The following is a 55,637-nucleotide window of genomic DNA, read 5'->3' as shown; positions in this document are numbered from 1 at the left end:
CGCTTGCGAGCGATGTCGCCGTCGACCTTGTCCGTTGCCATCAGCACGACGAACGCCAGCCACGACCACAGCCGCAGCGACTCGCTCTGACCGCCGTCGACGAGCAACAGCCACCCGAACAACGGAACACCGAGGATACGGATGACCGTCAGAACGTTGGCGATATTGAGGTTGCTCGGCCCGGCAGCCTTGTCGTCCATGTCGTTCAGTATGGGCCACTGCCGCAATGCCGAGGCGCCCCGGTCAGTCCGCCCACGGCTCAGCCGGCTTGGATGCTCGCCAGCACGTCCTCGAGGTCGTCGGGCTTGACCAGCACGTCGCGCGCCTTGGAGCCCTCACTCGGTCCCACCACGCCACGACTCTCCAGGATGTCCATGAGGCGTCCGGCCTTGGCGAAGCCGACGCGCAGCTTGCGCTGCAGCATCGAGGTGGAGCCGAACTGCGTGTTGACGACGAGCTCCACGGCCTGGAGCACCAGATCGAGATCGTCGCCGATGTCGTCGTCCAGTTCGCGCTTGCTCTGCTGGGCGACCGTGACGTCCTCGCGGTAGCTCGGCGTCAGCTGCTCCTTGCAGTGCGCGACGATCGTCTCGATCTCGCTCTCGTTGATCCACGCACCCTGCATACGCATCGCCTTGTTGGCCCCCATCGGCAGGAAGAGGCCGTCACCTTGCCCGACCAGCTTCTCGGCACCGGGCTGGTCGAGGATGACACGGCTGTCGGCGAGCGAGCTGGTGGCGAAGGCCAGTCGGCTCGGCACGTTGGCCTTGATGAGGCCGGTGACGACGTCGACGCTCGGCCGCTGGGTGGCGAGGACGAGATGGATGCCGGCGGCACGCGCGAGCTGCGTGATGCGCACGATCGAGTCCTCGACGTCACGCGGTGCCACCATCATGAGGTCGGCGAGCTCGTCGACCACGACCAGCAGGTAGGGGTACGGCGCAAGCACCCGCTCACTGCCCGGAGGCGCCTGCACCTTGCCGGCGAGGACTGCCTTGTTGAAGTCGTCGATGTGCCGGTACCCGAAGTTGGCGAGGTCGTCGTAGCGCATGTCCATCTCGCGAACGACCCACTGCAGCGCCTCGGCGGCTTTCTTCGGGTTGGTGATGATCGGCGTGATGAGGTGCGGGATGCCCTCGTACGCAGTGAGCTCGACGCGCTTGGGATCGACGAGGATCATCCGCACCTCGTCGGGGGTGGCCCGCATCAGCAGCGAGCTGATCATCGAGTTGACGAAGCTGGACTTGCCCGATCCGGTCGCGCCCGCGACCAGTAGGTGGGGCATCTTGGCCAGGTTCGCCACGACGAAACCGCCCTCGACGTCCTTGCCGAGGCCGATGACCATCGGATGATGATCGCTGCGCGCTTTGTTCGAACGCAGCACGTCACCGAGCGACACCATCTCCTTGTCGACGTTCGGGATCTCGATGCCGATCGCGGACTTGCCCGGAATGGGGCTGAGGATGCGCACCTCGTTGGAGGCCACGGCGTACGCGATGTTCTTGCTGAGCGCGGTGACCTTCTCGACCTTCACAGCGGGACCGAGCTCGACCTCGTACCGCGTGACCGTCGGACCCCGGGTGTATCCGGTGACCGTGGCGTCGATCTGGAACTGCTCGAGCACCTCGGTGAGACGGCCCACCACGGCGTCGGAGGCCGCCGAGCGGGCCTTCGGCGGTGTGCCCTCGCGCAGCGCGCTGGGGTCGGGCAGCGTGTACACGACGTCGCCCGACAGCGCGAGCTGTTCCGCCCGCACCGGGATGGGCTCGATCGGACGGTGAGGGGTCTCGGCGACGGGCTCGGGCTCGGGCTCGACCACCGGCTCGGGCCGGCCGACCGCGCTCGCGACGTCGATGGCGTCCGGCTCGTCGGGGCCCTCGACGAGGGGGTTGTCGAACGGCTCCTCCGACTCGAACGCGGTGCGCGGATGGCGCTTGCGCACCGGCTTCTTCTCGGGTTCCGGTTGCGGCTCGGGCTCGGCCGCCGACCGCCCGAGAACGCGGTCTCGGGCGCCTCGTAACCGCTCCGGGATCGCGTAGACCGGCGTGCCGGTGACCACGAGCACGCCGAACAGCGCCAACAGGACGAGCAGCGGCGCGACGACGAACGGGCTCCTGAGCAGGTCGACCAGGATCGCGGAGAACAGGAAGCCGACGGCTCCTCCGGCCTCGCCCATGCTCGCGTCCGCGTCGCCGGGGCGCGGCACACCGTGGGCGAGGTGAACGAGCCCGAGAACGCCGCCGCAGATGGCGCTCCACCCGATGATCTGTCGTCCCGCCGGCCCGTTGCGGTCCGGGTGGCGGAGGGTGCGCCAGGCGACGACGGCCAGCACGATGGGGATCGCCCACGCCAGCAGGCCGACGCTGCCGGTGGCAGCGTGCCGCACACCCCGGCCGACCGCCCCCGAGATGTCCCACCACACGGCGGCGGCCGTGATGATGGAGAGCGCGAGAATGGCGAAGCCCACCCCATCACGGCGCTGAGCGGGATCGAGCTCCTTGGCGCCGTGTCCGACGCTCCGCACGACCGCACCGGTCGCGCCGGCGACCCCGGACCACACCGCGGCCACCCCGCGGCCCACGGCTTGGACGGCGGTGCCGCCCGCGCTCGGGCCGGACCGGGCAGCGGTCTTGGGTGCAGGCTTACGCGCCTGCGGCTTCTTCGCCGCAGGTTTCTTGGCCTGGCCTCCGGACGGTCGCTTGCGCGACGGGGAAGACGTTCGGGTCGCCATGTTCCAAGGCTAAACCACCACTCGAGGGTTGCTCGACTCCGACGCGCGGTGTCAGGCGCCCCGCGCCGGGTCGCGCCCCACCGGAAGCCAGGAGCCCCTGGCTGCGGCGCGCGCGAGGATGAGCGACACGACGGTCGGATCGGCGCTGCCCGGGCTCAGCAACGGCCCCGTGACCACATCGGCGCCGAGGTCGCCGATCCCGCGGACCGTGGACGGCATCGTGAGCGCGTACATCGACACGACGACGCGGCGTTGATAGGCCCGGGCGATGTCGATCGCCTCGCTCAACGGCGAGCCGAGACCGCCGTCCGTCGTGCCGACGTGGACGCGGCCGCCCCAGACCGCACTGAGCAGCCGCGCCGCCTTGCCGATATCGCGCACCGCCCGTTCGCTGTCGGCTGGACCACCCGCGAGGACGATGGTGTCGGTGGGTCGTGCCCCGGCCTCGATGAGCCGACGCACGGCGAGCTCGGCGAGGACCCAGTCCGGTCCGATCGCGGCGGTGACGGTCACCTCCGTTGCCGTTGCGGCCAGACCGTGCACCTGACGAGCCGTCGCGTCGTCGTGCCACAAGGTCAGCGGCACGATGATGCGCCGTCCCTGGGTCTGGCGAACGACATCGGCGACGTCCGGCTGCTGGAGGTCGATGAAGCCGTCGACGACGTCGAACTCCCGGGTCTCACGCCGGACGGCGTGCACGGTCGCCGCGAGCGACGATCTTCCTGCGTGCGAATGCGAACCGCGCGCACACAAGATCACTGTCGGTTTCACCCTCCACCACCCCCGCGACGGTGCAGCCGGCCTGGGCACCTCATGACTCCCAGGCTGCGCAGCGGCTGTTTCGCCGTGGTTAAGCAGGAGGCCGCGTTGCGTTACAACCGCGGCGTTACGCCTCGAGGACGATGGGGATGATCATCGGTCGGCGGCGGAGCTTGCGTCCGGCGTACGAACCGAGCACGCGGCGCATGACCTGCTGGAGCTGGGTGGTGTCGTGGGTGCCCTGCCCGAGCGCGTCCTCCAGCGCGGAGATGAGCTTGGGCCGGATCTCGTCGAACACCTTGTCGTCCTCAGCCAGCCCGCGCGCGTGGATCTCGGGCCCGGACAGGATCTTGCCGGACGTGGAGTCGACGACCACGACGGCCGAGACGAAGCCCTCCTCCCCCAGCACGCGTCGGTCCTTGAGCTCACTGTCGGTGAGATCGCCCACCGAGGAGCCGTCGACGTAGACGTAGCCGCAGTCGACCGCACCGACGATCTGCGCATGTCCGTCGACGAGGTCGACGACGTAACCGTCCTCGGCCAGGACCACGTGGGGTACGCCGGTCGCCCGCGCGAGTTCGGCGTTGGAGTGGAGGTGACGGATCTCGCCGTGCACCGGCATGACGTTCTGCGGCTTCACGATGTTGTAGCAGTAGAGCAGCTCGCCGGCCGAGGCGTGACCGGAGACGTGCACCAGCGCGTTGCCCTTGTGCACGACATTCGCGCCGAGCTTCGTCAAGCCGTCGATGACGCGGTACACCGCGTTCTCGTTGCCGGGGATGAGCGACGAGGCGAGCAGCACGGTGTCGCCGGGCTCGAGGCTGACCTGCTGGTGGCTGCGGTTGGCGATCCGCGACAGCGCCGCCATCGGCTCGCCTTGCGAACCGGTGGACATCAGCACCATCTTCTCCGGAGGTGCCGCGTCGACTCGGTCGACGACGACGCCGTCGGGGACGTGCAGATAGCCGAGTTCGCGAGCGATCTGCATATTGCGGACCATCGAGCGCCCGACGTAGGCCACCTTGCGCCCGTGCTTGGCGGCGGCGTCGAGCACCTGCTGCACGCGGTGCACGTGCGAGGCGAACGACGCCACGATGATGCGCTTCTTGCTCTTGGCGAAGACCGCGTCGATGGCCGGCGTGATCTGGCGCTCCGCGGTGGTGAATCCGGGTACGTCGGAGTTGGTCGAGTCGGTGAGGAACAGGTCGACCCCGGCCTCTCCGAGCCGCGCGAAAGCCCGCAGGTCGGTGATGCGACCGTCGAGCGGCAACTGGTCCATCTTGAAGTCGCCGGTGTGCAACGCCACGCCGGCCGGCGTCTTGATGGCGACGGCGAGGGCGTCGGGGATGGAGTGGTTGACCGCGACGAACTCGCACTCGAACGGGCCGAAGGTCAGCACGTCGTTCTCTGCGACGACGTACCGCGGGACCTCCTTGAGGCGGTGCTCCTTGAGCTTGGGGTCGACCAGGGCGAGCGTCAGCTTCGAGCCGATGACCGGGATGTCGCCGCGCTCGCGCAGCAGATACGGCACTCCGCCGATGTGGTCCTCGTGACCGTGCGTGAGCACGATGCCGACGACATCGTCGAGACGGTGCCGGATCGGGCCGAAGTCGGGCAGGATCAGGTCGACGCCGGGATGGTGCTCCTCGGGGAACAACACTCCGCAGTCGACGATCAACAGCTTGCCGCCGAACTCGAAGACCGTCATATTGCGGCCGATCTCTCCGAGCCCGCCGAGCGGGATGACCCGCAGGGCGTCGTCGGGGAGGGGCGGCGGCGGTCCGAGCTCGGTGTGCATGTGGCTCATAGAGTCCTTCGTGGGTCAGCGGTCCAGAAGACCGGCGGCGACCAGGCCCTCGCGCACCACGGCGACGTCCGCATCCTCGATCGGCGGAAGCGGTGGACGCACCGCGACGGAGTCGAGAACGCCGAGCAGGTGCAGTGCGACCTTGGCCGACATTGCTCCCTGGACGTGGTTCATGAGGGCCCGGACGAGGGGCAGAAGTTGCAGGTTGATGCGGCGCGCCGTGGCGAGATCGCCGGCGTCGACCGCCTCGACCATGGCGCGATACTCGTCGCCGGCAGCGTGGCCGACGACGCTGACGACTCCGGCGGCGCCGGTCGCGAGCCACGCGAGATTGAGCGCGTCGTCGCCCGAGTACAGGGCCAGGCCGGTCTCGCGGAGGAGCCAGCCTCCCCGCTCGAGATCGCCGACCGCATCCTTCATCGCCACGACGCAGTCGATCGCGTCGAGCCGCAGGTACGTCTCCTCGGCGATCTGGAGCCCGGTGCGGCCCGGGATGTCGTACAGCATGATCGGCAGGCCGCCGCCGGCATCGGCCACGGCTTGCGTGTGCAGCACGATGCCGGACTGCGGCGGCTTGGAGTAGTACGGCGTGACGAGCAGAAGCCCGTCGGCACCGATCCGCGCGGCCTGCTCGGCCAGTTCGACCGAGTGCCGCGTGTCGTTCGTGCCGACGCCCGCGACGACGGTGGCGCGGTCACCCACCGCCTCGAGTACGGCCGCAAGCAGCTCGCCGTCCTCAGCACCGGTGGTGGTCGGCGACTCGCCCGTCGTCCCGCTGACCACGATCCCGTCGTTGCCGTGGTCGACCAGATGCGTGGCGACCTTCTGGGCGGCGTCGAGGTCGAGTTTGCCGTCGGTCGTGAACGGCGTGACCATGGCGGTCAGCACCCGGCCGAACGGCGCGGACGTCGAGGCGAGGGGCGAGGTCATGTTCCGAGGCTACCGCTTGTGCCGCCGTCGGGAACGGTCAGGATCGCTGCGATGGGCGCGCGTCACTCGGTCATCGTCACCTTGGACAGGCCGCGGGGACGGTCCGGATCCAGGCCCAGTGCGAGCGAGGCCCCGAGCGCGAGCTGCTGGCCTCGAATGGTCGCCAGGATCGCCTCGAGCTCGGGTTCGGTGGCACTGAAGGCGACGCCGCCACGCGGGCCGACGAGAACGGTCGGCGCATGGCCGGCCAGCTCGTGGAGGAGCGCGGTCGTATCCGTGTCCGGGCGCGTCGACCCTGCGAATCCGACGACCGGTGTCCCACCGACGGCGAGCCGTAGCGGACCGTGGCGGAAATCGGCCGTCGAGAAGCCGTGGGCCATCAGGCCCGTCGTCTCTTGAAGCTTCAGGGCCGACTCGAAGGCAGCAGCGGCTGCGTAGCCCCGGCCGACCATCGCGACGTTCCCCGCCGCGGTGATCGCTTCGATGATCGGATCGAAACCCGAGGCGTCGTCGAGCACCGCTGCGGCATGGTCGCCGAGCGCCGACAACGCGGCCGGGTCGAGCTCGACGTCACTGACCGCCGCGGCGACGGCCGCTCCCGCGAGCATCTGAGCCGTCACGGTCTTGGTGGCCGGCACTGCTGTCTCGGGCCCGACATCGAGCGCGAGGTGAACGCCGGCGGTCTGTGCGAGCTCCGAGTTCTCGTCGTTGGTCATGCCCACGACGAGGGCCCCTGCCTCACGGAAGCGGCCCGCGAGGTTTACGATCTCCGGGGTCTGCCCGGACTGGGATACCGCGAGCACGGTCCAGTCGCCGTACCGCTCGGTCGCCTGACCGAACGAGGTGTAGACGCTGGGAGAAAGGAGGCTGACCGGCATGCCGCTGCGCACCTGCGCGCTGTAGCCGGCCACCCGCGAGGCGTTGTCGCTGGACCCGCGGGCGAGGATCGCCAGGCCGGCACGGCGCTGCACCCCCGCCGCGCGAAGCTCGGCGATCAGCTCGGGAAGACGCCCGGCCATCGCGGCCAGCGCCTCCGGCTGCTCCTGCATCTCCCGGCGCATCGCGCCGCCGATCTGACTCATGTCGTCCTTTCGTGGTCGGGGTCCAGGAGCGCGTAAGGATCACCGATGGCCAGCGATCCCTCCGGAAGGCCGAGCCAGCGCGCCGCAGCCGCCCCGATGTCGGCGAGTGAGGAGACATTGAAAGCCCGCCGGGGCGGCAGCTCGCCGCCGGTCCCGACGAGCACCGGAACCCACTCGCGGGTGTGAAACGGGTGCCCGACCGAAGGGTCGTTGCCGTGATCTCCGGTGACGATCAGCAGATCGTCCGGACCGAGAGCCTCGGCCACCCGGGCAAGCGCCGTGTCCGCCAGTTCGAGTTGGTCGGCGAAGGCACGAGCATCGCGCGAGTGGCCGGCCAGGTCCGTCTGCTGGACGTTCGCGACGACGAGACCGGTCCCGGTTGTCTGGGCGACCGCGGCCATGATCGCGGCGGTGTCGACGGCTGGTCGCCGGTCGACCGCGGCATCGGTGACCAGGAGATCGGCGGCCTTGCCGATCAGGGAGACGGGAACGCCCGCGCGTACTGCCGCCTCGGGGAGTTGCCGGGCGTGGTCGACGGTCGCCCCGAGGTGCTGCACCTCCAGGCCACCGTTGCGGTAGAAACCACTCGCTGGCGTATCGAGTCCGACCGTGCCGTCGGCACCGTCGCGGACAGCGTCACTGAGCGCTCCGTCCGCATGCCCGCCAACGGCGATGACGCGTGCGACCGGAGCGACGTCTCGCACGACCTGGGCGATGTCGACGATCGCCGCGAAGGTCAAGTCCTCCAGGCGGCACGAGACGTTCCAGTTGAGTCCCGGGTCGGCCTCGAGGTTGTCGTGCACCAGAGCGACGCCATCGACGACGAGCAGTGGCCGGTCGTCGAGGGTGTGCACGTCGTGGCCGCGCCTTCGCAACGCGTCGGACACAACATCGAGTCGCTCGGCGAGCTTGCACAGCACCACGTGGGACATGTCCGCACCCATGAGGGTCTGATGACCCGCGAACGAGTCGGCACCCGGGTACCCGAGACCCGCACGCGCCCCGCTCCCCCGCAGCGACGGCGCGGGAGCGGGGAGGCTCCGAATCAATTCAGGCCGCGTCTCCACGAGACCCAACGCTGCCAGGTACGGGATCTGCAACGGTCGAGCGCGCTCGCGTAGGGACCAGGCGACGACGGCACCGAGCGTGTCGGCCGACGCGTCCTCAGCCCGCAGCGCGGCGGCGTCGGGCATCGCGCCGATCCCGAAGCCGTCGAGGACCACGATCGTCACCGAACGACGCGAACGGACGGTCATGACAGCCGCCTTCCCAGGGCGTCGTAGATCCCGTCCAGGTGCGGCCGCCCGGCGCCGACGCCGGAGACCACGGCGACGCGGGACCGGGTGACGAAGATCTGTGTCCGGAAGGCCATGACGGCGGTGTCCCCGATCGCGGCTTCGGGACCGTCGTCGACCCAGGTGAACCGCCGGTAATAGTCGATGCTCGCCGCCGGGGCCTTGTGCAGCACCGCACGCCGCCGCCCTCCTGCGGTCGCGACGACCATGTGGCGGGCATGCCCACGGTGGTAGAACCCGCCACCGAAGACACTCGCAGCGGTGCCCAGCTGGGCGATCTCGGAGACGTAGACGAGCGCCGGCACCTCGCTGAGCTCCGCGTCCACCGCGTGTTGCGGTGTAGTGCCGGTGAGGGCGTGCCCGGGTTCGCCGAACGCACCTCCCAGCCGTGCGATGTCCGGGATGGAACTGACGCTCGTGTGGCTCGGGATCGACACGACCGGCTCGATGCCTGCGTCGCGCATCGCTGCGGCGGCATCTTGAACTCGGCCCAGCGTGGGCGTCGGTTCGGGGCGACCCGTCTCGGGCTCGAAGCTGAGACACGGGAAACCGGTGACCCCGGCGAGCTCCGCTCCCCGCAGACCCGCGTACCGATCGAGGACGGCCGCGACCTCCTCGGGCTCGAATCCGCCGTCCTGGCCGGGGTAGGTCGATTCCTGCGTCCCACGGACCTTCAGCAGCACCCGCTGGCGTCGCCCGCGCTCGCGAGCGACGGCATCGACGGCCTCGAGATTGGCCGTGTCCGTCACGGTGACGAAGTCGGGGCCGTGAGCGAGCAACGACGGCAGGCGACGGCGCGGTACCTGCACGAGGTGCCCGAGGTTCCCCAGCCGTGCGCCCGCTGCGAGCAGGGCATCGGCCTCGCGGTGGTCGATGGCGGCCGCCGCCGGGATGTGCTCGGCGATCGTCTGGGAGATCAGCGGGTTACGCCCGTACTGCTTGGAGACGAACCACAGCCCGACATCGTGGGCTCGCGCGGTCTCGGCGAGCACCGCGGCGTTGGCACCGACCGTGTCGCGGTCGATGACGTAGGTGTCCGGTTCGATGGCCCCCGCTTGGTGCAGTTCCACGGCGATGTCGATCAGCGCGGGGTTGCGCCGCTCCGTCATGGCGAGGAACATCAGCGGTCGCCTCCCGCGATCGCGTCCCGGAGGATCCGAGCGGTCAGGCGCGCGCCCGCCCGCATCGGATTGATCCTCACCGCCCAGTCGCGCAGCTCGGGCTGCGCGTCGAGCGTCGAGGAGGAGAGCCGGTAGATGAGCGGCGTGATCTCGTGCCGGGAGTTCGAGCCGACCGGATACGGGGCGGCGCCGTAACGGGCGGCCCACTGTGGCACCTGGGCGGCGACAGGGCGGTCGAGCAGCGCGATGACACAAAGGTCCTGGGCGTTCGCCAGACGCGCATCGACGATGCCGGGAACCTCGCCGGCCGCGAGCAGCTCGGCCAGTTCCACCGAGGCCCGTGCTTGGGCGGCCCAGTTCAGCGGGACCATCACGAGCGCCTGCAGTGCGGCGAGCGCCTGCCCACCCTGGACCTGCCCGCCGCCGGAGTAGTTCGCCGCTCGTGCCTGCTCGACGATGTCGGCGTCTCCGAGCACGACGCCGACTCCTTCGGGGCCGTTGAGCTTGAACAGCGAGAACGCGGAGACGCTTGCGCCGTACTCGACCCCGATGCGCGGCGTGCGGTAGACGGCGTAGTTGTCGTCGACGATGACTCGCCGTCCGACGGCGCGTGCGCGAGCGATGACGTCCCCTGGCCGGTGACGATCGGTCAATCGCTGCCGGGTGTGCTGGACGTACACCCAGCGCGCCGGGTCCTCGGCGAGGGCGTGGTCGAGGGCGGCCGCGTCGTCGAAGTCGACCCGGACCACGTCGGCCGCGCCGTCATGCAACGTGGTGCCCGTCGTCGAATAGTCAGGGGCGGCGTGGGCCAGGAGCCGCCGCTCGTCGCGGGCCCAGGGCCCGGCCGAGAGCGCCGCCCGGATCGCGCCGGTGCCGGCACCCTGCACAAGGCAGGCGTCCTGGGCACCGAAGGCCTGCGCGAGCGCCAGCTCCGCGCGCCGCGTGGTGTCCGGCTGCCCGAGCCCGGGCAGCACCCCGACGTCGGCACGGAACATCGCACCGTCGGGGAAATGCTCCGCGATGGCCTCGACCAGCCGTTGCTGCGCGTCGATCGCATCCTCGGCGGTGGCGATCGGCAGCGGGGTCGTCGGCGGCAGGCTGGGGCGTTCGCTGCTGCGGTGAGCCAGGGAGCTCATGGTTTCTCCGTTCCGTTCAGCCAGCGCAGCGCGTTGGCGCGGTAGAGCAGGTCGGCGGTCGCGTCGTCGATCCCGTGCCGGTCGAGTGCCGTGCGGAAGGGACCGAGGACGTGCCCGAAGCCCTGGCCGCCGTTGACGGTGAGATAGCTGTCGCGTGAGATGTCGTTGCTCAGCAGGATGTGGCGGGCATAGCCGGCCTCGACGAGGTCGAGCAGCATCGCCACCCGGCGCTCGTCCGCCTGATACGAGGTCTTGCCGACCGTGTCGAACGCGATGTACGCACCGGTCTCGGCGATCCGGCGATGCTGAGCACCGTCGTCGCTGAGGTCCTGGTGACCGATCGAGATCCGATGCGGCTCCAGGCCCTGCGCGGTGAGCAGCTCGAGTTGCTCGAGGGCGCCGCGTCCCAGGTGCGCATGCGTCGCGAGCGACAGGCCGGTCTGCGCCGCGGCTCGTGCCGAGGCCACCAGACTCGTCCGCTCGGCCGGGCTCGCGAACCCGTGGCTGCCGATCTCCCCGAGCACGCCGGGACGGATCCCGCTCTCCCCCACCCCGTCGCGGATGTCGCGGACGAGCAGCTCCACGGCGTCCTCGACCGAGTCGCCCGGCTCGCCCTGCGGGTGGAAGCGCTCGTAGTACCAGCCGGTGGCCACGACGACCTCGACTCCGGCGCGCTCGGCGATGTGGCGCACGGCCGCGGGGTCTCCACCCATCCCTCGGCAGGTCAGGTCGACGACGAGCGCGAGCCCGTGCTCGTCCTTGGCCCGCGCCAGCTCCTCGGTCACGGCGTTGCCGTCGCTCACCACGGCGGACGGATCGTCCGTCGTGGTGAGATCGAGCGTGAGGTGTTCGTGGGCGAGCACCGGCCCCGTCACCTCCTCGGGCTCGAGGAGCCCGCTGACGGTGCGGATCGGCATCAGGTCGCCACCGGCGCGACCAGGTCGACGAGGTACAGCAGGTTGAGCACCACGCCGCTGACGATCACGGCGGTCGGCCCGGCGGCCATGCGCACGATCGGGCGGCCCATCGACTCGTTCAGCAGGTACAGACCGCCCACCATCGCGATGCCGAGACCGCCGCCCATCGCCAGGCCGGCCATGAGCGAACCGACGAGGATCGCGAGCGAGAGCGACTCGGTGATCGCGTTGCGGATATGGTCCGCGGCGTCGCGGACGCTCGGCCAGTGCTGGAGCCAGCGGCCGAGCGCACTGAGCAGGAGAACCTCCGCGCTCATGATGATCGCGCCGAGCACGAAGGCGATGACGAGCGCCAACGCCCACTGGTCGACGAACAGATGCGTCAGGTAGCCCACCGGGTAGACGAACGTGAACCCGGCCATCGCGTAGGCGCCGGACGCCAGCGCGGTCGTCGCGATCAGCGGAACGAACCCGAAGGCGCGGAGGAAGTCGACCTGAGCCGCCTCCGCGTAGGAGCCGTCGGCGACGAGGAAGCTCGTGGCCTCGCCACCGCCGAAGACGCCGCTCGCGGCCAGGGCACACACGAGTCCGCCCAGGATCGCCAGCCAGACGACGTTCTTGCGCAACCGGTTCGCGTTGGGACCGAACAGCTGATCCGACGCCGCAGCCGAGGCGGCCTGCTCGTCGGCGTAGGCCTGTCGCTCGGCCTCGGATTTGCCGGCGAGTTCGAGCACCGCGACGCGCTTGGTCGCACGATCGCGTGTGACGGCGAAGACCAACAGCAGGATGACACCGAGAGCCATCGCGATGGACCCGGCGAACAGGTTGGGCCACACGTTCATGGACAACAGCACGACGGCGATCTCGGCGACGAAGGTGATGAGCCCCTTGACCCGGCCGAACTGCCGCGTGATGGCCAGCACCGGGAAGATCGTGAAGAGCCACAGGATGGGCGTCGAGATCTGCTGCAGCGACGTGATGAAGTCGATCGGCAGCGCGATCGCGGCGGAGTTGGCGGCGTTGAGCCCGAAGACGCAGACCGCTCCCCAGGCGGCGCCCGCGGCGGCCGCGAGCGAACGCCAGGGGGCGAGCAGGCCAAGGATCTCGACCGGCAGGAAGACGAGCCAGGGGTTGAGCACGCCGGTCGACAGCGCCATCGGCGCGCCGAGACCGAAGATGAAACCGGCCGACAGACCGAAGACGATCGTGGCGGTGGCGAGGCGGGTGGAACGTCCCTGGATGTAGTCGAGCAGGAACGGGCGCGCGCCGTCGTTGAACACCGCGAGGGCGGCGTTGGCGATCACGGCCGCGAACGCGCACAGGACGATGACGAAAACGGCCTGCCAGGGATCGAAGGAGACGGTGGTGGTTTCCGCAGCGAGAAGAGACATGGATCAGTCCTCACGCTTCGCATCGAGCGCCGCCCACAGCAGCGGCACGACGTCCTGGACCTGGTCGAGCGCGAACCCGAAGGCGCGGTTGCCGGCGTCGACGGCGTCCTGCACCGCCTGTGCGCTCGGCACGGTACGACCGAACGTGTGCGTCTTGTCCGAACCGAGGAATCCGACGAGCACACCGAGGCTCGCACCGGCACCCGTGTGGCAGGTGCCGAGGTAGTAATCGGCCTGTCCGGACTTCAGCTGGACGGCCGCGTCCATGTCCGTGCCGATGACGACGGTGTCCTCGTCGCGGAGCAACGGGCGTAGCGCTTCGGCCACCTCGGCCTTCGCCACTCCCCCAGCGATGATTCTCATGACTTCTCCTTGCGTGCAGTGAGGGCGAGGGTGCCCAGGTGAAGACTCAGGTACTGCTGCTCGACCGCCGACAACCCGACTCCGAGGTCCTGGTCGGCGCGAGCAGAGAGTTCGGCGGCGGCGTCGATGGCGGCGGGGAACGCCTCCACGACCTCCCGGTAGACGGTGTCGCCAGGCGGGTCGATGTCGGGCTCATGGCGCAGCATCCGTCCCAGCGCGGCGACCAGATGCGAGGTGAGCGAACCGGCAGTCGCCTCGGTGACGAGGTAGTCGGTCTCGAGCCGGTGCAGTTCGCGCTCCACGAAGTCGACGACCCCCGGCGGGGTGTCGGACATCGCGCGGAACAGCTCGAGCCGCTGACGCAGCGGGTCATCCATGAGGGGCGTCCTGTCAGTACGTGGGGATGCGGCGCCCGGCGACGACCTCGTCGGCGGACTCCATGATCAAGTCGTCGCCGAGCGCGGCGCGCACCGGCGTGGGGACCGTGTCGGCCCCGCTGCGCGCGACGATGACGGCCGAGGTCGTCGCGTGGTCGTCGACGCCCTCGAGCGGATGCACCGTCACGGGAATGGAGATGTGAGCATCGATCTCGTCAAGGTTCCAGACGGTGGCGTCCACCAGACCCTCGGCGAAGTATCGGGTGAGCTGGTTGTAGGAGACTTCGACACGACGCTCGGGTGGCAGGTCCGGGAACCGCGCCATCGTCAGCTCCCGCTGGTCGACCGAGGCCGGGTCGACGGCGACGCGAAGATCCGGGTCGTCCGGGTCGCGTCCCTCGACGACGACGAGTCCGTGCGCACCGACGTAGGTGTGCGGACCGAAGTCGTGCACGATCTCCACACCCGGCTCGGCCTCGGCCGAGAACCGCGACATCACGGCGAAGTCGGCTCGTTCCTGCTGAAGCGCGCGCGCCCGATCGATCGAGCCGCGCACGAACATGAGCGTGAGCGGAACCCCTGCGCGCCCGAAGGCGGCGTGGAGGCCGGTGGCAAGACCCTCGTACCGCCGGGAGTACGGCAGCGGCATGGCGACCGACACCGACTGTCCGCCGGCCAGTTCCCAGATCAGGCTGTGATCGATCTCGGCGATGAACGTCCCGAGCTTGCCGCGCGGACGGATGCGCACCGCGCCGGCCTCCTCCAGCAGCGCGAGCGCCGCCTGAACGGTCCCCTTGCCGACCCCGTGGCGCTCACTGAGCTCCTGAACGGTCGCCATGCGGTCGCCCGGAGCAGCGCTGGACAGCTCGACGGCGAGTTGGTGCGCGACGGCACCCGCCTTCGACATGAGCACCTGCATCCGGGACATGCCGAGACTGTATCCAATATTCTGGATATTGACTAGAGGGTGAACGGACTGCGTCTCAGCGCGGTGGGTCCGGTGACGAGACGCCGGGGAGAATCAGCCGAGCAGGATGGCGAGCTGTCGCGATTGCGCGACGAGTCTGCCCTCGCCGTCCCAGAGCTCGCAGTCCTCCTCGTGGAAGCCGTTGACGAGGTGGCGGGTATGCAAGCGGGTGGCGATCCAGCCGGGAGCAGGCAGCCGATGCAGGTGCACGCTCAGCTGCACCGTCATCGACACCGACTCGCCGATCTCCATGACGGGCGGCGCATATGAGTCGCACAGGAGCGCCAGCGCCGGGAAGTCGACCTCCCGACCCCCGCGCAGCCTCTGCCACAACAGCGCGCTCGGGTCCCCCGACGGGGCGCCCGTGGCCCAGCCCGGCGCGGCGGGAAGCCGGTACTCGACCTGCCCGAAGATGCCCTCGGCTTTCATGCCGGACGCGAGCGGGTCGAAGCACTTTTCGGGGTCCGGCAGCTCCGGCGCCTGGCCGAACTCCTCCGTCCGGCCGCCGTCAGGGCGCCCCGCGAAGTTGGCGACGAGGTGGGCGACACCCTTCCCCTCTTGCGTGAGGGTCGCCGAGGCAGTCTGAACCCGTCGGCCGGTACGGATGATCTCGGTGGCCAGCTCCGCGTCGCCCGCCTCCGGTGACCGCAGGTAACTGACCGACGCCACGAGCGGGTCGCCTGCACCGTCGACCTCCGCGGCGAGGCCGCGCAGCATCGCGGCGAGGAGATATCCCCCATTCGGTTTGCCGAGCGGAGTGTTCCATCGATCTGTGAGGGTCAGCGCACGCCGGCCGGGAGCGATCGATCGCGAGGAGGTGTCGTGCGCGTAGGTGTCATCGGTCACGAGCTCATCCTGCACGACCCGTCGGCGCCTCTGCCGCGTCCGGGTCCGCGCCACGCGGCAATCCGGGCGCGAGCAGGTGTCCGGCGATCACGACGGCGACGGTGGTGAGCACGATCGCCGCCGCGGCCGTCGCTGCGCCGAGCGGCTCGGTCAGCACGAATTGCGGAACGTGACGGCTGGGGATGGCGACGGCGAAGACGAAGGCGCCCATCAGGCCGAGCCAGCTGCCGGTCATGTTCCCGCGATGCGCGAGGACCTGACCGCGCACGGCCGCCACGAGTCCGAGCGTCACGGTCACGATGGTGACGATGCTCAGCACGTGCAGAGCGCTGAAACTCCCGGGCCGGATCTCGGTGATCCAGAACGACGAGATCGCCACGAAGAGCATGAGCCCGACCCACACGCGGCCGATGAGCCGGTGAGCGGGCGTGCCCTTGGCCGAACCGAACAGTTGCCACGCGCCGAGGCCAAGCGCCACGAGGGCGGCCGCCGCGTGCGAGGCGAGCAACGGAGTCCACATGAGCATTCCTAGGGAAGAACGGCGAGGAGCCGTTGGACCGGCTCTTCGATATCGGACAGCTGGATACCGGCCGAGTCCGCCAAGGAGGCGAAGGCCTCCTCCAGGACCTGGGAGCAGTCGGCCAACAGCCGCCCGCCCTTGTCGGTCAACGTCACGGTGCGACGGTTACCGCTACCGGGGATGCGTGCCACCTCGACCAGCCCGTCGGCAGAGAGGCTGGTCAGAATTCGGCTCGCCGACGGCTCCGAGACGGCCAGCTCGTCGGCCACTGCACGCTGCGTGCAGGGACCGAGCCGGTCGATCGTGAGCAGCGCCAGGAAGCGCGTATACGTGAGGCCGGCACGCTCACTGAGGATGCGGTCGGCGGCCCGGTCGAGACGCGCGACGAGCACGTGAAGTGCGTGCGCAGGTGAGGGATGGGCGTGGTCCACGCCCAATAGTTTACCTACGTAAGTTACTAATGCAAGTCTCGACGCTCGTACACCGCGATGTCGTAGCCGGCGTACGAATCGCGGGAGGATTCGAGCCACTCGTCCGGGTCGATGGCGCCGAAGAACGCGTCCCCCTCCGGAGCGAGCGCCACGTGCGTGACGACCATGCGGTCGGCCAGCCGCCGGGTACGCATCTCCTCGTACACCTGCGCCCCACCGATGACGAACACCTCGTCATCAAGCGTCTGAGCCGTCGCCAGCGCGCTCTCGATGTCGTGGACGACGTGCACTTCAGGAGGTGCCTGCCAGGCAGGATCACGCGTCAGGACGACCGACGGGCGGCCCGGGAGCGGGCGGCCGATCGACTCGTAGGTCGCTCGGCCCATGACGATGGGATGACCCCACGTCAGCTCCTTGAACTGCACCTGGTCGCCGGTGCGCGGCCACGGCATCTGACCGTCGCGGCCGATGACGCCATTCTCCCCCACCGCGACGACGAGGGTGACGGTCATACGGCGACCGGCGCCTTGATGGCCGGGTGCGGATCGTATCCGAGGATCTCGACCGACTCGATCGTGAAGTCGTCGATCGAGCGGATCGAGGGATCGAGCCGCAGGCTGGGGAGCGGGCGGGGCTCACGCGTCAGCTGCTCGCGCGCCTGGTCGAGATGATTGAGGTACAAGTGAGCATCGCCGAGCGTGTGGACGAAATCGCCCACCTCGAGCCCGACGACCTGCGCGACCATGTGCGTGAGCAGCGCGTACGACGCGATGTTGAACGGGACGCCGAGGAAGACGTCGCCCGAGCGCTGGTACAACTGGCACGACAGCTTGCCGTCCGCGACGTAGAACTGGAAGAACGCGTGACAGGGTGCCAACGCCATGCGATCGAGGTCGGCGACGTTCCACGCACTGACCAGGTGACGGCGCGAGTCGGGATCCTGCCGCAGGTTCTCGATGATCTGCGCGAGCTGGTCGATCTGCCGCCCGTCCGGCGCGGGCCAGGAGCGCCACTGGTGCCCGTAGACCGGACCGAGATCGCCGTCCTCGTCGGCCCACTCGTCCCAGATCGAGATCCGGTTGTCCTTGAGATACGCGATGTTGGTGTCGCCGGAGATGAACCAGATCAACTCCCCCACGACCGACCGGACGTGCACCTTCTTGGTCGTGACGAGGGGAAAACCCTCGGACAGGTCGAACCGCATCTGGTGTCCGAAAACGCTGAGCGTTCCGGTGCCGGTGCGGTCGGACTTCTCGACGCCTTCGTCGAGGATGCGCTGCACAAGATCGAGGTAGGCCCGCATGACGCCAGACTACCGCCGACCACGGACACCCCGGACGCACCACACGGGCCGATCTCGCGAATACGTCGCCCGTCGCAGCCGAGTGGTCGAGTAGCGGCGAGGAACGAGCCGCGCATCGAGACCAGTTCACGTGACGTGGTCTCGCTCCATCGCGGCTACGCCCTTGCTGCGATGGCTCCATGTCGGTCGCTGAGCGACCTGCTACTCGACCACCTGTGCCCGGGGGACGACGCGCCTATCGACCGACGGGGGGTCGGGGGGACGCCAGGCCGGGGCTCGCGGTGAAGCCAGCGACCCCAGCACGAGCGGCTGAGCGTATGGCATCCATCTCGCGCACGTCAGCGAGCACGGACCTGACCGAGGTCCACGCCGCAGAGTCGGCGAGATCATGCACGCCCGCCCCGGCGCCGCCCGCATGGAAGCGGTGCTGCAGGCCCTCGTTCACACTGAGGGCCGTCCGGACGAAGGTGACGGCTTCGACCGGCTCGAGAGTGCCGTCGCGCACGCCCTCGTCGACGAGAGTGCGGAGCCGGTCGACCAACTCGCCGTAGTCGGCGTGGAAGTCGTCGAACACGTCGGGTTGGTCGTGCGCCGCCTCCTCCAGGTCGAAGAAGTCGAGCGGTGCGGAGCACATCTGCACGACGTCCTGGTAGAGCACGATGTAGAGGCGGACCGCGGCGGGAGCATCCTCCTCCACGAGCCGGCGAGCCGCCGTGAGGGAGACACGGTTCTGCTCCATGATCTCCCGCAGGATCTCGTCCTTGGACCGGAACCAGTAGTAGATGGACGACTGCCGCAGACCCGACGCCTGCGCGATCTGTGACATGCGCGTGGCGTGGAAGCCCTGGGCGGCGAACAACTCCGCGGCCGCGGAGACGATTCCCTCCCGGGGGTCCTCCATGACCACCCCGCTCCGTCGTGGCCGACCGCCGAGCCTCGGGGAGTTCACCATGGGCTGAATGGTAGCGACGTGACGTCGGCCTGAGTCGTCGTTCCGCCCGCCGGGGCGGGGTGCCGTGGCATCCCGCCCCGCGTCGGTCACGGTTCAGTCCTGCGTCGCGAAGAGCGCCTCGAAGTCCTCCGGGGCCTTCGACAGGATGCCGAAGCGGACCGCGTACTCGGCGTAGGACTGCAGCGCCTCAACGTCGTCGTCGTTGGGGAACAACGGCAGCGTCATCCGCTCAGCCACGTCCTCGTCGATGCCCATCTCCTCGACGGCGACCTGCCGGACGAGGTCCGGATTATGCTCCGCGAAGTCGTTGACCTCGACCATGGCTTCCTTGAACGCCTTCACCACGTCGGGGTTCTGCGCGGCGTACTGCTCGGAGGTGGAGTAGTAACCGCCCACCTGCTCAGGAAAGGCCTGCGCCCCGGCGCTCATCAGCAGCTCGTATCCCTGGTTCATCGCGGGCGTACGGAACGGCTCGGAAACCCAGATGGCGTCGACGTCACCGCGTTCCAGCGCCTCAGCCATGTCCGGGAACGGCAGCTGCGTCCACTGCAGGCCCTCGTGATCGATCCCGAGGTCCTCGAACGCCTTGCGGATATGCACTTCGCCGATGTTCTGCAAGGTGTTCACGGCGATGTTCTTCCCCGCGAGGCCCGACGGCTCGTCGATCCCGCTGTCGGGGCGGACGAGGATGCCGTGGTCGTCGTCCTCAAACTCCGCGTGGGGCGCCCAGCTGCTGTGGACGATCTCGAGCGGCAGTCCTTCACCCAGTGCCGCCAGCTGGCTGACGGTGTTCGAGTAGCCGAACTGGTTCTCTCCACTCAGCACGCTCGGAATCACGGCGGCTCCACCGTCGGCGAAGTTCACCTCCAGATCGAGCCCGTGCTCCTCGAAGATCCCCTCCTCGATACCGAGGAACAGCGGGGCGCTCAGCACCGCGGGGATGGTTCCGACGCTGACTTCCGTCAGGCCTTCGGCATTCTCCTGCGAGGCAGCGCCGCCGCAGGCGGTGAGGAGGGTGGTTGCGCCGAGGAGCAGCGCTCCCAGGCCGGTCGTGCGTCGGGTTCGGGTGGTGGTCATGACGGTCTCCTTTTGAAGGTGGGGAGTCAGGCGTGCGCGAGCGTGGTGTCGTGCACCATGTCTCGGATTCCCCCGAAGACGTGGGCACGGAGTCGGGCGAACTCCGGTAGTGACTTGGTCGCGATCTGGTCGCGCGGGAATGGCAGATCGATGTCGACGACCTCGGCGATGCGACTGGGCGAGCGCGTGACCATGGCGACGCGGTTGCTCAAGTAGACCGACTCGTCGACGTCGTGCGTGACGAACAGGATCGTCGTGCCGGTCTCTTCCTTGACCCGCAGGACCAGGTCCTCCAGATCCGCACGAGTCTGGGCGTCGACGGAGGCGAACGGCTCGTCCATGATGAGGACCTTGGGACGGTAGGCGATGGCGCGCGCGATGGCGACTCGCTGCTGCATGCCTCCCGAGAGCTGGAAGGGCTTCTTGTCGACGGCGTCGGAAAGTCCCACTTCGGCGAGGGCGGTAGTGACACGGCGGTTCCGCTCCGCGGCCGTGTTGCCCTTCTTCATCAGTGGGAGTTCGACGTTGGTGCCGACCGTCGCCCACGGCAGGAGCGACCGCGCGTAGTCCTGGAAGACGATGGCGAAGTCCTCGGGCGGACCGTCCACCTCGCGTCCTTGGAAGTACACGCCGCCCGATGTCGGCCGGTCGAGGCCGGCGATGCAGCGCAGGAGCGTCGTCTTTCCGGCGCCCGACGGTCCGACGATGCTGAACAACTCGCCCTCCTGGACGGTGAACGACATGTCGCGGACGGCCGTGAAGCCGCCTTTCTTGGTGGGGTAGGTCTTCTCGAGTTCAGTGACGATGAGCACGGTCGGTCTCCCTGACGAGTGGTGTGCTGCTGCGTGGGTGTGAGGTGGGTGGTCGCGTCGCCGTTGACGGCGGCCACCAGTGGCGCCATGACTTCGAAGGAGTTTCGAACGTATATCGAAAGACGTAGGGGCAGGTTGATTCGGTTTGCCGTTCTCGTTACGAGTGCGTGTCCGCCGCCGGGCGCGGGCCGCGGCTCACGCGTCCTCCCTCCGCGGGTCGCTCCAGCGCAGGAGCACCCGTTCGAGGAGGGAGTACGCGAAGGTGATGCTGAAGCCGAGTACTCCGAGGACGACGATGCCCGACCACATGGTCACGAGCTGGAAGGTCGCCTGTGCCTGCGTGATGACGAATCCGAGCCCTTCCTGAGCGCCGACCATCTCGCTGGTGACCATGAGGATGAGCCCGAGCGGAATCGCGATGCGGATGCCGACGAGGATGCGCGGCAGCACCGCCGGCACCACGATGAACGCCTGACGCTGGAACCCGGCGATCCGGAAGGCGCGAGCGGAGTCCCTGAGCGTCGGGTCGATCCGTCGTGCCCCGTCGGCCGTGTTCAGCAGGACGGGCCACAACGACCCGAGGGCGATGAGGAAGATCTTCGTGTTGTCCCCCACCCCGAACAGCATCATCGCGAAGGGGATGAGAGCCGTGGCGGGAATCGCCCGTGCGAACTCCAGCGCCGGTGAGATCGCCTGCTCGACGAAGGTGAGCTGTCCGATCACGAGTCCGATCGCGACTCCGAACACGATCCCCAGGCACAGGCCGAGCGACAGGGTCGTGAGGCTCGCGCCGAGGTTGCGCAACCCCTCCGCCGTGCGCCAGTACTCCCAGGTCTCGTCGAGAATCGCCGGCAGAGCCGGGAAGTAGACGTTCTCGCTCCCCCGCGACAGCATGAACCAGGCCCCGAGAGCGGTGAGAGCACCGGCCGCACCGATGACGGCACGACCTCGCGCGGTCGAGACGGACGTGGTGAGTGTGGTCATCGCGATCCCTCCAGTCCATGGCTGGCGTTGAGGCGCTTCTCGATACGACGTACGAGCACGTTGAGCACGATCCCGGCGGCTCCGCTCAGTGCGATGTAGGCGTACATCCGAGCGGGGTCGCCGGCGCTGCGCGACATGGTGATCTCGTGTCCGATGCCCGGCATCTGGATGATGATCTCGGCGGTCACGATCAGGATGAGCGTCGTCGACGCCGCCAGCCGGGTCGCCGTGGCGAGGTGCGGCAGCATGCTCGGCAATTGAATCCATCGGATCCGCTGCCAGGTGCTCAAGCTGTACGACCGCGCCGTGTCGAGGGCGATCGCCGGTGCCGATCGCACGCCGGTGATCACCGGCACGAGCACCTGCCAGAAGGCGGCGAAGCAGGCGAGGAACAGCGCCGCTCCCGAGCCCGTCCCGATCGTCAGCACCACGAGCGGGATGAGCGCCACCGAGGGGACGGGCCGCATGAACTCGATGACAGGTCGCAGGAACGCCTCGAGCGGGCGCACGAGGCCCAGGAGGACGCCGACCGCGGTCCCGAGACCCACCGAGACCAGCAGCGCGAGCAGCCACGTGCGGACGGTCGACATCAGTGCCGGGCCCAGCGAGTCATCGCCCAGCTCGCCGACGAACGTCCGGACGATCTCGCTGGCAGGTGGGAAGTAGCCGGCGGGGAGAACGTCGGTGCGGGTGAGCGCCTCCTGTGCGCCGATCAGCACCGCGACGGCCACCACGGGGCGGGCCACACGGGCGACGCGGGGACGACTGGTGCGCCGACGGGCGACGGGCAGCGACTGCACGGCGGTCACGGTTCCAACCCCAGGTAGCGCTCCACCTGCAGGTTCACGCCTGCCGTGGCGTACTCCTTGCGGGTCGTTTCGAAGTCGAAGTGCAAGCGGGAGTACTCAACCATCGTGTTCGCGACGTGCATCCGCGCGGCCTCGGCCGCCCGCAAGGCATCAGGCACGTCGTACTCCGAGAGGCACTGAGCGAGCGTTTGAGCGTCGACCAACGCCTGGTTCGCGCCCTGTGCCATCCCGGGGTACATGGGGTGGGCGGAGTCGCCGATGAGCATGACGCGTCCATCGACCCACGTGGTGAGGTGCTCACGGTAGTGGCCGATCTCGCGGCCGATGATCGAGCCGGGCTCGCTCGCGGCGATGATGTCCGGAACCGGCGTACCGGTCCACTCCCCGTAGGCGGAGGTGACCTCCTCGAGCCCGGTCAGGCCGTCGATCGTGCCGTACCAGTAGGCGTGGGTTTCATCGATGGGGATCCAGCCGAAGTGCCCACGCTCCCCGAACACGTCGGCCTGAACGTCGGTCGGGACGCCGGCGGCGGCACACTCGAAGACACCGCGCCACCGGAAGAAGCCCTCGTCGGTGAACTCCGGAGGGGCGTCGAACATCTGGTTGCGGATGCGCGACCCGATTCCGTCGGCACCGAGCAGGACGTCGCCGGTGAGGCGAGAACCGTCGGCGAGCACGGCGGTGACCGCCTCGGCGTCCTGCTCGTAGCCCTGAACGGCGGCGCCGAAGACGATCTCGTCCTCGTCGAGCCCCGCGGCCAGCATGGCGTTGAGGCGACGACGCCGGGCGCCGGTGATCGGTGCACCGAGTTCCTCCCCCCAGCCGCTGACGTCGGTATCGGTGGTCATGGTGCCGTCGCTGTCGAGTGCCCACCAACGGCGCATCGCGGCGGCGTCGGCGAGGTACCGGTCCCCCAGGCCCAGGTCCTTGAGCACCCGGACCCCGTTGGGCCAGATGTTCAGTCCGACGCCCGCAGTACGCAGTTCGGGCTCCTTCTCGAGCAGCCGGACCTGCCAGCCGTCCCGCTTCAGATGCAAAGCGGCGGCCAGGCCGGCGACCCCGCCCCCGCAGATCAGTGCTCGCCTCATGCGCTCTCCCCTTCTCGTGGGTCCTGTTCGGCTCGGATCGCGCTCAATCGCTCGACGGCCTTGATGAGTGCTCCGTGGTCCTGCCCGCCGTCACCGGCCGCGCGCAGCCCCTGGACGAGCTGGGTCACGACGCCAGTGAGTGGTACGGCGACTTTGGCGTCCTCGGCCGCAGCGAGGGCGATCTTGAGGTCCTTGTGGTGCAGGTCGAGCCGGAAGCCCGGAGTGAAGTCGCGAGCGAGCATCGATGGTGCCTTCACCTCCAGCACCCGGCTGCCGGCGAGGCCCCCTTGAAGCACGCCCAGCGCGGCTTCGATGTCGACCCCCGCCTGGCCGAGCAAGGTGAGTGCCTCGCCGGTCATCGCCAGCGCACCGGCGACGAGCATCTGGTTGGCCGCCTTGACGAGCTGCCCCGAACCGACCGGCCCCACGTGCGCCGTGATGCCGGCGAACGGCGCGAGCGCCTCCTCGGCGTCACGGACCGCGGTCACCTCGCCGCCGAGCATGATCGCCAGACGGCCGGCCACGGCCCCCGCCTCACCTCCGCTCACGGGCGCGTCGACGAAGCGCAGTCCCCGCTCCGCGAGCGCCTCCCCGAGCGCCTGAGCTGCCCCGGGCGCGATGGTGCTGCAGTCGATGACCAGGGTCTCGGGACGCGCTGTCAGCGCGATACCGTCCGGGCCGAGCACGACGGACTCCACGTCCGGCGCGTCCGGCAACATCGTGATCACCACGTCGGCCTTCTCGGCCACCTCCGCGGGCGTACGAGCCGCCTCGGCTCCGGCCGCGACCAGCGCGTCGAGGGCCGGCTGAGAGCGGTTGGTGCACACCACCTCGTGGCCAGCCTCCACCAGGTGCCTCGCCATGGGCCGGCCCATCACGCCCAGCCCCACGAATCCGATCCTCATCGGTACCTCCTCAGTAACCGCGGTCGAGGTCGACGACGTTGCGGAACTCGCGGCCGGCGACCAGACGCTGCAGGTTGTCGACGAACAGGTCCACCTGCCGGTCTCCCAGCAGCTGCGACGCGTGCGAGTCGTGCGGGAGGACCTCCGCTCCCGGGGCGCTCCAGAGCGGGTCGTCGGCGGGGAGCGGCTCCTGCACATGGCAGTCGATGAGAGCCCCGCGCAGTTGCCCCGAGTGCAGGCCGTCGATGATGGCCGCCGGATCGCAGATGGCCCCGCGGGCGACGTTCGAGATCCAGCACCCCGGCTTCATGGCCTTGACGGCGTCGGCGTCGATGAGACCGCGGGTCTCAGGCGTGAGGGGCGCGGCGACGAGAAAGTAGTCCGACCGGCCGAGCGCCTCATGCAGCGAGGCGGTCGCGACCACCTCGTCGAAGCCCTCCACGGGGTTGCCCCGCCGGTTGACGCCGATCGTCCGCATGCCCAGCACCTGGGCCACCTGGGCGGTTCGAGAGCCGATGTTGCCCGTGCCGAGCACGGTGAGCACCGAACCAGCCAACTCGCGTGCCGGGAGCTCGCGCCATCGGCGGGCCCTCTGGTCCTCCCAGCGCTGACGTAGTTTCTTGGCGTCGGCCAGGATGCCGGCGATCACGGTCTCCGCGATGGCATTGGCCGCCACCCCGGAGGCGTTCGCCAGCGTGACGCCGTCGGGAATGATCGAGACGAGATGCTCGGCGCCGGCGCTCATCGACTGCAGGAGCCTCAGCTCGGGGTTCATGAGCTGCTGCAAGCCGGCACCGGTGAGGATGCCCTGCTCGACGTCGAGCTCGGGCTTCGAGCCGCTCGTCTCGACCATGATGGCGTGCGGCGGGCGTGCCGGCCCCCGGCCCGCGTTGAGAGCGGAGACCGGGAGGTGCTCCAGCCACACCTCGTCGGCGACCCCCGTGATGCGGGCGCGTTGCTCGTCGGTGAGCCAGATCCCCTCGTCGGGGTCGGCGGCGCCCTGGACGGCCTTCGGCAGTCCGGCGACTACCACGTTGAGCGTCATGTCGTGTTCTCCTTCGGTTGCTCCGCGAGGACGGCGTTGCAGTGGGACGGGTGGGGATCTAAGCGCCAGCGCCGGCGAGGAGCAGCCGTAGCGCTGCGTCGACACGGTCCTGCTCCTGACGACGCACGCCGGGGCGCCCGGCGACGTGGCCGAGTGGTGAGGTGAGAGTCCACAGCTCGCCGTTCGGCAGCGCCGCGGCCTCCTTCTCGTTCTCGGCCGGCGTGAAATAGCGGTCGGTACTGGACGGCATGAGGACCGTCCGGGCGCGGATGCCGCCGAGGGCCGGCTCGAGCCCGCCGCGTCCGACTCCGAGATCGGCGGCGAGCCACGTACGCAGGCTGGCGAGGAGGTCGAGAGCATCGAAGGCCGCGTGGTCTGCGCCCCAGGAGTCGAGGACGTCCGCGATGCTGCTGTACCCGAGTTCGGCGAAGTGACCGTCCTCGAAGAACTCCTCCGAGTACGCCCACCCGGCGTAGACGCGCCCGAACGCATCGAGCCCCCGCGCCGCGGGCCCGTCACCGAGCTCGGGATCGACACGGAGCACCGCCGCGACCGACTCGAGGAAGACGCGGTTGATCGCGGAGCAGCGCGCCGCCGAGCACAACGCCAGCACGGCGCCGATGTCGCACGGGCGCTGCGCTGCGAGCTCGAGCGCCTGCATCCCGCCGAGGGACCAGCCGGCCGCGAGGTCCACGTGGTCGATCCCGAGCGAGTTCAGGACGGCCCACGTCACCCGTGCGAGGTCACCGACGCTGACCTGCGGAAACGGTGCCTTCATCGTGGAGGGCGACGTGGAGACCCCGCCGCCGAGGTGGTTGACCACCACGACGCAGTGCCGGGACGGGTCCAGCGGCCGTCCGGGGCCGATCCACGGCGCGTAACTCTCGTCGGTGCCGGTGTAATACGTGAGCAGCACCACCGTCGCTTCCGCCGTGCCCGCGGACGGTCCGTGCACGCGATAGCGTACCTCGGCGTTCGGCAGTGACTCCCCTGAGCCGAGGACGAAGTCCTCGAGCAGGAGTGTGCCCGGCGTGCCCGTGTCGATTCCCATGACTCGTCCGCCGACTCAGTAGAAGCGGAGGTAGCGGTCGAGCTCCCAGTCGGTCACGGCAGTGGTGTACGACGTCCACTCGTCCCGCTTGAGGTCGATGAACGACGACCACAGCTCCTTGCCGCACACCTCCTGGGTGAACGGGTCCGCTTCGAAGGCGTCGATGGCCTCCTCGAGCGTCCGTGGCAGGAGGACGAGGCCTCGCTTCTCGTACTCGCGGGGGTCGACGGCGTGCAGATTCTCGGTGTGGAAAGAGTCGAGTTCGGCCTCGTCGCGAATCCCCTCCAGCCCGGCGGCCAGCAACAGCGCCGCGGCAAGGTGCGGGTTGGCCGCCGAGTCGACGGCGCGACACTCGACGCGTCCGCCTCCGAGGGGGATCCGGAGCATGTTCGTGCGGTTGTTGTTTCCGCAGCTGGCGAAGATGGGTGCCCACGTTGAGCCGGACATGCTGCCCTGACGGACGAGCCGCTTGTAGCTGTTCACGGTGGGTGCGATGACAGCGCAGATGGCGGCAGCGTGCCGGACGATGCCGGCGGCGAAGTGGTACCCGCGTTGGCTTAGGCCCGCGCCACGGGGATCCTGATCGGACTCGAAGAGATTGGCGCCGGTGGCCAGATCCGCGAGGGACATGTTGAAGTGCGCCCCGGAGCCACTGCGGTCGGCGAAAGGCTTGGGCATGAACGAGGCGTAGGCGCCGTGACGGCGGGCGACCTCGTTCGCCATCGCCCGGAAGATGACCACCCGGTCGGCCGTCGTCATCGCGTCGGAGTAGGCGAAGTCGATCTCGAACTGGCCGCGGGCGTCCTCATGGTCGAAGGAGTAGACGTCCCAGCCGAGGTGGTTCATGTGGTCGACGAGTTCCTGCATCCAGTGCAGGTTGTCCAGCAGCGGCGGGACGGCGTAGCAGGGCTTGTCGAGGGTGTCGCGGTCGCTCACGTTGCCTCGGGAATCCTCACCGTCGGTGAGGACGAAGAACTCGGTCTCGACGCCGAGGTTCATGCTGAGGCCCTCCTGCGCGGCGGCACGCACCTGGCGCTCGAGGACGTTGCGTGTCGAGGCCGCGAAGTCCTCTCCCCCGACGGTCAGGCGGGACAGGAACAGCGCCACCTCCGGTTGCCACGGCAAGACGACGCCGCGATCGAGGTCGGGGCGGGCGGAGAGCTCCTCGTCGTTCACCTCCTGCGGCAGGCCGTCGAGCGCGGCGCCGGTGAAGAGCTCCGAGCCGCCGGCCATGTCCACGAAGTGCCCGATGGGCACCATCTTCCCTTTCAGGTTCCCGTGGAGATCGGTGTAACCGGCGATGGCGAATCGCACGCCGTCGTTTTCGAGTCGCTGTCCGACGGCATGCGCCGTCGAGTCCTGTGACGTCACGATGAGCCTTCCCTTGGAGGTTTCTACGAACTATCGAAACTCTAGGGAAGGTCATGTTTCGTCCGTTTATCGTTGCCGTTGCGAGTCAGTGACCCTAGGTGGCCGGAGCTGATAGGGACCGAGCCCCTCGATAGGTGGTCGAGTAGCCGCGAGGAACGAGCGGCATGGAGCCGTGGCGATGGGGGCGTAGCCGCCACGAAGCGAGACCAATTGACGTGACGCGGTCTCGAGACAACCTCCTACTCGACCACCCATGCGGGTACGTCATCGAGTAGAGGCAAGCAGCGAGCTTGTAGGTGGTCGAGTAGCGGCGAGCTCTGCGAGCCGCAATGGAGCCGTCGCACAAGGGGCGTAGCCGCGACGGAGCGAGACCGATTGCGTCACGTGGTCTCGATACGGCCCTCGTTCCTCCGGCCTACTCGACCACTTCCGGGGGCCTGTGCACAAGGGCCGAAAAGTGTCGGTGGCCTTCTCTAGATTAGGAGCATGATCGAGGGCACCCCCGACGCGCAGGTGGCCTACATGGCTGAACTGCGGCGCGAGAGTGCTCAGCTGGACTACCGACGCTGGGCCGCGATGCTCCAGTTCCTCGACGCAGAGACCGCTCGGATCGAGCGGGAGGTGGAGCCGCAGCAGCAGGACCTCGCGCTCGCCGCAGTCCGGTCCGTGGTGGCCCAGGCGAACGGCTGGTCCGAACACCAGGCCGCGGGTCGGATTCATGAGGCAGAGACCGCCCGCGACGACCTCCCGACAGTGTGGACAGCCTTCTCGGAAGGAACCCTCGATGCCGCGCGAGTGTCAGTCATCGCGAACGGCGCATGGGAGTTGACCAAAGTGCGTTCGATCGAGCGGCTCGACGCTCGTTCTGTCGCCTACGCCGCCACCCACACCGTCGGCGAACTTCGCCGGTGGGTGAAGCGGTTCATCGCCCGTGTCGAGCCGGATGAGGTCGAGAAGCGGTACGAGGAGATCGTCGCCGAACGGTCCGTCACCATTCACCATCATGAGAACGGTACCGGCGATCTGTATGCGGAGAACCTGCCCTCGTATGTCCTGGCTGGGATCGATCAGCGACTCGACCACGCGGCGAAGTCACTGACCGACGACGACCGGACCCTGCACCAGCGACGCGCGGACCTGTTTGTGGAGGCACTCGATCACATCGAACCCGACGACGAGCCCGCACGCACCCCGGCCATGGCGATCGGCGTCATGGTGCCCGCATCCACCCTGGCAGGAATCGATGACCAGCCCGCGATCAGCGCCGACCGCGACTGGGTCATCCCCGCGAACGTGCTCCGCACACTCGCCACCAGCGGCAACCCGTTCTGGTACCGACTCCTCGTCGACGAACAAGACGACATTCTCGCCACCAGCTACCGCGGATACTCACCACCGGACCACCTCAAGAACGCGATCCGCTACAGAGACGGCACCTGCCGCTACCCCGGGTGCACCACTAAAGCCACCAACTGCGACCTCGACCACCGAGAACCCTGGCCCAACGGACACACCACCGCCCGGAACCTCTGGGCCCTCTGCCGACATCACCACAAACTCAAAACCTTCGACCACGCGATCCCCATCGAGCACGACGGGCATTGGGCGTGGGACGTCGGCGGAACGATCCTGACCGAGTGACGTGCGTTGCGTGCGATACTGACGCCGCACCGCGAGAGAGGACGTCATGGACCGCAACGCGCAACAGGTCAAGCAGATCCGGACCTTCGTCGTGTTCCAGTTGATCGTCGCGTCGGTGTTCTCCGCGGTGATCGCCCTCATCCTCGGTGGGGTCGACGCCGAGCTTCCGCCGTGGTGGATCCTCGCCGGCCTGTACGTGGTCCTCGCAGCCGCCGTCCTCAACGTCGAGCGCTCCTGGACTCGCATCCCTCCGTTGGCGAGCGATACGAGCGGCGACCACGCGGTGGCGGACTCGCTCGCCGCGTACCAGCGCTACATGGCCCGAGCGTTCCTTCTCATCGAGATCCCGCTGCTGCTGTCGGCCCTGTACGCCTTCGTGACCGACCACGGAGGCTGGCCGGTCATTCTGGTCGCGCTTCCCACCGTCGTCGCCCTCGCGTTCGAGACCTGGCCCAGCGTGCGCAACGTCGCACGCATCGCCACGGCGCTGGAGGCCGACGGTGCCTCCTCCGGCCTCCAGGAGGCCTTCGAGTCCTGATCGGACCCCACCTCGGCGTGTGACAGACTCGGCCCCATGACCGTCCCGCCCACGCCGGCCTCGCGGGCTGCCACGCTCCGCACCCTGATCATGGCGCTGATCTCCGCGCCGCTTTTCATCCTCGTCGCGATCGTCTTCGTGCTCGGCGGCCTCGCCGACGCCACCCTGCCGCCGTTGTGGATGATCGTGGGCTTGCTCCTGCTGGTGGCGGGCGCCTTCGGCATTGCCCGGACCATGGAAGGACAGCTCACCCCGGTCCCCCTCGGCACCGACCGCGAACAGGCGATGTCACAGTCGTTCCAGGCCTTCCAGGCGAACCTGTTCCTCCGCCTCGCCATCCTCGAGGCCCCCTTGTTCATCGGCATTGTCGTGAGTTTCGTCGTCGACCACGGCCCGTGGCCCGCGTTGATCGCCGGCGTGCCGACCCTTCTGGCGCTCGCCGTCGCGCTCTGGCCCACGCCCTCGGCCATCTCGCGCGCGGAGCAGCGCTTCGACCGCGCCGGCGGCCGCTCGTACTTCTCGGAGGGCTGGTGACCGCCGACGTCAGCGTGCGCCTCGCCTGGGCGGACGATGCTCCGGCCATCGCCGCACTTCAGCTCGCGGCCTGGCGGGAGAGTTATGCGGACGTGCTGGGCGCTCAGCTCGACGACCTCGCTCCGGCCGATTTGACGGAGCGCTGGCAGGCCACCGTGACCTCGCCGCGCGATGCCCGCCAACGCGTCCTGGTCGCCCTCGAGCGCGCAACGGTCCGCGGATTCGCCATCGTTCACCCCTGCTTCGACGACGACGCCGACCAGATCCAGGACGGTGAGATCGGCGAGTTCGTGGTGACCCTGGAGCACCGCGGCCAAGGTCACGGGTCCCGCCTCCTGCAGGCCTGCGCCGACACGCTGCGCGCCGACCGCTTCAGCCGAGCCGTGTGGTGGCTGCGCTCCACCGACGACGCGACGCGCGAATTCGCCACCAGCGCCGGCTGGGCGCCCGACGGCGCGCACCGCGAGCTCGCCACCGCCACCGGCGCCACCGTCAAACAGGTACGTCTCCACACGAGGTTGGTGTGAGCACCTCAGCCTCTGACCGCTCGATCATCACCGACTCGCTCGGAGTCGGACTCGCCACCGGCGCGTACGGCATCTCGTTCGGCGCCCTCGGCACCGCCGCCGGACTCAGCGTGTGGCAGACCTGCGTGATGTCGCTGCTGATGTTCACGGGCGCCTCGCAGTTCGCCTTCGTCGGCGTCGTCGCGTCCGGCGGCTCCCCGCTCACCGGAGCGGTGACCTCCGTGCTCCTCGGCGGGCGCAATCTCTTCTATGGCCTGAGCCTGGCGCGACTGCTCGACGTGCGCGGGTGGCGTCGGCCGGTCACCGCGCACTTCGTGATCGACGAGTCCACCGCCATGGCGGTCACTCGCACGTCCTCGCACCAGGCGCGGCTCGCGTTCTACTGGACGGGCGTCTCGATCTTCGTGCTCTGGAACCTGTTCACGTTCGTGGGCGCGCTGGCTGGGACGGCGATCGGCGACCCGCGCGACTTCGGCCTCGATGCCGCCGTCGGCGCGGCGTTCCTGGCGCTGCTGTGGCCCCGGCTGGACTCCACGCTGACCCGGATCGTCGCGGTGGCGGGAGCAGCGGTCGCGCTGGGCTTCGTCCCCCTGACGCCGGCCGGTGTACCGATCATCATCGGCGGTGCGGCGGCGGTCCTGATCGGGCTCGCGTTGCAACGGCGAGGTGAGCGTGCATGAGTCTGCTCTGGATCGGCATCCTGCTCACCGCCGCCGGTTGCTATGCGCTCAAGATCGCCGGCCTCTCGGTTCCCGACCGGGTCCTCGATCATCCCCTCACGGTGCGCATCGCGACGTTGATCCCGGTCGCCCTGCTGGGCGCGCTCATCGCTGTGCAGGTGCTCGCCGACGGCTCCGCGCTGCGCATCGACGCACGGTTGGCCGCCCTCGGCGTGGCAGCCGTGCTCCTGTGGTGGCGGATGCCGTTCCTCGTCGTGGTGGGCGTGGCCGCCGCCAGCGCCGCCCTGCTGCGCCTCTGGTTCTGAGGCCCGGGTTCTCGCTGACTCAGTCGAGGCCGAGCACGGAGTCGAGGCCCACCGTGACGCCCGGACGGTCCGCGACCGCCCGCACCGCGGCGACCACGCCGGGCATGAAGCTCTCTCGGGTCGAGGAGTCGTGCCGGATCGAGAAGATCTCCCCGGGGTCGCCGAACAGCACCTCCTGAGAGGCGGTGAAGCCGCGCGCCCGGACCGCGTGAACCGGGACGCCGGCGATCTTCGCCCCGCGCGCCCCCTGCGGGTCGGTCGTCGTGGCGTCGGGAAGTTCCGCGGAGCCCGCTTGCGCGCGAGCATCCGCGATCATCTCGGCCGTGCGCACCGCGGTGCCCGAGGGGGCGTCGACCTTGTCCGGGTGGTGCATCTCGATGACCTCGACCGATTCGAAGAATGGTGCGGCGACCGCCGCGAACCGCATCATCAGCACCGCGCCGATCGAGAAGTTCGGGACGATGAGCACTCCGACGTTCGGCGCGTCGGCGAGGAAGTCGCGGACTTGCGCGACCTTGGCGTCGTCGAAGCCCGACGTGCCGACCACGACGTGCACGCCGTGCTCGACGCACCAACGAACGTGGTCCAGCGCGACGTCCGGCGTGGTGAACACCAGCGCGACCTCGGCGTCGTTCTCGACGATCAGCTCGAGGGAGTCGCCGGCGTCGATCTGGGCGACGACCTGCAGGCCCTCGGCCGCCTCGATCGCTCCCACCGACGTCGATCCCATCCGTCCTCGTGCACCCAGCACCGCCACTCGCGTCATGGCTTCGATGCTAGGGCGCAGCCGGGAGGCCGCGGCGCCGGGGTGGCCGTCGCGGCAACGGCGACGGCGCCCCGAGGAGAACCTCCTCGGGGCGCCGTCGTTCAGTTGCTGACTCAGGCCTCAGCCGGCTCCTCGCCGCCCTCGGCCTCCTCGTCCTTGCCCTCGACGACCGGGATCAGCGAGAGCTTGCCGCGGTCACCGATCTCGGCGATCTCGACCTGGACCTTCTGGCCGACCTTCACGACGTCCTCGACGTTGTTGACCCGCTGGCCGCCGTTGAGCTCGCGCAGCTTGCTGATGTGCAGCAGGCCGTCCTTGCCCGGAAGCAGCGAGACGAACGCGCCGAAGTCGACGGTCTTGACGACGGTGCCGAGGTAGCGCTCGCCGACCTCAGGCATCGTCGGGTTGGCGATCGCGTTGATGGCGCTCTTGGCCGCCTCTGCCGCGTCGCCGCCCTCGGCGCCGATGTACACGGTGCCGTCGTCGTCGATCGAGATCTTCGCGCCCGTGTCGTCCTGGATCTGGTTGATCATCTTGCCCTTGGGGCCGATGACCTCGCCGATCTTGTCCACCGGGATGGTGACGGTGATGATCCGCGGAGCGTGCGGGCTCATCTCGTCCGGCTCGCTGATCGCCTCGGCCATGACGTCGAGGATCGTCAGACGCGCGTCCCGGGCCTGCGTGAGCGCTCCGGCCAGCACGTCGGCCGGGATGCCGTCGAGCTTGGTGTCGAGCTGCAGGGCCGTGACGAACTCGCGCGTACCGGCGACCTTGAAGTCCATGTCGCCGTACGCGTCCTCGGCACCGAGGATGTCGGTCAACGTGACGTACTGGGTCTCACCGTCGACCTCACCGGAGATGAGGCCCATCGCGATGCCGGCGACCGGCGCGCGCAGCGGCACACCGGCGTTGAGCAGACCGAGGGTCGAGGCGCAGACCGAGCCCATGGACGTGGAGCCGTTGGAGCCGAGCGCTTCGGACACCTGGCGGATCGCGTACGGGAACTCCTCGCGCGTCGGCAGCACCGGGACGAGCGCACGGCCAGCGAGTGCGCCGTGGCCGATCTCGCGGCGCTTGGGCGAACCCACGCGGCCGGTCTCACCGGTCGAGAACGGCGGGAAGTTGTAGTTGTGCATGTAGCGACGCGTGGTCTCGGGGCTCAGCGTGTCGAGCTTCTGCTCGAGGTCGAGCATGTTGAGCGTCGTCACGCCGAGAATCTGCGTCTCGCCACGCTGGAACAGTGCGGAGCCGTGGACGCGAGGGATCACGCCGACTTCGGCGCTCAGCTCGCGGATGTCGGCCAGACCGCGGCCGTCGATGCGGACCTTGTCGCGGAGCACGCGCTCGCGCACGAGCGACTTGGTCAGTGCGCGCAGGGCGGCGCCGAGCTCTTTCTCGCGACCCGCGAAACGGTCGCCGAGCTGCTCGACGACCGAGGCCTTGATCTCGCTCTCGCGCTCCTCTCGGGCCGCCTTGCTGACGATCGTCAGCGCGCCCCGGAGGTCCTCGGTGGCGACCTCGGCGACGGCGTCGTAGGCGTCGTCCTCGTAGTCGAGGAAGACCGGGAACTCCTGGACCTCCTTGGCGGCGGCCGACGCGAGCTCGGCCTGCGCCTCGCACAGCTGGCGGATGAACGGCTTGGCCGCCTCCATGCCGCCGGCGACGACGTCCTCGGTGGGAGCCTGGACGCCGCTCTGGACGAGCTCCCAAGTGGCCTCGGTGGACTCCGCCTCGACCATCATGATCGCGACGTCGTCACCGGCGACACGACCGGCGATGACCATGTCGAAGACGGCGTCCTCGAGCTGGCTGTGCGTGGGGAAGGCGACCCACTGACCGTCGATGAGCGCCACGCGCGTGGCACCGATCGGGCCGCTGAACGGCAGACCGGAGATCTGCGTGGACGCCGACGCGGCGTTGATCGCGAGCACGTCGTACGGCGTGTCGGGGTTGAGCGCCATGACGGTGATGACGACCTGGACCTCGTTGCGCAGACCCTTCTTGAAGGTCGGGCGCAACGGACGGTCGATCAGTCGGCAGGTGAGGATGGCGTCCTCACTCGGGCGCCCCTCACGACGGAAGAAGGATCCGGGGATGCGGCCGGCCGCATACATCCGCTCTTCGACGTCGACCGTGAGCGGGAAGAAGTCGAAGTGCTCCTTGGGCTGCTTGCTGGCGGTGGTGGTGCTCAGCAGCATGGTGTCGTCGTCGAGGTACGCCGAGACGGCGCCGCCGGCCTGGCGGGCCAGCAGGCCGGTCTCGAAGCGCACCGTACGGGTCCCGAAGGAGCCGTTGTCGATGACAGTCTCCACTGCGTGGACTGTGGGTTCGGACATGAAGTGTCCCTTCCGCAGGCGAAAGCCTGCTGTCAGGACGAGGCGGCCTGACAGGGGCCGAACGACCGATGCGCCGGTCTTCGATCGAGGCCCGCGGATCCGAAGATCCGAGAGCCACTACCGAGGACCGAGCGTGACGGGCCAACCTCGTCGATGGTGTTCAGTTGTGCGAGAGCGGCCGCCCCAAACGGGACGGCCGCTCACGCGAGATCAACGGCGCAGGCCGAGGCGATCGATCAGCGAGCGGTAGCGCTCGATGTCGTTCTTCTGCAGGTAGTTGAGCAGGCGACGACGCTGACCGACCAGCAGCAACAGTCCGCGACGGCTGTGATGGTCGTGCTTGTGGGTCTTCAGGTGCTCGGTGAGCTGGCTGATGCGCGCCGTCAGCAGGGCGACCTGGACCTCAGGGGATCCGGTGTCGCCGTCCTTGAGGGCGTACTGCTTGATGATCTCGTCCTTGGACAGGTCTGCGACGGTGGGCGCAGCGGTCTTCTTCGACACGCGTCTCCTCGGGTTCTTCTCGTTGCACGGCGCGCCCGGGCCGGTTCACCGGGGCACTACGATCCGTGGCCGATCTGACGGCGTCTCAAGACTACCAGGCGCGGGCTCAATGCCCCGCATCGAGCGCCTGGCGCGCGGCCGCGACATCGTCGCCCATCTGGGCGATCAAGGCGTCGACGGAGTCGAACGCCACCATGCCACGCAGGCGCTCGACGAACTCGACCCGTACCGGCTCGTCGTACAGGCCGAGGTCGTCGCGGTCGAGCACGTAGGACTCGACGCGACGATCACTGACTCCCTCGAAGGTCGGGTTGGTGCCGACCGAGACGGCCGCGGGCAACCGAGCGCCGTCGGAGAGGACGAGACGGGCGGCGTAGACGCCATCCGGTGGTACCGCGAAGGACTCGTCGACCGGCACGTTCGCCGTCGGGTAGCCGAGTTCACGACCGCGTCGGTCGCCTTGCACGACCGTCCCGACGACTTCGTGCGGGCGACCCAGCACGTGGGCGGCGGCGGGCATGTCGCCCGCGGCGACGGCGCTGCGCACCCGCGTGGACGAGAAGGTCTCCTCGTCACCGACGAGCGACCACCCGTCGACGCTGAACCCGTCGCGCTCCCCCGCCTCACGCAGCGTGTCCACCGAGCCCGCGGCACGTTTGCCGAACCGGAAGTTCTCGCCGACGATCAGGTGTCGGCAGCCGACCTGCTCGACCACGACGCGTTGGATGAACTCCTCGGGCGTCCACGCGGACATCTCGGCCGAGAAGGCGAGCACACGCACCTCGTCCGCGCCGTGCTCGCGGAGCAGTTCGACGCGACGTTCGATCGTGGTGAGCCGCTTCGGCGCCTTGTCGGGCGCCAGCACCGCGACCGGGTGCGGGTCGAAGGTGATGGCGACGGTCGTGGCGTCCAGTTCGTCGGCCTTCCGCCGCACCGCGGCGAGCACGGCCTGATGTCCACGGTGAACTCCGTCGAAGACGCCGATCGTCACGACGCTCGGTCCGTCGATCCGCTCCACGCCCGCTTCGTCGACTACCTTCCAGATCGCCACGGGGCCACTGTGCCATACGGGCGCGAGGTCGTTCAGAGCAGAGGCTTGAGGGGCTTGAGCACCCATTCGTAGAGCCGCGCGACCACCGGCCGTCCCTGCCAGGCCTCTGCGGTGAGCCGCTCCGCGCTTTCCACGTCCTCGGCGAAGACCGCGCGCATTCCCGCGGCGAACTCCTCGTTGATGATCTCCAGATTGATCTCGTAGTTGCCGGTGAGGCTCAGCCGGTCGATGTTCGCGGTGCCGATCGTGCTCCACGAGCCGTCGATCGTGGCGGTCTTCGCGTGCACCATGTGGTCGGTGTAGCGCCAGATCTCGACGCCCGCGTCGAGGAGGCGGTTGAAGTAGCCGCGGGCCAGGAAGTCGGCGACGACGTGGTTGGACACCTTCGGCAGCAGGATGCGCACCCGCACGCCTCGCCGGCTGGCGTCGATGAGTGCGTCGAGGATGTCGGTGTCGGGGATGAAGTAGGCCGTCGTGAGCTCGATCGTCTCCTGGGCCCGGTCGATGGCCTCCAGGTACATGCCGCGGATCGGGAAGATCAGCTGCTTGGGGATGTTGCGGTGAGCGCGGATCGTCGGCTCCCACGTCGGTCGCGTCACCTGCGCGATGCGCTGACGGGGACGATGCACGTTCCAGAAGTCGATGAACGCGTTCTCCAAGTCCCACACCGCCGTGCCGCTGAGGGCCAAATGGGTGTCGCGCCATTCGTCTTCGTACAACTCGCCGACGTTGTACCCGCCGACGAACCCGATCTTGTCGTCGACGACGAGGATCTTGCGGTGATCACGCCCGTAGTTGCGGGGGTTCAAGAAGCGCAGCCCCGACGGGAGGATGGGATACCGCAAGACCCGCACCGACGGAGGGAATCGGAAGAACGACGGTTTGACCACGAGGTTGGCGAAGCCGTCGTAGATCACGTAGACCTCGACGCCGCGCTCCGCCGCGTCGATCAGCGCGTGTTTGAATCGACGCCCCATCGCGTCGCCCTTGACGATGTACGACTCGAACAGCACGCGATGTTCGGCCTGGGCGATGGCGGACAGCATGTCCTCGTACAGCGGTGCGCCGTTGACGTAGACGCTCGCCTCGTTGCCGTCCCCCACGGCGAACGTGCGCGGCTCAATCCGCGGCAACGGCGCGGTGCCCTTGCCACGGAGGATCTTGCGCACCCGGGTCGTGGCCATCAGCGACGCGATGGCGGCGGTCTGCACCATGAGGAAGCCGAGGAGGAACCGGCGGAGGAGCTGACGCGCGGAGAGCTTCGACCAGGGCATGCCCGTCAGCCTATCTGTCGTCAGACGAAGACAGCGACGGGGCGAGCGGAGGCGCCGCGCTGCTCGTAGAGCGCGAGGAACCGACCGTCGGGGTCGATCATCGCCACCGCCCCCTCGCCGGGCAGCGGCGTGTCCGCGAGCACCCGGCCGTGGCCGACGAGCCGAGACTGCTCGCCGTCGAGCCGGTGGACGGCGAAGGACCGCGTGGCGACCTCGTCGAGTGCGATGACATCGAGCCGATGCTCCAGTTCCTCCAGGGTGCGGGCCTCGGTGAGCGTGAATCCGCCGACCCGGGTCCGGCGGAGCATCGTGAGGTGGCCACCGACGCCGAGAACACTGCCCAGATCGCGAGCGAGCGCCCGCACGTACGTGCCGCTCGAGCACACGACGCGGACGTCGATGTCGACCGTCCGCTCCCCCGGGCGCACCTCGGTCATCTCGAACACCGCGACCCGCACGGGACGCGAGGCGAGTTCGACGTCTTCGCCGGCGCGGACGCGAGCATAGGACCGCTGACCGTCGATCTTGATCGCGGACACCTTGGACGGCACCTGGGCGATGTCACCCGTCAGGGGCTCCATCGCCGCCAGGATGGAATCGCGGGTCAGCCCGGACGCATCCGTGGAGGCGGTGACCTCGCCTTCGGCGTCGTCGGTGACGGTCGACTCCCCGAGCCGGATCGTCGCGACGTACTCCTTGTCGGCGAGCTGGAGATGGCCGAGCAGCCGGGTCGCTCGACCGATGCCCAGGAGCAGTACCCCCGTGGCCATCGGATCGAGCGTCCCGGCGTGCCCCACCTTGCGCGTCTGGGCGAGCCGGCGCATGCGCCCGACGACGTCGTGCGACGTCCAGCCGGCGGGCTTGTCGACGACGACGATGCCTGCCGTGGTCGTCACTCGGCCTCGTCGTCCTCGTCGTCGCGCTTCTTGTACGGATCGGGCTCCCCGGCGTAGGCAGCACCCGCGGCCCGAGCCGCCACCTCGGCATCGGCCTGCTTGGCCCGGGCGATGAGATCCTCGATCTCCCGTGCCTGTTCGGGCACCGCGTCGAGGAAGAACTCGATCGTCGGCGTGTGCCGTAGACCGAGCTGCTTACCGACCTCGGAGCGGATCAGGCCCGTGGCGCTCGCCAGAGCGGCGGCCGTACCCTCGCGGTCCGACTCGTCGCCCATGACCGTGTAGAACACCGACGCGTGCTGACCGTCACCGGTCAACCGCACATCGGTGATCGTGATGAAGCCGATGCGCGGATCCTTGATCCGGCGCTCGAGCATGAACGCGACGATCGTCTGGATGCGATCCGCGATCTTCGCATTGCGTGGACTGGGCATGTTGTCCTCTTCTCACTCTCCCCGTGAGTGTGACGTTAAGGCGGTGCGAAGCGATATCCGACCGCCCTAACGTCACACTCAGCGGGTGACCGCCTCAGTCGCGGGGCTTCTCGCGCAGCTCGAAGCTCTCGACGATGTCGCCGATCTTGATGTCGCCGTAGTTGCGGAGCACGAGGCCACACTCGAAGCCCTCGCGGACCTCGGTGACATCGTCCTTCTCGCGCCGGAGGCTCGCCAGATCGAGGTTGTCGGCCACGACGTTGCCGTCCCGCAGCAGGCGCGCCTTGGCGTTGCGCCGGATCGTGCCGTCGGTGACCATGCAGCCGGCGATGTTGCCGATCTTGCTGGAGCGGAAGATCTCGCGGATCTCCGCCTGACCGAGCTGGTGCTCCTCGTAGATCGGCTTGAGCATGCCCTTGAGCGACGCCTCGATCTCCTCGATCGCCTGGTAGATGACCGAGTAGTACTTGATCTGGACGCCCTCACGGTCGGCCATCTCGGTCGCCTTGCCCTGGGCACGGACGTTGTACCCGACGATGACGGCATTCGACGCCGTCGCCAGGTTGACGTTCGCCTCGGTGATCGCACCGACACCGCGGTCGATGACCCGCAGGTCGACCTCGTCGCCGACGTCGATCTGGCTGAGCGAGTCCTCCAGCGCCTCGACCGAACCGGAGCTGTCGCCCTTGAGGATGAGCAGCAATTCGGTGGTCTCGCCCTGCTCGACCTCGCGCATGAGGTCCTCGAGGGTGCGGCGGCCGCTGCGCTTGGCCAGCGCCGCGTTGCGCTCACGAGCTTCACGCTTCTCGGCGATCTGACGGGCGATGCGGTCGTCGTCGACGACCATGAAGTTGTCACCGGCGCCCGGCACCGCGGTCAGACCCAGCACGAGCGCAGGACGCGACGGCGGAGCCTCCTCGATGTTGTTGCCGAACTCGTCGAGCAGAGCGCGCACGCGACCGAAGGCCGAGCCCGCCACGATCGTGTCGCCGACGCGCAACGTGCCGCGCTGGACGATGACCGTGGCCACGGCACCACGGCCGCGGTCCAGGTGCGCCTCGATCGCGAGACCCTCGGCGTTCTGGTCGGGGTTGGCCCGCAGGTCCAACTCCGCATCCGCCGTGAGCACGATCGACTCGAGCAACGAGTCCAGTCCGGTCCCGGCCTTGGCCGAGACGTCGACGAACATCGTCTCGCCTCCGTACTCCTCGGGGACGAGGCCGTACTCGGTGAGCTGACCGCGCGCCTTGGACGGATCGGCGTCCGGCTTGTCCACCTTGTTGACCGCGACGACGACCGGCACACCGGCGGCCTGCGCGTGGTTCAGCGCCTCGACCGTCTGCGGCATGACGCCATCGTCGGCCGCGACCACGAGCACCGCGATGTCGGTGGCCTGCGCACCGCGGGCACGCATGGCGGTGAACGCCTCGTGACCCGGGGTGTCGATGAAGGTGATCGCCCGCTCGCGGCCGTCGACCTCCGTCGTGACCTGGTAGGCACCGATCGACTGGGTGATGCCACCGGCTTCCTTGGCCACCACGTTGGCGTTGCGCAGCGCGTCGAGCAGCTTCGTCTTGCCGTGGTCGACGTGGCCCATGACCGTGACGACCGGCGGACGGGGAGCCATGTCCTCGTCAGCGCCCGCGTCCTCGCCGAAGCCCAGCGCGAAGGACTCGAGCAGCTCGCGGTCCTCGTCCTCGGGCGAGACGACCTGAACGTCGTAGTTCAGTTCCTCACCGAGGATCTGCAGGGTCTCGTCGTTGACCGACTGGGTCGCGGTGACCATCTCGCCCAGGTGGAACAGCACCTGCACGAGCGATGCCGCGTCGACGCCGATCTTCTCGGCGAAGTCGGTCAGTGAGGCGCCACGGGCGAGCCTGATGGTCTCGCCATTGCCCTTGCGGACCCGCACGCCACCGATCGCCGGCGCCTGCATCTGATCGAATTCCTGGCGCTTGGCGCGCTTGCTCTTGCGTCCACGGCGCGGCGGACCGCCGGCGCGACCGAACGCACCCTGCGTGCCACCACGACCACCCGGACGCGGGCCACGGCCCGGAGGGCCTCCGAAGCCGCCGGGGCGCGGAGCGCCGCCACCGCCGCCGCCGGGACGTCCACCGGCACCGGCACCGGGACGACCGCCGCCACCGGGACGTCCACCGGCTCGACCGCCGCCCTGACGGGCCTCGGGACCACCGACGGACGATCGCTTCGGCATCATCGCGGGGTTGGGGCGCGGCATACCCGGACGACCGCCGCCGTTGGCAGCTCCCCCGGCGCCGCCCTCACGAGCGGCGGGCGGACGCGGCGGACGATCCTGTTGCATGCCCTGCTTGGACGAGAACGGGTTGTTGCCCGGGCGGGCAGAACCGGAGCGGGGTCCGGGTCGCGGTCCGCCCTGCGGCTTGGGAGCCGAACGCGGGCCGGGCTTCGGGCCACCGGCGGCAGGGCCCGGCTTGGGCCCCGGCGCGGCGGGAGGTTTGGGACCGGGCTTGGGCGCTGCCGGGCGTTCGGGAGCCGGCGCAGGAGCCTCGGCCGCTGGGGGCGCGGCGGGGGCGGGCGTCGGCTTGGGTGCCTCGGGTGCGGCGGGCTCGGCCTCGGCGGCAGGAGCCGTCGGTGCCGGGGCGGGCGCCGCGGCCTGCTGCGGCTTGGGGGCGGCCTTCTTGGCGCTCTTCTTGCCCGCGCCCATCTCGCGAAGCTTGTCGCCGTGCTCCTCGTTGAGGCGACGGACGACCGGCGCCTCCACGGTGGAGGACGCCGATTTCACGTACTCGCCCATCTCCTTGAGGGTGGACAGCACGACTTTGCTGGGAACTCCGAACTCACGTGCGAGTTCGTGGACTCTGACAGCCACTCTTCTCCTTCAGGGGGTCCAACCCTGAAGGGGGCTGGACCGCTAGTCGACGTACAGGCTCATTGCGAAGTACTCATCGAGTGCTCATGAGCGTGTGCTCCGTTTTCGGTCGGGAGGAAGCCCGGTCGGGCCCCCTCGGGGTCAGGTGCTCTGGTTCTGGTCCTGCGCGAACTGTGCGCCGAGCGCCTCGGTCGTGATGCGCCCTTCGATGCGAAGAGCGCGACCGAACGCACGGCGACGGATCGCCAGGTCCAGACACTCGGGCGACGGGTGCAGATACGCACCCCGCCCCGGCAGCGTGCCCCGCACATCGGGAAGTGCGGACCATTCCGCTTCTTCCCGGCGAGCGACGACGCGCACCAGAGTGGACTTGTCCGCACGCTGCCGACAGCCGACGCACGTGCGGATCACCATCGACAAGTCTAGCCGTTCGCCGAAACGTTCGGTGCAGCGGCTGCACCGGGCGTTTCGGTGTCGGAGCGAATGTCGATCCGCCACCCGGTCAATTTGGCGGCAAGCCGGGCATTCTGTCCCTCACGTCCGATCGCCAGCGACAGCTGGAAGTCCGGAACCACGACCCGGGCGGCCTTCGCCGTGCGGTCGAGGATCGTCACGCTCGTGACCCGCGAGGGCGACAACGCGTGAGCGATGAACTCGGCCGGGTCGTCGCTGAAGTCGACGATGTCGATCTTCTCGCCGTGCAGCTCGCTCATCACGTTGCGCACCCGCTGGCCCATCGGTCCGATGCACGCGCCCTTGGCGTTGACACCCGGCGCGGTGGCGCGCACCGCGATCTTGGTCCGGTGGCCCGCCTCTCGAGCGATAGCCGCGATGTCGACCGAACCGTCGGCGATCTCCGGCGCCTCGAGCGCGAACAGCAGCTTGACGAGATTGGGGTGCGTCCGCGAGACCTTGACTCGCGGCCCCCGCGGCGTGCGGTCGACCTCGTACACGTACGCCTTGATGCGCTCGCCGTGGGAGTACTTCTCCTCGGGGACCCGCTCGGTCGCCGGAAGCACTGCCTCGATGGAGCCGAGGTGCACCATGACGTCGCCCGGACGCTGTCCCTGCTGGATGACGCCCGAGACGATGTCGCCGACCCGTCCGGAGAACTCGCCGTACTTCTGCTCGTCCTCCAGATCGCGGAGTCGCTGCATGATGAGCTGGCGTGCGACGGTGGCCGCGAACCGGCCGAAGTCCTCCGGGGTGTCGTCGAACTCCTCGCTGAACCGCGCCTGCGGCGCCGCGCCGTCCTCGCTGGGGGCGTCGGCGAGGCGCTCCTTGGCCCACACCGTGACGTGGCCCGTCGTGCGGTCGAGTTCGACGCGGGCGTGATGATGGGCACCGGCGGTCTTGTGATACGCCGAGAGCAGAGCGGTCTCGATCGCGTCGACCACGACGTCGACGGAGATGCCCTTCTCGCGCTCGAGCAGGCGCAGCGCGCTCATATCGATGTCCATCAGACGTCCTTCCTGTTCAGCTCGATCTGGATCACGGCGCGCTCGATGTCGGCGTACGCGTAGCGGGTCGGCACACCCTTGGCGCGGAGGTCGACACCGTCGTCGTCGCTGTCGCCGATGCGGCCGACGACCGTGCGACCGTCGGTCAATCGCGCCTCGACGAGCCGGCCGGCGTTGCGGCGCCAGTGACGCGGAGCGGTGAGCGGACGGTCGACGCCGCGCGAGGTGACTTCGAGGGTGTACGGCGCGTTCCCGAGGAGATCGGTCGCGTCGAGTTCGGCGGACACCGCGCGGGTGACGTCGGCGATCGTGTCGATGTCGACGCCCTCATCACCGTCGACGGCGATGCGCAGGCGTCGGTGCGGACCCTGACCGGACAGTTCGACCGCCTCCAGATCGAGGCCGAGGGCACTCACCACGGGGCCCACGAGGTCGGCGATACGGTCGTTCATACGGTGTGCCCCTATTCAATTCGGTCGGCGCGGCGTCACGTGCGTGGCACCATCCTAGCGAGCGTTACGCTGCGATGGTGACCAGCCGACGCACCCTCATCACCGGTGCCGTCGCCGTGGGCGGCGTCATCGCCCTGGGTGCCACGGACACGCTCGACGATGTCGTCCGGGCGGTCGGCGTCGAGCCACGTCCTCGCCCGCGCGCGTCCGACGTGAGCCTCATGCGGGCGGTGCTCGACGACCAGCAACGGCTCTTGAGCATCGCTCTCGGGACACCGGGGGCCGACGACGCCGTGGCACTCCTGTCCGCGCAGGTCACGCAGCTCGGCGGACGGCCGACGACCTCACTCGCGACCGGCGATCTGGCCGCCGAGCTGTCCGCCGCGGCGGAGCACCGGGCCGCCGACGCCTCAGGGGCGGTCGCCCCGGATGTCGCCATGGTGCTCGCCTCGATGTCCGCGGGCCTCGGGCAGCTCGCCGAGCGGCGGCGAGGAGGCCGCGGGTGAACGAGGCACAAGCTCCGACCTGGCGCGCCTGGCTCGCGCTCGAACTCGAGGCGGTCTGGCTCTACCCCGTCATCGGGGCACGGCACGAGACCCTGCGCGGCGCCGCGGCCGAGTCCTTCGCGGCGCACCGCGAGCGGCGCGACGAACTCGTCGCCGTGTTCAGCGACGCGAACGCGGAGCCACCCGGCCCGCAGGTGAGCTACGACGTCGGGCCGCTCGCCTCCGCCGAGGAGGCGGCGGACGTCGCGCAGTCCCTTGAGTCGAGGATCTGCGCCGCGATCGTCCAGCTGGTGGGGCTCGTCGACGGCGACCAGCGCGCAGCCGCGGTCGAGGCCCTGCGCGAGGCGGCGCTTCGCTCGCTGAGCTGGGGCGACAAGCCCGAACCGTTTCCCGGCCTGGACTGACGCCCGCCGCTCAGTGGCCGGCCGTGAGGGTCCCGACGACCTCGGCGAGAGCGACGTCGTGGCGCTCCCCCGTCGCGCGATCCTTGACCTCGACGACGCCGTCGACCAGCCCCTTGCCCACGACGACGATCGTCGGGATACCGATGAGCTCGGCGTCCTTGAACTTGACGCCGGGCGAGACCTTCGGGCGATCGTCGTAGAGGACCTCGAGCCCGGCGCTCTCGAACTGCGCGACGAGCTCCTCGGCGGCAGCGAACTGCGCGGGATCCTTGCCGGCGACGACGAGGTGCACGTCGAACGGCGCGACCTCGCGCGGCCAGATGATGCCGCGTTCGTCGTAGGAGTTCTCGATGATCGCCGCCACCGCCCGCGAGACGCCGAAGCCGTACGAGCCCATCGTCACCGTCACGAGCTTGCCGTTCTCGTCGAGCACCTTCAGCCCGAGCGCCTCGGCGTACTTGCGACCGAGCTGGAACACATGCCCCATCTCGATGCCGCGCGCGAGCTCGAGCGGACCGCTGCCGTCGGGAGCCGGATCGCCGGGCTTGACCTCGGCCGCCTCGATGGTGCCGTCGGCCGTGAAGTCGCGGCCGTAGACCAGGTCGATGACGTGGGAACCGGACACGTTGGCGCCGGTGACCCACCGCGTGCCGTCCACGACGCGGGGATCGACGAGGTAGCGGATACCCGTCTCGCTCTTCTCCCCCAGCACCGTCGGCCCGATGTACCCCTTGACGAGCGCGGGATACGCCGCGAACTCGGCCTCGCCGAACGGCTCGACCTCGGCCGGGGCGACCTGCGTCTCGAGTCGCTTGGTGTCGACCTCGCGGTCGCCGGGCAGGCCGATGGCGAGCGGTTCGCTCCGGCCGTCGGGGTAGCGCAGTGTGACGAGGACGTTCTTGAGCGTGTCGGCCGCCGTCCATGCCCCGTCGTCGCGCGGGAACACCGCGTTGAGGTGGTCGACCAGCGTCTCGATGGTGGGCGTGTCCGGCGTGTTCTCGGCGTGGGCCGGCGGGACGTGGTCGTACGGCTGCACCTCGGGCACGATCGTCGTGACGGCCTCCACGTTGGCGGCGTAACCGCCCGGCGAACGGACGAACGTGTCTTCGCCGGTCTCGGCGACGACGAGGAACTCCTCGCTCGCCGAACCGCCCATCGCACCGGAGTCCGCCTTGACGACGGCGTAGTCGAAGCCCAACCGGTCGAAGATTCGCACGTACGCGGCGCGGTGGGCTTGGTAGGAGCGCTCGAGTCCTTCGTCGTCGACGTCGAAGGAGTACGAGTCCTTCATGACGAACTCGCGGCCGCGCAGGATGCCGGCGCGGGGACGTGCCTCGTCGCGGTACTTCGTCTGGATCTGGTAGAGGCTCAGCGGCAGGTCCTTATAGGACGAGAACATGTCCTTGACCACGAGCGCGAACATCTCCTCGTGCGTCGGACCGAGGAGCATGTCGTTGCCACGGCGGTCCTGGAGCCGGAACAGGTTGGGCCCGTACTCGGTCCACCGGTTGCTCGCCTCGTACGGCTCCCGCGGCAGGAGCGCGGGGAAACGCACCTCCTGCGCACCGATCGCGTCCATCTCTTCGCGGACGATGCGCTCGATGCGAGCCAGCACCCGCAATCCCAGCGGAAGCCAGGAGTAGATGCCGGGCGCCACCCGGCGGACGTAGCCGGCACGGACGAGCAGCCTGTGGCTCGGCACCTCGGCGTCGGCGGGATCGTCGCGGAGGGTGCGCAGGAAGAGCCGTGACATTCGCATGCCACGAGGGTAGCGAGGCGCCGCCGGCCGCCGCGCACGGCAGGCCCGGTCACATCAGGATCGTCGCGAACGTGTCCACCTGACGGAAGCCCACCGTCTCGTAGAGCCGGCGAGCCGGCACGTTGAAGTCGTTGACGTACAGCGTGACGGTGGGCGCGAACGCCCGCCGGACGAGGAACACGACGGCCGAGAGCGCTGACGCCGAGATCCCCCTCCCCCGGTACCGCGGGTCGACCCACACCCCTTGCAGCTGGCAGGCCGCCGCCGTGCTGGCACCGACCTCGGTCTTGAAGACCACCTCGTCGTTCTCGAAGATCGCGAACGAACACCCCTCGGAGACCAGTTGAGTGACACGCGCCCGGTAGCCGCCCCGATCGCCGACGGTGGGATCGATGCCGACCTCCTCGGTGAACATCGCGACACTCGCCGGGTAGAGGGCGTCGATCTCGTCGATGGCGACGGGCCGCACCCGGTCGTCGGCCGGAACGGCACTGTCCTCGTCGATCACGAGAAACGGTTGCTCGAGGCGTTCGGACCGCGCCGGGCCCCAGTGCGGTCGCAGTCGTTCCCACAGGGGGCGGACGACGTGGGACGGGCCGACGATCGAGCGGGACTGCGCGTCGCGATGGGCCAGCCGGTGAGCGAACGCCTCGATCGCCGCGGGAGTCGCCTCCACCGGCACGACGTTCGCACCGACGTGGCACGCCGAGGTCAGCGTGCCGCCTTCGAAGTATCCCCAGATCTGCGCCCCCAGCCAGCGCTGGTCCATGCGCGTCGCGTCGACCCGATGCCGGACGAACAGGTTGGTGAGCGGGTCGCGGTCGAGCAGCGCGACGAGCTCGGGCAAGTCGTGGCGTGACAGCGAGCGCACGTACGTAGCCGCGGCGGCCACTTCGGTCATGGCTGGGAGCCTAACTCAGCCACGGCCGACCTGCTCATGGCGTCAGCTCACGGAGACGGACGCCGAGCCACCCTCGACGGGCTCCATGCCCTCCGCGATGCGCATGGCCTCGTCGATGAGGGTCTCGACGATCTTGCTCTCGGGCACGGTCTTGATGACCTCGCCCTTGACGAAGATCTGCCCCTTGCCGTTGCCCGAGGCGACGCCGAGGTCGGCCTCGCGGGCTTCGCCGGGGCCGTTGACGACGCAGCCCATGACGGCGACGCGGAGCGGCACCTCGAGACCGTCGAGGCCGGCGGTGACCTCGTCGGCGAGCTTGTAGACGTCGACCTGGGCCCGCCCGCAGGACGGGCAGGACACGATCTCCAGACGACGCGGTCGCAGGTTGAGCGACTCGAGGATCTGCAGCCCGACCTTGACCTCCTCGACCGGAGGAGCCGAGAGCGAGACGCGGATGGTGTCGCCGATGCCCTTGCTCAGCAGGGCGCCGAATGCCGTGGCGCTCTTGATGGTGCCTTGGAAGGCCGGCCCGGCCTCGGTCACGCCGAGGTGCAACGGCCAGTCGCCCCGCTCGGCGAGCATCTCGTAGGCCTTGACCATGACGACCGGGTCGTTGTGCTTGACCGAGATCTTGAAGTCGTGGAAGTCGTGCTCCTCGAACAGCGAGGCCTCCCACACGGCCGACTCGACGAGCGCCTCGGGGGTGGCCTTGCCGTACTTCTCCAGCAGGCGCTTGTCCAGGGAGCCCGCGTTGACGCCGATGCGCAAGGAGACACCGGCGTCCGAGGCCGCCTTGGCGATGGCCCCCACCTGGTCGTCGAACTTGCGGATGTTGCCCGGATTGACGCGGACCGCCGCGCAGCCGGCGTCGATCGCCGCGAAGACGTACTTGGGCTGGAAATGGATGTCGGCGATGACCGGGATCTGCGACTTGCGGGCGATGGCCGGCAGCGCGTCCGCGTCGTCCTGACTGGGGCACGCCACCCGAACGATGTCGCAGCCGGCTGCGGTGAGCTCGGCGATCTGCTGCAGCGTCGCGTTGACGTCGGACGTCAGCGTCGTGGTCATGGACTGCACCGAGATCGGGGCGTCGCCGCCCACCTCGACGGACCCCACACGGATCTTGCGCGAGGGGCGGCGCGGGGCGAGGACCGGCGCCGGGGCCTCGGGCATACCGAGCGAAATGGGCTGTGCGCTCATAGGAGACTCACCGGATTCACGATGTCCGCGAAGATCAAGACCACACCCATCAGCATAAGGACCGAACCAACCGCGTAGGCGACGGGCAACATCTTGGCGACGTCGACGTAACCCGGATCAGGGCGCCCTCGAAGGCGGGCCCATCCCCGCCGCAATGCCTCCCAGAGCGCACCGGCGATGTGACCGCCGTCGAGCGGCAGCAGCGGGATGAGATTGAACAGCCAGAGGAACAGGTTGAGCCCCGCGAGCAGGGTGATGATGCGCTGCGTCCCCTCGGCGAAGGTGGGCTGATCGACCGTCACCAGCTCTCCGGCCACCCGACTGGCCCCGACGATGCTGATCGGACCGTCCTGCTCCCGCTCGGCGCCGAACACGGCCTTGACGACCTCGACCATCCGTGCGGGCAAGTGCACGATCGCCTCGGCGGTCTGGCTGATCATCCGACCCATCTCCTCGACCACGAAGAGAGGACCCTGCCGCTCGACCTCGACCGTCGGGGTGACACCGAGGAAGCCGACGTTCTCGACCCGCTCGGGGTCGTCCAGCGCAGCCCGGGCGAGGACGGACGTCGTGACGTCCACGGTCCGCTCGCTTCCGTCGCGCTCGAAGCTCATCGTCGCCGTCTGGTCGCCGTTGGCGCGGATGAGCCGCGTGAGCTGATCCCATGAGGTCACTTGCTCGCCGTCGAACGAGGTGATGAGGTCCCCGGCCTGAAGCCCCGCTTGTCGGGCCGGGGTCGGCGGGTCCGCGTCCGTGCAGGCGCGCCCCGCCTCGGCGTCGGTGATCGCGCAGTCGGCGACCTGGCCGACCGTGGTCGTCGGCATCGCCACGCCGAACCCCATGAACGAGACCGCGAAGAGCAGGGTCGCGATCAGCAGGTTGACCGTCGGCCCTCCGGCCATGACGATGACCTTCTGCCACCACGGCTTGCGGTAGAAGAGCCGGTCGGTGTCGGCGGTCGTGACCGTCTCGTACTCCAACTGCCGCGCGTCGCTCGCGAGCTGGGTGAACAATCCGGTGTTCGAGGTGCGAGCGTGCTGCGGGTCGCCGTCCGCCGAGCCCACCCCACGTTCGGGCGGAAGCATCCCGACGAGCTTGACGAAGCCGCCGAGCGGAATGGCCTTGAGCCCGTACTCGGTTTCTCCGCGCCGGAACGACCACACGGTGCGACCGAAGCCGACGAAGAACTGGGTGACCTTGACCCCGAACTTCTTGGCCGGCCACATATGGCCCATCTCGTGCAGAGCGATCGACAGCGCGACGCCGAGCAGGAACACCACCACGCCCAGGGCGTAGACCACAGCAGTCATCGTCGTCGCTCCACCAGTTCGGCTGCTCGGGCGCGGGCCGCGGTGTCGGCCGCGAGGACGCGCTCGAGGGTGAGGTCGTCGTGGGCGGCGTCCGGGTCGGACAGATGCTCCGCGAGCACCTCGCCCACGGTGTCAACGATGCCGAGGAAGTCCAAGTGCCCGTCGACGAAGGCGTCGACACACACCTCGTTCGCGGCGTTGAAGACCGCCGGCGCGGTACGCCCGAACTCTCCCGCCCGGCGCGCGAGGCGCACGGCCGGGAACGCCTCGTCGTCGAGCGGGAAGAAGTCCCACGCGACCGGACGGCTCCAGTCGCAGGGGGTCGCCGCCCCGGGGACGCGGTCGGGCCAGGAGAGGCCGAGCGCGATCGGCAGGCGCATGTCCGGAGGCGACGCCTGCACCATCGTGGAGCCGTCGACGAACTCGACCATCGAATGCACGACCGAGGAGGGATGGACGACCACGTCGATGCGGTCGAAGCCGATGTCGAAGAGCAGATGCGCCTCGATGACCTCCAGTCCCTTGTTGACGAGGGTCGCTGAGTTGATGGTGATGACCGGTCCCATGTCCCACGTGGGGTGAGCCATGGCCTGCTCCGGCGTGACGGCCGCCAGCTCCGCGCGGCTCTTACCCCGGAACGGCCCTCCGCTCGCCGTGACGAGCAGGCGCCGGACGTCTTCCACGCGTTCGCCACGGAGGGCTTGGGCGAGCGCCGAGTGCTCGGAATCGACCGGCACGATCTGGCCGGGTTTGGCGAGGTCCTTGACCAGCGGGCCACCGACGATCAACGACTCCTTGTTGGCCAGCGCGAGCGTGCGCCCGGCCTCGAGCGCCGCGAGCGTGGGCAGCAGCCCGACGGCACCGGTCATCCCGTTGAGCACGACGTCGGACTCAGACCGGGCGACCTCGCTCGCCGCGTCGGGACCCGCGAGGAGACGAGGGATCCGCAGGTCGCCGGCCGACCATCCGCGGTGCTGAGCCTCGGCGTACAGCGCGAGTTGGACGTCCTCCAGGGCGCTCGCCCGGGCGACCGCCACGAGCGGGACGTCGAATTCGAGTGCTTGCTGAGCCAGAAGCCGCGGATCGCTCCCGCCGGCGGCCAGGGCCACCACCTCGAACCGCTCGGGGGCGGCACGGACGACGTCCAGCGCCTGGGTCCCGATGGAGCCGGTGGAACCGAGAATGGCGACACGCGTTCGACGCATGCCGCCATTCTCGCACCTCTGGTATCGAGCGAGGGTTACTTGACCTCGCTCCGGGCGATGCGACGCAGACCCACGGCCGCCGGGACCGCGATCCAGAGCACCAGGGTGACGACGAACCGCACCCACTCCAGGGCGCCGACGTCGACGCTCTCGCCCATCATCCCCTGGCCGGTCATCAGCGGCACGGCCGCGTAGTTCATGTCGACCCAGGGAATGAGGTCACGAGCCCAGTCGAAGACGCCGTACAAGATGGAGTACACCATCTGCGGCAGGATCAGGGCGACCGCGTAGAACACCACGACGGCGACCGGGGTGCTGAGGAACAGCATCGCGAGCGCGAACGCCATGGCGAAGAACGCCAGCTGCAGCCCGATGGTCCACAGCAGGTCCGAGACGTCGAGGTTCCAGATCGGGTCGTAGCCGCCCACCGAAGCCGCGAGCAGATTGCCGAGCGCGCCGAAGATCAGCGCGACGACGATCGTCGCGAGCGCGAGTGCGAGCACAGCGACCAGCTTGGCGGCGACCACGCGCAGTCGTCGCGGTTCCAGCGTGAAGGAGACCAGGTGCGTGCGCTGGCCCCATTCACCGGTGACGGTCGTGATGGCGAAGACCGGCAGCAGGATCGACAGCGGGATCACCATGGCATCGCTGAAGCCCTTTGCACCGATCGTGAGGTCCTCATTCAGGCCGATCACCAACAAGATGATGCCCATCGTCAGCGCCAACAGCAGGCCGGTGACGATCAGGAGCCAGCGGCCGGCGCGGGTGTCCAGCATCTTGCGGATCTCGACCTTGGACAACCGTCCGAAGGGGACGCCGGGTCGATCGGTATCGATCGCGATGGGAGTAGAGGTGCTCATGCCGAAGCTCCTTGGATCGTGGTGTTCTCGCGTTGCGTGTCGGAGGTGAGTTGCAGGAACATCTCCTCCAGACCGGCGCCGTCGGCGGGACGCAGCTCGGTGAGGACGACGTCCGTGCCGGCCACGACGCGACCGACGGCAGCGGGATCGGCATCGGCTTGCAGGCCGCCGTTGGCGGCCGGGGTGGCGGCGATGCCGGCCCCGCTGAGCACCGCCGCGAGCCGCTGCTCGTCGACAGCCTTGACCAACGTGCCGGCGCCGGCCAGCAGCTCATCCTTGGAGCCCTCCGCGACGATCCGTCCCTGGCCGATCACGATGAGTTCGTCGGCGATGATCTGCACCTCGTGCAGCAGGTGGGACGACAGCAACACCGTGCCCCCGCGATCGGCGTAGGTGCGCAGCAGACTGCGCATCCAGTGGATACCGGCCGGATCCAGCCCGTTGGCCGGCTCGTCGAGGATGAGGATCTTGGGGTCGCCGAGCAGCGCATGAGCGATCCCGAGCCGTTGGCGCATCCCGAGCGAGTAGTCGCGGAGCCGTCGTTTGGACTCGCTCGGGGTGAGGGCCACCAGCTCGAGCATCTCATCGACCCGCGAGGAGCTCAGGCCCATGGTCTGCGCGCCGATGGCCAGGATCTCTCGACCCGTGCGGCCCGCGTGCTGGGCGGAGGCGTCGAGCAGCACTCCGACTTGGGTGCCCGGATTGGGGATGTCGTGGTAGCGGACGCCCCCGATCGTGGCACTGCCCGAATCGGCCGGGGTCAACCCCGCGATGATGCGCATCGTCGTGGACTTGCCCGCGCCGTTGGGGCCGAGGAAGCCGGTGACCTGCCCTGGTCGGCAGACAAAGGAGACGTCGTCCACGGCCCGGTACTGCCCGTAGGTCTTCGTCAGGTTTTCAACCGTGATCATGCCTCCATCGTGGCCGAGCCGATCGGCCGGGCGCATCGGACCCGAGGATGAGAAGCCTGGCCGAAGGTCGTAGGAATCGGCCGTCGCAGAACTCCTACGCTGGACGTCGTGCAGATGACTCCTCCGCCGCCGCTGACCCTCTGGGGCGAGGTCTGGCGCTATGCACTCGTCATCGTGATCAGCGCGGCCAGCATCGTCGCTCGTTACACCGAACTGCCGAGCTACCCGGACTGGCTGCTCGCCCTCGACATCGTCGTGGGACTCGCGAGCCTCGTCGCGCTGCACTGGCGCCGCCGCTATCCGATGACCGTCGCGCTCGTGCTGACCGTGGTCTCCGTCGTCTGCATCAGCGTGGCCGGTCCGTCGCTGCTCGCCTTCGTCTCGGTGGCGACCCGGAGGCGCTGGCGCGAGATCATCCCGCTGAGCCTCGTCACGATCGCGGCGGGACTCATCGTGAGCGAGTTCGACCCTGCCCTGCGCGATCCTCTGCTCCTCTCCCTCGCCTCCAACATCGGGTTGACCGCGCTCGTCGTCGTGTGGGGCATGTACGTCGGATCGCGACGGGAGCTGCTGCGGACGCTGATGGACCGGGCGGAGACCGCCGAATCGGAGCAGGCCGCTCGCGTGGCTCAGGCGCGCACGGCAGAGCGTGCCCGGATCGCCCGCGAAATGCACGACGTCCTGGCGCACCGCATCTCGATGGTGTCGCTGCACGCCGGCGCTCTCGCCTACCGAACCGATCTCACGACCGAGGAGATCCGCCGCAGCGCCGAGATCATCCAATCGAGCTCGCACGAGGCGCTGGTCGAACTACGCGAGGTGCTCGGGGTGCTCCGCGACGACTCCGGCGATGCCGCGCCGGAGCTGCCGCAGCCGTCGGCTCGCGACATCGCGGAGCTCATCGCGGAAGCACGCGCCGCCGGCATGCTCATCGACGACACGATCGAGGCCGATTTGGACGCGCTGCCCGTCAGCACCGGACGCACCGCCTATCGGGTGATCCAGGAGTCCCTCACGAACGCCCGCAAGCACGCGCCCCACACCGCGGTGACCGTCGGTGTCGAAGGCAGCCCGGGCGCGGGCATCGACATGGCCATCAGCAATCCGCTGCCGCTCGGAGGGCCGCAGAACGGCACGCCCGGAGCCGGTCTCGGGCTCGTCGGACTGGCTGAGCGGGTGCATCTGGCCGGTGGTGAGTTCGGCCACCGGCTCACTCCCGAGGGACGGTTCGAGATCCGCGCCCGGCTACCGTGGCCCGTATGACCGCCTCGATCCGCGTCGCCATCGTCGACGACGACCCGCTCGTGCGAGCGGGGTTGAGCATGGTCCTGGGCGGTGCTCCCGACGTCGAGGTCGTCGCCGAGGCGGGCGACGGCGCAGCCGCGCTCTCGGTCGCCCCGGCTGCCGATGTCGTGCTGATGGACATCCGCATGCCGGTCATGGACGGCCTGGCAGCGACCGAACGACTGCTGGCCGTCGACCCGGCGCCCCACGTCATCGTGCTCACGACCTTCGACGCCGACGACCACGTCATGCGTGCCCTCGCCGCCGGTGCGAGCGGCTTCCTGCTGAAGGACACTCCGCCCCCGCAGATCGTGGAAGCCATCCGCAAAGTCGCGGCCGGCGAGCCCACCCTCTCCCCCAGCGTGACCGGTCAGCTGATCCGTCACGTCACGACGGGCGGCATCGGCGCGGACGACCGCCGCGCGATCGAACAGCTCACCGAGCGCGAGCGCGAGGTCGCGCTGTCGGTGGCGCGAGGAGCGTCGAACGCCGAGATCGCCGCGCAGCTGTTCATGAGCGTGGCCACCGTCAAGGTCCACTTGGGCCACGTCTTCACCAAGCTCGGCGTCACCAACCGCGTCCAGGTCGCCATCCGGATGCACGACGCGGGGCTCGTCTGACGGCCGTCAGGTGAGCGTCCCGCCGTCCAACAGTGCGGAGATGACCTCGCCGTAGCGCTGCGTCATGCGATCGGCGTACCCCTCCGGGTCCGTGAGGGGCGCGCAGGCCGGCTCCACCCGGCCTGCGCGCAGCACGAGCGCGAGATCGTACGTCTCGCCCGGCGTGCTGACCGTCGCCGGACTCCCGGCGACGCGGAAGCGGGCGTCGGGGTCGGGTTCTGCGCCCAGCCGGACGACGGCAAGCACCGACAAGACCCAGGTTCGGCGTTCCGGCACGTCCACGTGCACGGGCGTGCCGCGGACGACGCCGAGATCGCGCAGGCCGCCGGCCAGCGATGCCGACTCGTGGAGGAGCTGCGCG

58 protein-coding genes (2 of these 58 running past the window's edge) are annotated in these 55,637 nt (G+C 69.2%); 10 read left to right on the top strand and 48 right to left on the bottom strand.

From position 1 onward, the window contains the following. The 29 genes from pgsA to glnT form a co-directional block, all read right to left on the bottom strand. Positions 1–200, bottom strand: the start of a protein-coding gene (gene pgsA / locus D9V41_RS04510; RefSeq protein WP_121793329.1) for a CDP-diacylglycerol--glycerol-3-phosphate 3-phosphatidyltransferase. The gene continues 397 nt to the left of window position 1, outside the view; 200 of the gene's 597 nt are visible here — the first part of the coding sequence; it begins with the start codon at positions 198–200; its stop codon lies beyond the left edge, outside the window. Positions 201–259: 59 nt separating this feature from the next. Beyond that, a complete protein-coding gene (locus tag D9V41_RS04505) occupies positions 260–2,731 on the bottom strand; it encodes an FtsK/SpoIIIE family DNA translocase (protein ID WP_121793328.1) in 2,472 nt (823 codons plus the stop codon). 51 nt (positions 2,732–2,782) lie between these two features. Then, the gene (locus D9V41_RS04500; protein ID WP_121793327.1) at positions 2,783–3,430 is read right to left on the bottom strand and encodes a sirohydrochlorin chelatase; all 648 of its coding nucleotides are present in this window, start codon (positions 3,428–3,430) and stop codon (positions 2,783–2,785) included. A 187-nt stretch (positions 3,431–3,617) separates the two neighbouring features. Further along, a complete protein-coding gene (locus tag D9V41_RS04495; RefSeq protein WP_121793326.1) occupies positions 3,618–5,297 on the bottom strand; it encodes a ribonuclease J in 1,680 nt (559 codons plus the stop codon). A 15-nt stretch (positions 5,298–5,312) separates the two neighbouring features. Beyond that, a complete protein-coding gene (dapA, locus tag D9V41_RS04490) occupies positions 5,313–6,227 on the bottom strand; it encodes a 4-hydroxy-tetrahydrodipicolinate synthase (protein WP_121793325.1) in 915 nt (304 codons plus the stop codon). Positions 6,228–6,289: 62 nt separating this feature from the next. Then, the gene (locus tag D9V41_RS04485; RefSeq protein ID WP_121793324.1) at positions 6,290–7,309 is read right to left on the bottom strand and encodes an SIS domain-containing protein; all 1,020 of its coding nucleotides are present in this window, start codon (positions 7,307–7,309) and stop codon (positions 6,290–6,292) included. After that, positions 7,306–8,565 (bottom strand): phosphopentomutase, encoded by a 1,260-nt coding sequence (locus tag D9V41_RS04480; RefSeq protein ID WP_121793323.1) that lies wholly within the window; start codon positions 8,563–8,565, stop codon positions 7,306–7,308. Before D9V41_RS04480 ends, D9V41_RS04485 begins: the two co-directional genes overlap by 4 nt. Then, positions 8,562–9,725, bottom strand: coding sequence for an alanine racemase (locus tag D9V41_RS04475; protein WP_121793322.1), 1,164 nt, complete (start codon positions 9,723–9,725; stop codon positions 8,562–8,564). The genes D9V41_RS04480 and D9V41_RS04475 overlap by 4 nt, the downstream gene beginning before the upstream one ends. Beyond that, positions 9,725–10,861 (bottom strand): aminotransferase class V-fold PLP-dependent enzyme, encoded by a 1,137-nt coding sequence (locus D9V41_RS04470; RefSeq protein WP_121793321.1) that lies wholly within the window; start codon positions 10,859–10,861, stop codon positions 9,725–9,727. Before D9V41_RS04470 ends, D9V41_RS04475 begins: the two co-directional genes overlap by 1 nt. Further along, the gene (locus D9V41_RS04465) at positions 10,858–11,778 is read right to left on the bottom strand and encodes a phosphotriesterase family protein (protein ID WP_121793320.1); all 921 of its coding nucleotides are present in this window, start codon (positions 11,776–11,778) and stop codon (positions 10,858–10,860) included. Before D9V41_RS04465 ends, D9V41_RS04470 begins: the two co-directional genes overlap by 4 nt. Continuing rightward, positions 11,778–13,169, bottom strand: coding sequence for a YhfT family protein (locus D9V41_RS04460; RefSeq protein WP_121793319.1), 1,392 nt, complete (start codon positions 13,167–13,169; stop codon positions 11,778–11,780). The genes D9V41_RS04465 and D9V41_RS04460 overlap by 1 nt, the downstream gene beginning before the upstream one ends. A gap of 3 nt (positions 13,170–13,172) precedes the next feature. After that, positions 13,173–13,532, bottom strand: coding sequence for a DUF2620 family protein (locus D9V41_RS04455; protein ID WP_121793318.1), 360 nt, complete (start codon positions 13,530–13,532; stop codon positions 13,173–13,175). Next, on the bottom strand, positions 13,529–13,909 hold the full coding sequence (locus D9V41_RS04450; protein ID WP_121793317.1) for a transcriptional antiterminator: 381 nt from the start codon (positions 13,907–13,909) through the stop codon (positions 13,529–13,531). Before D9V41_RS04450 ends, D9V41_RS04455 begins: the two co-directional genes overlap by 4 nt. A 13-nt stretch (positions 13,910–13,922) precedes the next feature. Then, the gene (gene yhfZ / locus D9V41_RS04445) at positions 13,923–14,837 is read right to left on the bottom strand and encodes a GntR family transcriptional regulator YhfZ (protein WP_121793316.1); all 915 of its coding nucleotides are present in this window, start codon (positions 14,835–14,837) and stop codon (positions 13,923–13,925) included. A gap of 93 nt (positions 14,838–14,930) precedes the next feature. Next, positions 14,931–15,722 carry a thioesterase family protein gene (locus tag D9V41_RS04440; RefSeq protein WP_166375910.1) on the bottom strand — a complete coding sequence of 264 codons (792 nt, stop codon included), beginning with the start codon at positions 15,720–15,722 and terminating at the stop codon, positions 14,931–14,933. 4 nt (positions 15,723–15,726) lie between these two features. After that, positions 15,727–16,242 (bottom strand): DUF2306 domain-containing protein, encoded by a 516-nt coding sequence (locus D9V41_RS04435; RefSeq protein WP_166375909.1) that lies wholly within the window; start codon positions 16,240–16,242, stop codon positions 15,727–15,729. A gap of 8 nt (positions 16,243–16,250) precedes the next feature. Next, positions 16,251–16,673, bottom strand: coding sequence for a MarR family winged helix-turn-helix transcriptional regulator (locus D9V41_RS04430; protein WP_166375908.1), 423 nt, complete (start codon positions 16,671–16,673; stop codon positions 16,251–16,253). A gap of 26 nt (positions 16,674–16,699) precedes the next feature. Further along, positions 16,700–17,185 carry a dihydrofolate reductase gene (locus D9V41_RS04425; RefSeq protein ID WP_121793312.1) on the bottom strand — a complete coding sequence of 162 codons (486 nt, stop codon included), beginning with the start codon at positions 17,183–17,185 and terminating at the stop codon, positions 16,700–16,702. Further along, complete coding sequence (locus D9V41_RS04420) at positions 17,182–17,976, bottom strand: thymidylate synthase (RefSeq protein WP_121793311.1); 795 nt, start codon at positions 17,974–17,976, stop codon at positions 17,182–17,184. The genes D9V41_RS04425 and D9V41_RS04420 overlap by 4 nt, the downstream gene beginning before the upstream one ends. Before the next feature lie 235 nt (positions 17,977–18,211). Next, entirely contained in the window at positions 18,212–18,928 is a 717-nt protein-coding gene (locus D9V41_RS04415) for a TetR/AcrR family transcriptional regulator (protein ID WP_121793310.1), read from the bottom strand. 93 nt (positions 18,929–19,021) lie between these two features. After that, a complete protein-coding gene (locus D9V41_RS04410; RefSeq protein WP_121793309.1) occupies positions 19,022–20,005 on the bottom strand; it encodes an ABC transporter substrate-binding protein in 984 nt (327 codons plus the stop codon). Between the two features lie 26 nt (positions 20,006–20,031). Next, positions 20,032–20,817: an ABC transporter ATP-binding protein gene (locus D9V41_RS04405; RefSeq protein WP_121793308.1), complete on the bottom strand. Its 786-nt coding sequence runs from the start codon at positions 20,815–20,817 to the stop codon at positions 20,032–20,034. A gap of 195 nt (positions 20,818–21,012) precedes the next feature. Then, positions 21,013–21,801, bottom strand: coding sequence for an ABC transporter permease (locus D9V41_RS04400; RefSeq protein WP_121793307.1), 789 nt, complete (start codon positions 21,799–21,801; stop codon positions 21,013–21,015). Next, positions 21,798–22,610: an ABC transporter permease gene (locus tag D9V41_RS04395; RefSeq protein WP_121793306.1), complete on the bottom strand. Its 813-nt coding sequence runs from the start codon at positions 22,608–22,610 to the stop codon at positions 21,798–21,800. Before D9V41_RS04395 ends, D9V41_RS04400 begins: the two co-directional genes overlap by 4 nt. Further along, complete coding sequence (locus D9V41_RS04390) at positions 22,607–23,698, bottom strand: FAD-dependent oxidoreductase (RefSeq protein WP_121793305.1); 1,092 nt, start codon at positions 23,696–23,698, stop codon at positions 22,607–22,609. The genes D9V41_RS04395 and D9V41_RS04390 overlap by 4 nt, the downstream gene beginning before the upstream one ends. Continuing rightward, positions 23,695–24,603: an NAD(P)-dependent oxidoreductase gene (locus D9V41_RS04385; protein ID WP_121793304.1), complete on the bottom strand. Its 909-nt coding sequence runs from the start codon at positions 24,601–24,603 to the stop codon at positions 23,695–23,697. Before D9V41_RS04385 ends, D9V41_RS04390 begins: the two co-directional genes overlap by 4 nt. 10 nt (positions 24,604–24,613) lie before the next feature. Beyond that, entirely contained in the window at positions 24,614–25,648 is a 1,035-nt protein-coding gene (locus D9V41_RS04380) for a D-2-hydroxyacid dehydrogenase (protein WP_121793303.1), read from the bottom strand. 58 nt (positions 25,649–25,706) lie between these two features. Further along, positions 25,707–26,699, bottom strand: coding sequence for an alpha/beta fold hydrolase (locus D9V41_RS04375; RefSeq protein ID WP_121793302.1), 993 nt, complete (start codon positions 26,697–26,699; stop codon positions 25,707–25,709). Between the two features lie 15 nt (positions 26,700–26,714). Then, positions 26,715–28,070, bottom strand: coding sequence for a type III glutamate--ammonia ligase (gene glnT, locus D9V41_RS04370; RefSeq protein ID WP_121793301.1), 1,356 nt, complete (start codon positions 28,068–28,070; stop codon positions 26,715–26,717). Positions 28,071–28,556: 486 nt separating this feature from the next. On the opposite strand from glnT, the gene D9V41_RS04365 reads away from it, so the two are divergent. Genes D9V41_RS04365 through D9V41_RS04340 form a run of 6 tightly spaced genes read left to right on the top strand, consistent with a single transcriptional unit; the run spans position 28,557 to position 32,295 of the window. Then, positions 28,557–29,711 carry an HNH endonuclease signature motif containing protein gene (locus D9V41_RS04365; RefSeq protein WP_121793300.1) on the top strand — a complete coding sequence of 385 codons (1,155 nt, stop codon included), beginning with the start codon at positions 28,557–28,559 and terminating at the stop codon, positions 29,709–29,711. Between the two features lie 46 nt (positions 29,712–29,757). After that, positions 29,758–30,249, top strand: a complete 492-nt coding sequence (locus D9V41_RS04360) for a hypothetical protein (RefSeq protein WP_121793299.1) — start codon at positions 29,758–29,760, stop codon at positions 30,247–30,249. A 36-nt stretch (positions 30,250–30,285) separates the two neighbouring features. Further along, positions 30,286–30,783 carry a hypothetical protein gene (locus D9V41_RS04355; RefSeq protein WP_121793298.1) on the top strand — a complete coding sequence of 166 codons (498 nt, stop codon included), beginning with the start codon at positions 30,286–30,288 and terminating at the stop codon, positions 30,781–30,783. Further along, on the top strand, positions 30,780–31,310 hold the full coding sequence (locus tag D9V41_RS04350; RefSeq protein ID WP_243697152.1) for a GNAT family N-acetyltransferase: 531 nt from the start codon (positions 30,780–30,782) through the stop codon (positions 31,308–31,310). The genes D9V41_RS04355 and D9V41_RS04350 overlap by 4 nt, the downstream gene beginning before the upstream one ends. Then, positions 31,307–31,990 (top strand): AzlC family ABC transporter permease, encoded by a 684-nt coding sequence (locus tag D9V41_RS04345; protein WP_121793297.1) that lies wholly within the window; start codon positions 31,307–31,309, stop codon positions 31,988–31,990. The genes D9V41_RS04350 and D9V41_RS04345 overlap by 4 nt, the downstream gene beginning before the upstream one ends. Further along, positions 31,987–32,295: an AzlD domain-containing protein gene (locus D9V41_RS04340; protein WP_121793296.1), complete on the top strand. Its 309-nt coding sequence runs from the start codon at positions 31,987–31,989 to the stop codon at positions 32,293–32,295. Before D9V41_RS04345 ends, D9V41_RS04340 begins: the two co-directional genes overlap by 4 nt. A gap of 19 nt (positions 32,296–32,314) precedes the next feature. Here the strand turns inward: D9V41_RS04340 and dapB are convergent, their stop codons facing one another. The 11 genes from dapB to rimP form a co-directional block, all read right to left on the bottom strand. Continuing rightward, positions 32,315–33,061: a 4-hydroxy-tetrahydrodipicolinate reductase gene (gene dapB, locus D9V41_RS04335; protein WP_208006733.1), complete on the bottom strand. Its 747-nt coding sequence runs from the start codon at positions 33,059–33,061 to the stop codon at positions 32,315–32,317. Between the two features lie 113 nt (positions 33,062–33,174). After that, entirely contained in the window at positions 33,175–35,397 is a 2,223-nt protein-coding gene (locus tag D9V41_RS04330; RefSeq protein WP_121793295.1) for a polyribonucleotide nucleotidyltransferase, read from the bottom strand. A 210-nt stretch (positions 35,398–35,607) separates the two neighbouring features. Next, positions 35,608–35,862: a 30S ribosomal protein S15 gene (gene rpsO, locus D9V41_RS04325; protein ID WP_121793382.1), complete on the bottom strand. Its 255-nt coding sequence runs from the start codon at positions 35,860–35,862 to the stop codon at positions 35,608–35,610. Positions 35,863–36,004: 142 nt separating this feature from the next. After that, positions 36,005–36,949, bottom strand: coding sequence for a bifunctional riboflavin kinase/FAD synthetase (locus tag D9V41_RS04320; RefSeq protein ID WP_243697151.1), 945 nt, complete (start codon positions 36,947–36,949; stop codon positions 36,005–36,007). Positions 36,950–36,981: 32 nt separating this feature from the next. Then, positions 36,982–38,223, bottom strand: a complete 1,242-nt coding sequence (locus tag D9V41_RS04315; protein ID WP_121793293.1) for a phospholipase D-like domain-containing protein — start codon at positions 38,221–38,223, stop codon at positions 36,982–36,984. 20 nt (positions 38,224–38,243) lie between these two features. Beyond that, positions 38,244–39,119: a tRNA pseudouridine(55) synthase TruB gene (gene truB / locus D9V41_RS04310; protein ID WP_121793292.1), complete on the bottom strand. Its 876-nt coding sequence runs from the start codon at positions 39,117–39,119 to the stop codon at positions 38,244–38,246. Continuing rightward, entirely contained in the window at positions 39,116–39,553 is a 438-nt protein-coding gene (gene rbfA, locus D9V41_RS04305) for a 30S ribosome-binding factor RbfA (protein WP_121793291.1), read from the bottom strand. The genes truB and rbfA overlap by 4 nt, the downstream gene beginning before the upstream one ends. A 94-nt stretch (positions 39,554–39,647) precedes the next feature. Next, complete coding sequence (infB, locus tag D9V41_RS04300; protein WP_121793290.1) at positions 39,648–42,404, bottom strand: translation initiation factor IF-2; 2,757 nt, start codon at positions 42,402–42,404, stop codon at positions 39,648–39,650. 141 nt (positions 42,405–42,545) lie between these two features. Continuing rightward, positions 42,546–42,818, bottom strand: a complete 273-nt coding sequence (locus tag D9V41_RS04295; protein ID WP_121793289.1) for a YlxR family protein — start codon at positions 42,816–42,818, stop codon at positions 42,546–42,548. 8 nt (positions 42,819–42,826) lie between these two features. Beyond that, on the bottom strand, positions 42,827–43,864 hold the full coding sequence (gene nusA / locus D9V41_RS04290; protein ID WP_121793288.1) for a transcription termination factor NusA: 1,038 nt from the start codon (positions 43,862–43,864) through the stop codon (positions 42,827–42,829). Next, complete coding sequence (gene rimP, locus D9V41_RS04285; protein ID WP_121793287.1) at positions 43,864–44,316, bottom strand: ribosome maturation factor RimP; 453 nt, start codon at positions 44,314–44,316, stop codon at positions 43,864–43,866. The genes nusA and rimP overlap by 1 nt, the downstream gene beginning before the upstream one ends. A gap of 77 nt (positions 44,317–44,393) precedes the next feature. Between rimP and D9V41_RS04280 the strand changes: the two genes are divergently transcribed. Then, positions 44,394–44,822, top strand: coding sequence for a hypothetical protein (locus D9V41_RS04280; RefSeq protein ID WP_133434111.1), 429 nt, complete (start codon positions 44,394–44,396; stop codon positions 44,820–44,822). Next, on the top strand, positions 44,819–45,226 hold the full coding sequence (locus D9V41_RS04275; protein ID WP_121793285.1) for a ferritin-like domain-containing protein: 408 nt from the start codon (positions 44,819–44,821) through the stop codon (positions 45,224–45,226). Before D9V41_RS04280 ends, D9V41_RS04275 begins: the two co-directional genes overlap by 4 nt. Positions 45,227–45,236: 10 nt before the next feature. Here the strand turns inward: D9V41_RS04275 and D9V41_RS04270 are convergent, their stop codons facing one another. The 7 genes from D9V41_RS04270 to D9V41_RS04240 are packed head-to-tail and all read right to left on the bottom strand — an operon-like array spanning position 45,237 to position 53,372. Next, positions 45,237–46,979 (bottom strand): proline--tRNA ligase, encoded by a 1,743-nt coding sequence (locus tag D9V41_RS04270; protein ID WP_208006744.1) that lies wholly within the window; start codon positions 46,977–46,979, stop codon positions 45,237–45,239. A gap of 55 nt (positions 46,980–47,034) precedes the next feature. After that, positions 47,035–47,886, bottom strand: a complete 852-nt coding sequence (locus D9V41_RS04265) for a GNAT family N-acetyltransferase (RefSeq protein ID WP_121793283.1) — start codon at positions 47,884–47,886, stop codon at positions 47,035–47,037. Positions 47,887–47,928: 42 nt separating this feature from the next. Next, complete coding sequence (gene ispG, locus D9V41_RS04260; RefSeq protein ID WP_121793282.1) at positions 47,929–49,086, bottom strand: flavodoxin-dependent (E)-4-hydroxy-3-methylbut-2-enyl-diphosphate synthase; 1,158 nt, start codon at positions 49,084–49,086, stop codon at positions 47,929–47,931. Next, positions 49,083–50,396 (bottom strand): M50 family metallopeptidase, encoded by a 1,314-nt coding sequence (locus tag D9V41_RS04255; RefSeq protein WP_121793281.1) that lies wholly within the window; start codon positions 50,394–50,396, stop codon positions 49,083–49,085. The genes ispG and D9V41_RS04255 overlap by 4 nt, the downstream gene beginning before the upstream one ends. Beyond that, on the bottom strand, positions 50,393–51,601 hold the full coding sequence (gene dxr / locus D9V41_RS04250; protein ID WP_121793280.1) for a 1-deoxy-D-xylulose-5-phosphate reductoisomerase: 1,209 nt from the start codon (positions 51,599–51,601) through the stop codon (positions 50,393–50,395). The genes D9V41_RS04255 and dxr overlap by 4 nt, the downstream gene beginning before the upstream one ends. Before the next feature lie 35 nt (positions 51,602–51,636). Further along, entirely contained in the window at positions 51,637–52,461 is an 825-nt protein-coding gene (locus D9V41_RS04245; RefSeq protein ID WP_121793279.1) for an ABC transporter permease, read from the bottom strand. Further along, complete coding sequence (locus tag D9V41_RS04240; RefSeq protein WP_121793381.1) at positions 52,458–53,372, bottom strand: ABC transporter ATP-binding protein; 915 nt, start codon at positions 53,370–53,372, stop codon at positions 52,458–52,460. The genes D9V41_RS04245 and D9V41_RS04240 overlap by 4 nt, the downstream gene beginning before the upstream one ends. A 114-nt stretch (positions 53,373–53,486) precedes the next feature. Between D9V41_RS04240 and D9V41_RS04235 the strand changes: the two genes are divergently transcribed. Together D9V41_RS04235 and D9V41_RS04230 are read left to right on the top strand one after the other, a co-directional pair. Beyond that, positions 53,487–54,635, top strand: a complete 1,149-nt coding sequence (locus D9V41_RS04235) for a sensor histidine kinase (protein ID WP_208006743.1) — start codon at positions 53,487–53,489, stop codon at positions 54,633–54,635. Next, positions 54,632–55,276 carry a response regulator gene (locus D9V41_RS04230; protein WP_121793277.1) on the top strand — a complete coding sequence of 215 codons (645 nt, stop codon included), beginning with the start codon at positions 54,632–54,634 and terminating at the stop codon, positions 55,274–55,276. The genes D9V41_RS04235 and D9V41_RS04230 overlap by 4 nt, the downstream gene beginning before the upstream one ends. 6 nt (positions 55,277–55,282) lie before the next feature. On the opposite strand, the gene D9V41_RS04225 is transcribed toward D9V41_RS04230, so the two are convergent. Beyond that, positions 55,283–55,637, bottom strand: partial view of an AMP-binding protein gene (locus tag D9V41_RS04225; protein ID WP_121793276.1) — the 3' portion only. Its footprint extends 95 nt past the window's final position; the window shows 355 of its 450 coding nt (coding positions 96–450); the start codon falls outside the window, past its right edge; it ends in the stop codon at positions 55,283–55,285.

The sequence above is a fragment of the Aeromicrobium phragmitis genome (genome assembly GCF_003674095.1).
GTDB classification, from domain to species: Bacteria; Actinomycetota; Actinomycetes; order Propionibacteriales; family Nocardioidaceae; genus Aeromicrobium; species Aeromicrobium phragmitis.
Note: the sequence above shows the minus strand (reverse complement) of the source record. Positions and strands in the feature narration are given on the sequence as shown.

What these genes read in the sequence shown, in the direction of transcription:
- D9V41_RS04505 (WP_121793328.1), bottom strand. Translation starts at nt 2,731, where the DNA reads ATGGCGACCCGAACGTCTTCCCCGTCGCGCAAGCGACCGTCCGGAGGC.
- D9V41_RS04495 (WP_121793326.1), bottom strand. Translation starts at nt 5,297, where the DNA reads ATGAGCCACATGCACACCGAGCTCGGACCGCCGCCGCCCCTCCCCGAC.
- dapA (WP_121793325.1), bottom strand. Translation starts at nt 6,227, where the DNA reads ATGACCTCGCCCCTCGCCTCGACGTCCGCGCCGTTCGGCCGGGTGCTG.
- D9V41_RS04485 (WP_121793324.1), bottom strand. Translation starts at nt 7,309, where the DNA reads ATGAGTCAGATCGGCGGCGCGATGCGCCGGGAGATGCAGGAGCAGCCG.
- D9V41_RS04480 (WP_121793323.1), bottom strand. Translation starts at nt 8,565, where the DNA reads ATGACCGTCCGTTCGCGTCGTTCGGTGACGATCGTGGTCCTCGACGGC.
- D9V41_RS04475 (WP_121793322.1), bottom strand. Translation starts at nt 9,725, where the DNA reads ATGTTCCTCGCCATGACGGAGCGGCGCAACCCCGCGCTGATCGACATC.
- D9V41_RS04470 (WP_121793321.1), bottom strand. Translation starts at nt 10,861, where the DNA reads ATGAGCTCCCTGGCTCACCGCAGCAGCGAACGCCCCAGCCTGCCGCCG.
- D9V41_RS04465 (WP_121793320.1), bottom strand. Translation starts at nt 11,778, where the DNA reads ATGCCGATCCGCACCGTCAGCGGGCTCCTCGAGCCCGAGGAGGTGACG.
- D9V41_RS04460 (WP_121793319.1), bottom strand. Translation starts at nt 13,169, where the DNA reads ATGTCTCTTCTCGCTGCGGAAACCACCACCGTCTCCTTCGATCCCTGG.
- D9V41_RS04455 (WP_121793318.1), bottom strand. Translation starts at nt 13,532, where the DNA reads ATGAGAATCATCGCTGGGGGAGTGGCGAAGGCCGAGGTGGCCGAAGCG.
- D9V41_RS04450 (WP_121793317.1), bottom strand. Translation starts at nt 13,909, where the DNA reads ATGGATGACCCGCTGCGTCAGCGGCTCGAGCTGTTCCGCGCGATGTCC.
- yhfZ (WP_121793316.1), bottom strand. Translation starts at nt 14,837, where the DNA reads ATGTCCCGGATGCAGGTGCTCATGTCGAAGGCGGGTGCCGTCGCGCAC.
- D9V41_RS04435 (WP_166375909.1), bottom strand. Translation starts at nt 16,242, where the DNA reads ATGTGGACTCCGTTGCTCGCCTCGCACGCGGCGGCCGCCCTCGTGGCG.
- D9V41_RS04425 (WP_121793312.1), bottom strand. Translation starts at nt 17,185, where the DNA reads ATGACCGTCACCCTCGTCGTCGCGGTGGGGGAGAATGGCGTCATCGGC.
- D9V41_RS04420 (WP_121793311.1), bottom strand. Translation starts at nt 17,976, where the DNA reads ATGCGGGCCTACCTCGATCTTGTGCAGCGCATCCTCGACGAAGGCGTC.
- D9V41_RS04415 (WP_121793310.1), bottom strand. Translation starts at nt 18,928, where the DNA reads ATGGTGAACTCCCCGAGGCTCGGCGGTCGGCCACGACGGAGCGGGGTG.
- D9V41_RS04410 (WP_121793309.1), bottom strand. Translation starts at nt 20,005, where the DNA reads ATGACCACCACCCGAACCCGACGCACGACCGGCCTGGGAGCGCTGCTC.
- D9V41_RS04400 (WP_121793307.1), bottom strand. Translation starts at nt 21,801, where the DNA reads ATGACCACACTCACCACGTCCGTCTCGACCGCGCGAGGTCGTGCCGTC.
- D9V41_RS04390 (WP_121793305.1), bottom strand. Translation starts at nt 23,698, where the DNA reads ATGAGGCGAGCACTGATCTGCGGGGGCGGGGTCGCCGGCCTGGCCGCC.
- D9V41_RS04385 (WP_121793304.1), bottom strand. Translation starts at nt 24,603, where the DNA reads ATGAGGATCGGATTCGTGGGGCTGGGCGTGATGGGCCGGCCCATGGCG.
- D9V41_RS04380 (WP_121793303.1), bottom strand. Translation starts at nt 25,648, where the DNA reads ATGACGCTCAACGTGGTAGTCGCCGGACTGCCGAAGGCCGTCCAGGGC.
- D9V41_RS04375 (WP_121793302.1), bottom strand. Translation starts at nt 26,699, where the DNA reads ATGGGAATCGACACGGGCACGCCGGGCACACTCCTGCTCGAGGACTTC.
- D9V41_RS04365 (WP_121793300.1), top strand. Translation starts at nt 28,557, where the DNA reads ATGATCGAGGGCACCCCCGACGCGCAGGTGGCCTACATGGCTGAACTG.
- D9V41_RS04360 (WP_121793299.1), top strand. Translation starts at nt 29,758, where the DNA reads ATGGACCGCAACGCGCAACAGGTCAAGCAGATCCGGACCTTCGTCGTG.
- D9V41_RS04355 (WP_121793298.1), top strand. Translation starts at nt 30,286, where the DNA reads ATGACCGTCCCGCCCACGCCGGCCTCGCGGGCTGCCACGCTCCGCACC.
- D9V41_RS04340 (WP_121793296.1), top strand. Translation starts at nt 31,987, where the DNA reads ATGAGTCTGCTCTGGATCGGCATCCTGCTCACCGCCGCCGGTTGCTAT.
- dapB (WP_208006733.1), bottom strand. Translation starts at nt 33,061, where the DNA reads ATGACGCGAGTGGCGGTGCTGGGTGCACGAGGACGGATGGGATCGACG.
- D9V41_RS04330 (WP_121793295.1), bottom strand. Translation starts at nt 35,397, where the DNA reads ATGTCCGAACCCACAGTCCACGCAGTGGAGACTGTCATCGACAACGGC.
- D9V41_RS04315 (WP_121793293.1), bottom strand. Translation starts at nt 38,223, where the DNA reads ATGCCCTGGTCGAAGCTCTCCGCGCGTCAGCTCCTCCGCCGGTTCCTC.
- rbfA (WP_121793291.1), bottom strand. Translation starts at nt 39,553, where the DNA reads ATGCCCAGTCCACGCAATGCGAAGATCGCGGATCGCATCCAGACGATC.
- D9V41_RS04295 (WP_121793289.1), bottom strand. Translation starts at nt 42,818, where the DNA reads ATGGTGATCCGCACGTGCGTCGGCTGTCGGCAGCGTGCGGACAAGTCC.
- nusA (WP_121793288.1), bottom strand. Translation starts at nt 43,864, where the DNA reads ATGGACATCGATATGAGCGCGCTGCGCCTGCTCGAGCGCGAGAAGGGC.
- rimP (WP_121793287.1), bottom strand. Translation starts at nt 44,316, where the DNA reads ATGAACGACCGTATCGCCGACCTCGTGGGCCCCGTGGTGAGTGCCCTC.
- D9V41_RS04270 (WP_208006744.1), bottom strand. Translation starts at nt 46,979, where the DNA reads ATGTCACGGCTCTTCCTGCGCACCCTCCGCGACGATCCCGCCGACGCC.
- D9V41_RS04265 (WP_121793283.1), bottom strand. Translation starts at nt 47,886, where the DNA reads ATGACCGAAGTGGCCGCCGCGGCTACGTACGTGCGCTCGCTGTCACGC.
- ispG (WP_121793282.1), bottom strand. Translation starts at nt 49,086, where the DNA reads ATGAGCGCACAGCCCATTTCGCTCGGTATGCCCGAGGCCCCGGCGCCG.
- D9V41_RS04255 (WP_121793281.1), bottom strand. Translation starts at nt 50,396, where the DNA reads ATGACTGCTGTGGTCTACGCCCTGGGCGTGGTGGTGTTCCTGCTCGGC.
- dxr (WP_121793280.1), bottom strand. Translation starts at nt 51,601, where the DNA reads ATGCGTCGAACGCGTGTCGCCATTCTCGGTTCCACCGGCTCCATCGGG.
- D9V41_RS04245 (WP_121793279.1), bottom strand. Translation starts at nt 52,461, where the DNA reads ATGAGCACCTCTACTCCCATCGCGATCGATACCGATCGACCCGGCGTC.
- D9V41_RS04240 (WP_121793381.1), bottom strand. Translation starts at nt 53,372, where the DNA reads ATGATCACGGTTGAAAACCTGACGAAGACCTACGGGCAGTACCGGGCC.
- D9V41_RS04235 (WP_208006743.1), top strand. Translation starts at nt 53,487, where the DNA reads ATGACTCCTCCGCCGCCGCTGACCCTCTGGGGCGAGGTCTGGCGCTAT.
- D9V41_RS04230 (WP_121793277.1), top strand. Translation starts at nt 54,632, where the DNA reads ATGACCGCCTCGATCCGCGTCGCCATCGTCGACGACGACCCGCTCGTG.